Raw genomic sequence first — 57,671 nt, 5'->3', positions numbered from 1 at the left:
TTGCTCGCTGTGCAGAACGGGAAAGCAAAAGAGAAAAAGACTACGCCTAGAAAAAATAAAAACAAACCTTCGTTTTCGCTGGAACCACTGCTGTCTAAGGCGTCAAAGAAGGAACTTGCGGCATTGATTCTGGAGCACACCAAGGAAGATGAGCGTTTTTGCGCCAATGTCCTATTTGCGCTGGGCGCACCTGATGAGCAGGAACTGAGCACCGCAAAAGAGATGATACACGCATCCATCCGGCGCAACACGCACAGAGGCGATATTGACATGCGGGGCTGTGACGCAATCTGCAATGATATGGACGAGGTTCTCGAAACAGCGCGCCGTCACGTGGAGCGCGGGCGGTTTGCCGCGGCCATAGCCCTTGCACTGGAGATGCTGCACATCGGGGCAAAACTGGCCTCTGAGGCGGACAGCAGCTCGGGTTGTCTGTGTGACACGATGGATTACGGATTGGAGCTTTTGGAGAATGCGGCGGCGAGCCTTCAAAGCGGTGAGCCCAAGAAAAAACAGGTTTCCTTTGACAAAATTCTGAAAATCGCGCCTAACAAGACGTTTGACGACTGGGAGGATTTGCGCTACGATCTTTTAAACTGCGCAGCGCTGCTCGCCGATCAGAAAAGTGCGCCCAAGCTGCGCACATTATTGGACGAGCTGCTTGCCGCCGCCGGTAAAATGGAATACGGCAGAGAATATTGCATGGAAGCAAATATGGAAACCCGTTTTCGCCTGATCGAAACCATGGAGGGAGCAAAAGCTGCCAGAGATTTTCTTTCACAGCATCTGGATTTTGATCGGCTTCGGGAGTTGGCGGTTATTATGGATATGGACGCCGGGAACTACAAGCGTGCGGAAAAGCTGTGTCTGGAAAAAGCCGAAACAACATCCCGTAATCCCTATGGCTCTCCAAGCCAGTGGCATGAGCTTCTCTGTAATATTTATCGTACTGCCGGACAGGAGAAGAAGCTGACAGCGCAGTTGCGCACTATGCTCCTGCTGGGTAAGCTGGAGTGCTATGATGAACTGAAAAAGCGTCTGCAGGCAGATGGCTGTTGGGAGCAGGAATATCCGTCGCTTTTGCAGTCGATTGCCGCATCGCGCCCCTGCGATCAATACATGTTGATTTTAGCGAAGGAATCGGAGCTTGCGCTTCTGATAGAGCAAGTAGAAAGAAAACCGGATACGGTATTTATTTACGGAAACCAGTTGGCCAAACAATACCCGCAGCGGGTGTATGCGCTGTGCGCGTCACAGATCCGTTCCGTCGGGGAGCTAGTCCAGAATCGGCGGGACTATCAAAAGCTGTGCTCACTCCTTGAAAAGCTAATCGGTTACGGAGGAACCGCCGAAGCCAGACAGCTGGTCATGGAACTGCGGGAAACATATCCCCGCCGCAGCGCCCTGCAGGAGGAGCTAACGCTTTTGGAGCGAAAGGCGGCCAAACAATTATAAAACAAGCCGCTGTGCGCGAAGTTATGCACAGCGGCTTGCTGTTTGTGCAACCGGCGATGCACGTTTCAAACCGGATAAAGTCCGGAATCCATATGATGGTGTGAGAGAAGGGGAATTGATCACTAGCCTACTCGATTGTGGGTTCAACGATAGTCTATTTATGCTGCAGGAAGCGGTAGCGCTCGGGCCAGAGGCGCGGAGGCGTGAACGCGCGGAACGGATACTGCTCCATGAGCATGGGCAAATACTGAAGCTGGTTGACAGCTTCATAGGCAAGATGCAGGCCCTTTCTGCGGCAGGATTCGGCGGAGATCACTTCGTCCGCAGCCAGTACAACGGCGGATTTGCCGTCTTGAATATGCAAGCCGGAATAGACGAACCACCACTGCTCCATGCCGCCTGCTATCCGCTTGTTGACCAAAATCAGCACGCCCTTGTCGCGGTTCGGGTCGATGGGACCTTCCACCGCCACGATATCCTGATCGTGGGCGGAAATGCTGAGAATATCGGAATTGATTTTCGTGGGATCGCCGGGAAAACCCAATTCGGCAAAGGAATAATTGCGGTCAAGGATCAGCGCTTTGGGTCCCGCGCCGTTGTCCTCTATACACAGACCGTCGTAATGCTCAAAATGGAAGCCGGGATATTCCACAATAAACCCCATATCTTCTGCGAAAACCAAGTTTAGCCGGTAATCATACATTTCTGGAACTGCCCCGGGCAATCGAACCACTGTACAGGAATAGCCGACGCCGTTAGGCATGACGCAATAACCCATTGTGGGGTGGAAATTCGGATCTAAAATTTTGCATAAGTCCTCCGGCATGACCGCCAAACTGGAAGCGATCTCGTGATCGGGCGCAAAGGCAGCGAGGATATCCGCTTCGGGTTCGGCGATATCCCGTTCATATAGCGCTGCATAAGGGCAAGCTTTTTGTTCCTCAGTCAGCGCAGGTAACTTTTGTGGGTCGATTTTAAATTGGTAGTTCATTTTTTACACTCCTTAATGAAAAATTGAATAAAAAAAACGGATGCTTTCGCCTATACAGCGAAAGCATCCGTCACTTTCTTACCACAAAGAAATTGAATCTGCCATAAACTCAATTTCGTTGTACCGATTAAAACATATTACATAGAAGTTGTCAAGCGGTTTGTCAAACGCTTAAGAAAATTAACGATTTGACCAAAAAAGAAGGGCGATTTTTGTGGATATATAAGAATGACAGGACATCTCGAGATTGTAAATTGTGAGAGGAACGATTGGGTGCTATAATTAATATACAAATATATCAGTGATTCTGGATTGAGAAAGGGGATACACATGGGTGATAAAAAATTACGGGTGTTCATTGCAGAGGATGAGCCGATCGTACTCATGGGCTTTGAAGCGCTTGTAAAGATATGCGGCCATGAGGTTGTCGGCACCGCGTTGGACGGACAAGCCGCAATCGACGGAATCCGTAAACAACAGCCGGATATTGTGATCATGGATATCGATATGCCGGTAGTGGATGGGATCACGGCGGCGGATACCGTCAATCAAGAACAAGAGATCCCTACGATCATCGTGACCGGCTACCGGAATGAAAACTATGTGGAGCGCGCTTGCGCGGCCGGTGTTTTCGCTTACCTGCAAAAGCCGATAGATGAATATGAGTTGCGCTCGGCCCTCAAAATCGCGGTAAGCCAATTTCAAAAGCGCAGGAAGGCGGAGCAGGGACAGAAAACAGCGGAATCGAAGTTGAAGGAGCGGATTATCATCGAGCGGGCCAAGGGTGTGATGATGGATCAATTTGGCTTAACCGAGCAGCAAGCAATGAAAGCTCTGCAAAAAAAGAGTGCGGATACCAACACCAAAATGGCCGTGGTGGCGCAAAAGATCGTAGATGTAAGCGAGAAAATCAAATGAATAAAACGGCGGAAACGGTGCTGCAAATGCGGGATATTTCTGTTCGCAGCGACGGAGAGCAGCTATTTTCCAATCTCAGTTTCGCGCTGCAAAAGGGGGAAATCCACGCGGTAGTCGGCATGGCCACGCACGAACTGCGAAAGTTTGTCGATTTATTGAGCGGCGATTTGTCGGACTATTCCGGTCAATGCTTCTTATTGGGCGAGCCGGCGCGGTTTTGCAGGAAGGAGCGCAGGATCGATGTGGTTCGTCAGGGGGCGAACCAATTCCCGTACTTATCGGCTGCGGAAAATATTTTTTTGACGAAGACAGGTGTTTTTCGTTTAAAAAAGAGGCAGGAGCTGCGGCGATGTGAGGAGCTGCTTGAGCAGTTCCAGATCAAGTTGGATTTGCGGAAAAAAGTCCGTGAAATGGCGCGCGAAGATCGGAAAATGCTTGAATTTCTGCGCGCTTATATCAAAAATTGCCCTATCGTGGTGCTTAGCGAGCCTTTTCTGGATATTGATAAGGACAACCGAGGCGGGCTGCTCAATATCTTGCGGGAAATGAAACAACGCGGACAAAGCATCGTGTTTGTGACCTCCCATCTGGACGATGCACTGCATATCTCGGACAGAATATCGGTTTTGGATGACGGGCTGATTAAAATAACCGCCAAGACCGAGGATGTGATCAAAAATCCCAAAGAGATCATGTACATGCTGTCAGGCTGGGCGCCGCTTCAACGAGATTCACGCGACAAGGAATGGAATATTTTGCAAACCATTGTCAATGCGCGCGATATTTTATCTTCGAGTTCGGAGCTGAAAAAAGAACTGCTGTATCTTGCAAAGGATATCACCAAAGTATTGGGTGCGCAAAACAGCGTGATCTACCTGCTCAACGAAGAGGTAAACGGCGTAATAGACACGATACGGGACAACGAGACAAAATTGTCAGTGCCCAGTCTGAAAAGCGACGCGATCTGCCGGCTGGTGTGTGAAGGGAAGCTTGTAATCCTATCCGGACAAAACGCGGGATATGAAGCCCTTTTTCAGGAGAACCGCGAGATACGCACCATTGTTTGTATGCCGGTCAACCGTGATGAACAGATTAGCGGGCTGATTCAAGTATCCTTCCGGGAGAACCGTCTGCTCAGCGAGACCGATGAGCGGTATTTAAAAACTTTTGGCAAAGAGATCGCGATTGCGATTGAAACCTCCAACTTGATCGGCCGTTCGATGCTACTGCAAGAAAGTCACCATAGAATAAAGAATAATTTACAAATGATCACCTCCATGATCTATATGCAGAAGCTGCACTACAAGGAAAAGGGCGGCGACATCGATGAGATTTTTCAATCCATCATATCGCGTATTTCCAGTATAGCGATCGTGCATAACCTGCTGGCCAAAGATAAAAACGAGGGTAGCATTGTAAATCTTTACAATATCGTGAAAGAAGTGATCAAAATATATGAGCGAGACGATGTGCGCATCGATCTGGACGTGGAAAACATCAGTATTCCATACAATAAGGCGACGCAGATATCGCTGGTGGTCAATGAACTGATTTGTAACTGCATGAAGCACGCTTTTCAGGGGCGTAAGGATAATGTGATCCGCGTCTTTTGTCACAACGATGGTAAGAACATACAGTTGATCATCGCAGATAATGGATGCGGATTGAAGAATCGGGAACAAATGGAGCTGTCGGGGAGCATTGGCGTGTCCGTGGTCAAAAGCATTATTGCGGGGCTGCATGGCACGGTGGATTTTGCGAATAACGCGGGAACGACGGTGCGGATCCTGTTTCCGACCTCGCATGTGTATGACGCGCGGAATAGTAAAGATTGAACAAAAATAAGTATCAAAAAATAGCGTAAATTACTGAAAAAATAAAAAAGTGTTGACAAAGGACTTGGGGTGAGGTTATACTTAGCCCATCAAAAGTGAATAGATTTGGCGGGACTCATGAAGGGTTTTTTGCCGAATGTGATGAGAGAAAGTGCAGAATGCTTTCGCTGTAATAAGCGGGGGCATTCTGTTTTTTTATGTTTAAGGAGGTTGTATGACAATGCGTTACAAATCATTTGGCAATTACGGATGGGATATATCCTGTCTGAGTATCGGTTCCTGGACGCTTGGGGGCAAGGAATGGGGAGCGATCGAGAAGAAAGACGCGATCGACACCGTTCACGCGTTGGTGGAGAACGGCGTAAACCATTTGGATACGGCGCTGTCCTATTCAGCAGGAGACTGCGAGCGAATAGTGGGTGAGTGCATCAAGGGGATCCGCGACAAGCTGTATATTACGACAAAATGCGGCACCATGAATATTTACGGCAACATTTTTATTCGCTGCGGCAGCCGGGATTTTATTTTAAAGTGCTGTGAGGAATCGCTTCGCAATCTGGGTATCGACTATATCGATAATTACATGATTCACTGGCCCGATCAAAACACGCCGATCGAGGAAACAATGGACGCGCTGAACGAGCTGAAACAGCAGGGCAAGATCGGCCACATCAGTGTTTCCAACTTTACCAAGGAAGAGATTTTGGAAGCCGAAAAGTATGGGAAGATCGAGGCGGTGCAGATGTGTTACAACATGTGCGACCGCTCGAACGAGGAATTCCTCAAGTGGGCGCACAGACGGGGCATGGGTACGATGACCTATTCGAGCCTTGCCAGCGGTGTGCTGACCGGACAGTACCGGTCCCTTCCGAATTTTGCGCCGGACGACGCGCGCGTCGCCTTTTTCCCGTATTTCCGCGAGCCGATGTTTTCTAAGGTGATGGCACTGCTCAAAGAACTGGATGTGATTGCTGAAAAACGCGGCGCGGCGCTGGCGCAGATCGCGGTGAATTGGAACACACAGCGCGATTTTGTCGATACCTCGCTTTGCGGCTCGCGCAATACCCGAGAAGCGAATGAAAACTGCGGCGGCTTTGACTGGACGCTGACGGATGAAGAAATGAAAACCATCAACAAAGCGATCGAAACGTATCTGGACTGTTAAGGAGACGGCATCATGTTAGTAACGTTAAAAGAGATACTAAGCGAATCTGTTGCGAAAAAATACGCCGTGCCCGCGCTGAACGGACATGACTTTTTCACAGCGCAGGGGTGTCTGCTCGCTTGTGAGCAAATGAACCGCCCGCTGATCCTGATGTTTGCCGGTGATTTTACATTCCCGGCTGATTTCCGGCAAGACGTACATCTGCGGATGCTGCTGGAAATGGCGCGTAGCGCCAAGGTCCCGGTCTGTGTGATGATCGACCACGCCGGCAGTTATGAGCTTTGCATGCGGGCGATCCATTACGGCTGCGGCGGCGTGATGATCGACGGCTCCACCTTGCCGTTTGAAGAAAATGTGGCGCTGGTCGGCAAGGTTGTGGAAGCCGCGCATGCCTGCGGCGTGAGCGTGGAAGCCGAGATCGGCCATGTGGGCGGTTACGAGGGCACACCCGACGAGGGGATCGCAAAGCCCCAGTTCTATACGAAGCCCGAGGAAGCGGAGCGGTTCGCAAACCTTACCGGCGTTGACGCGCTGGCCGTCGCCTTTGGCTCTAACCATGGCCCCTATCAGGGTACGCCGCATCTGGATATTCCACGCCTGACGGAGATCCGCGACCGCGTCGGCGATCTGCCTTTGGTCCTGCACGGGGGCTCCGGCCTGCCGGATGAGGAATTTTCAAAGGCTGTCGCAGGCGGGATCAATAAGGTCAACTATATCTCCGGTATGATGATCAACTGTGCGGACGCTATGCGGGAATTCTCGAATGCACAGGCGGGCAAGCGGCTGACCTCCCGTCAGATGCTCGAAGTGGGCATGGAATCCGTTGTTTCGGAAACACGGCATATTTTGGAGGTATTCAACACGCAGACCCTTACCATTCCGGTCTCTGAAACGGAAACAGTGACGGCGAGGAGGTTTCAGTAATGGGTGAGACCATGACCGCGCTGCGGTATCTGGAACGCGGCAAGCTGGCGCTTCAGGAAATACCGGTTCCAGTTTGCGGCGAAGACGACATTTTGGTTGAAGTGAGGGCCGCCGGCATCTGCGGCGCCGACCTGCACTGGGAAAACGGTGCGTTTAACGCGGATCATCCGTTCGTACTGGGGCACGAATTTTGCGGCGTTATTTGCCAACTGGGCAGCCGTGTGAGCGGCCGCTGGAAAATCGGCGACCGTGTCGTTTCCGATAACACCGGTTATGCGTGCGGCCAATGCTCGGCTTGCCTGCGCGGCGATTTTGTGCATTGTCTGCACCGCAAAACGCTTGGTTCCGGCATGGACGGCGGCTTTACAAAATATTGCAGAATCCCCGGCGATATTTTAAAGCTTTACCCAAGCTGCCTCATGAAGCTTCCGGACTGTGTTTCCTTTGAGCAAGGCGCGATTATGGAGCCCGCCGCCAATGCGTACCGTGCCATGATACAGGAAGCACAAGTCCGGCCGGGGGACACGGTCGTGATCGTCGGGCTTGGCCCGCTCGGCTTATACAGCTTGCAAATGGCAAAGCTTGCGGGTGCGAGCAGCATCATTTGCATCGGCATGAAAAGCGATGTGGAAAAGCGCTTCCCCTTGGCTCACCAATTTGGCGCGACACATCTGCTGGTTGCGGATGAGGAGGACATCCCCGCCCGCGTGCGGCAGCTCGCGGGAGAGGACGGCGTTGGCATCGTGGTGGACGCGGCGGGTGCGCCCGCTGTCATGCATCAGGCCATGGAGTATTTGCAGCACGATGGAAAATTCGTCCGTATCGGCAATCCGCCCGGAGCGTATGGATATTCGCTGCTGCCGCTGATTGATAAACAGATCACGGTGATCGGCCACATGGGTTATAACGGCACCTCGTGGGCCAAGGTGATGCGGCTGCTCGAAACCAAACAGCTTGATCTGCAAAGCCTGATCGGCGCGGTTTTACCGCTTAGTGAATATAAAACTGGGTATCAAATGATGCGATCCCAGCAGGTCGCCAAAGCAGTGCTGCTGCCGGAATAGGAGGGGAACAGATGAAAAACGAGGCGTTTTATCAGGTAGGCGTAGGAAAAATGGAAAAGCGGGAAATTCCAATGCCGGATTGCGGCGACGATCAGGTGATCGTACGTACGGAATACATGGGCATTTGCGGTTCCGACCTATTCTTTTTCGGCGACCACAACCATGAGGTTGCAAACGGCGCACATAAGCTCCCCTTTATCATTGGCCACGAATGCGCGGGCGAGGTGGTGCGGGCCGGCAAAAACGTCACGCACTTAACGGTGGGGAATAAGGTTGCGCTGGAACCGGGCGTTCCTTGCGGTAGGTGCGCGTTCTGCAAAAGCGGCCGGTACAACCTGTGCCCGGAGGTAAAATTTATGGCGTGTCCGCCGTATTTCAACGGGGCCCTGCGCCGCTATATCGACTATCCGGCGCATATGGCGTTCAAACTCCCCGCAAATGTCGATACCAAAGCGGGCGCGCTGATCGAGCCGCTTTCCATCGGCCTGCACGCGACGAAGCGCGCCGGTATCGGTCTGGGCGATGTAGCCGTTATTTTGGGTTCGGGCTGTATCGGTCTGACGCTGCTGCTGGCGGCACGAGCCCGCGGCGTTTCCAAGATCATCATGGTTGATGTATTCGATAACCGTTTGCAAAAAGCATTGGAATTGGGCGCGGACGCGGTGATCAACTCGGCGCGTGAAGATCCGCTCACAAAGGTTCGGACGCTGCTGGGCGGCGGCCTGCCGAACTTTGTATTGGAAGCAGCCGGGCGGCCGGAAACCGTGCAGCTTGCTGCAAAGCTCATTGGACGCGGCGGTACGATCCTACAGGTCGGCAGCGTCAATGCGCCGACGACGCTTACGCTTTACGAATTGACGGAAAAAGAGGTCAAGCTGATTTTTACATTCCGCTACGCCAACATTTATCCCACGGCGATCGAGGCGATCGCGAGCGGGCGAATCGATATCAACCAGCTCGCGACCGATGAATTTGCCTTTGAGGATACACAGCTTGCGTTTGAACAGGCGGAGCACAACAAGCAGAGCGTGGTCAAAGCCGTTATCAAATTCTGAAACGGAGGGATACCATGGATAAAAAATTTGACGCCATCTGTCTGGGCACCTGTCTGCTGGATATTTCAACAAGCGGCTTGGATTTCAATACGTTTTTGGAAACCGAGCCAAATCTTGCGGAATCGATCACCTACAGCGCGGGCGGCGACGCGGTAAACGAAGCGATGGCCATGAGCAAGCTGGGAAACCGCGTGGGTTTGATCAGTCGAGTAGGCGACGATTTTATCGGCCGTTTTTTGCTGGAGCAAGCCGAAGCGGCGGGGGTGGACGTTGCATCGGTCTACCGCGATCCGGATGCGCCGACGGCGGCCAATAATATTTTGATTGGCGCGAAGGACAAACGGATCTATACGATCAGCAAAAACAAAACATCACGCACCGAGTTCTGCGAGGACGATGTGGATTACGAGGTGATACGGAGGGCGCGGCTCATCGCGTTCGGCAGCATTTTTGTGCATGAAAAGTTTGACGATCGGGCGCTCACACATCTATTCCAAACGGCGAAGCAAAACGGCGCGATCACCTGCGCCGATGTTGGCCCGACTGCGGCGCACTGCTCTTTAGACGGCTTGCGGCACGCGTTGCCCTATCTGGATTACTTGTTTCCCAACGAACGGGAAGCAGCCATGCTGTCCGGCAAGCGTGATCCCGATGAAATGGCGGATTACTTTTTGAATTTAGGCATCGGCACGGTGGCGATCAAGTTCGGTGCAAAAGGAAGCCTGATCAAAAATAAGAAAACGCGTTTTTTTCAGCAGCCCTTCTATGTTGATCCGATCGATACGACCGGCGCGGGCGATTGCTATGCGGCCGGATTCATGTCGGGGCTGATCCACGGACTGCCGCTGGAGGCTTGTGCGGCATACGCTTCGGCCACGGGCGCACTGGCTGTGGGGAGGGTCGGCGCAACCGCCGGGATTGAAAGCGCGAAACAGGTGGAGGCTTTTCTGGAAAGCCGGAACAAACGCATGCAAATCACGCCGTGCATATGAGGAAAGGCGGGAGCTATGGAAAACAACGTGATCGTTGAAATGAAGGACATTACAAAAAGCTTTCCCGGCGTTAAAGCGCTGGATTCCGTAAGCTTAACGCTGCGGCGAGGCAGTATTCACGCACTGGTCGGTGAAAACGGCGCGGGCAAATCTACCTTAATGAAAATACTATCCGGCACCTATAAAAAGGATGCGGGCGAGGTCCGCTATAAGGGGCGAGTTGTTGACTTTCGTAGCGAGCGGGAAGCGCTGGACGCGGGAATATCGATCGTCCCGCAGGAGCTGGCCTATGTGCCCGGACTGACCATTGAGGAAAATATATTTCTGGGGCGGGAGCCCGCCACAGGCGGTGTGATCAGCAAGAAAACGCGCTGTCAAAAGACAAAAGAACTGATCAGCGAGCTCAAGTTACAAATGGAACCGACAACCAAAATGAGCGATATCAGTATCGCTCAGTGTCAAATGGTAGAGATCATCAAAGCGATCTCACGCGGCGCGGAGGTTGTGATCATGGACGAACCCACCTCGTCGCTTACCACGGTGGAAACTCAGAAAATGTTTGAGCAGGTCAGGGCGCTCAAGGCTAAAGGGATAGCGGTCGTTTACATCAGTCATAAGCTAGATGAGATTATGGAGCTGTGCGACGCGATTACCGTTCTGCGCGATGCAAAGCTGATCGGCTCCATTCCAAGAAAAGAAGCTTCGGAGGCTAAGATCATACAAATGATGGTCGGCCGCGATATGGGTAAGGTGTATCCGCCCGTGGGAACATGCGGCACGGAAGAGGTGCTCCGCGTGGAGGGCCTGACCAGACAGGGCGTATTCGAAAATATCTCTTTTACACTGCATCGGGGCGAGGTGCTGGGTTTTTCGGGCATGGTCGGAGCGGGACGCAGCGAAGTGATGCGCGCGCTTTTTGGCATGGATTCATACCAAAGCGGCAGTATTTTTATCAACAAAGAAAAAGTCAAGATACGCTCAACCCAAGACGCAATTCGGGCCGGAATCTGTCTGGTGTTTGAGGACCGCGCCATCCATGGGTTTGTGGGCGATCTTACGGTGAGTGAAAATGTGATGCTCCCCAGCGCAAAGGAATACTCAAAATACGGCGGTTTGGATTTCAAACGCATTGCGCGGGAGGTGAGCGGGCAAACAGAGCTTTTACGGATCAAAACGCCGTCTATTCACCAAAAGACCGCGTTTCTTTCCGGCGGTAATCAGCAAAAGGTTGTGCTGGCCAAGTGGCTGATCCGAAAGGATGTCAAGGTTCTGATTATGGATGAGCCGACGCGAGGCATCGACATCGGTGCGAAACAGGAGATCTATCAGATTATTAAAGATCTTGCGGCGCAGGGCATGGCGATCATCATCGTCAGCTCGGAAATGCCGGAGGTCATCAATGTCAGCCAGCGCATCATCGTGATGGACAGCGGCCGTATTCTGGACGAATTTCCGCACGAAAACGCGACGCAGGACGGTATCATGAAAACCATCATCGATGGGGGGAGAAAACTATGAAGAATGGCGTAGGTTCCAAGCTCAACAAAAGCAGCGTAGGCGAAATTTATCAGAAATACGGCATTTTCTTGATCATGATCATCGTGTTTCTCGGGGCTTGTATCGCAAACCCCAATTTTTTGAAAGCTTCCAACCTAACGAACGTCATGAAGCAGATCACGGCGGTCGCGGTCATTGCGGCGGGCGAAACGATATTGCTCGTCAGCGGATGTATCGATCTGTCCGCCTCGGCTGTCGCGGCTGTCTCCTCTTGCTTTGCAGCCAATGCGCTGTTGCAAACCAATTCCGTGATCGTATGCTTTGCCGTCGCCATGCTGATCGGCATCGTGCTCAATTACATCAGCGGTAGCATGATTACTTGGTTCAAGCTGCCGCCGTTTATCGCAACGCTTGCCATTATGAGCCTTGCCGAAGGCATGAGCTATCTTTACAGCGGCGGCAAAACGATAAAAGGGTTGGATAAGCTGAAATGGTTAAGTCAGGGTAAGTTGTTTGATTTCATACCCAATATGCTGGTTTTGCTCGCGCTTGTACTAATTCTTATGCAGTTTATGCTCAAACGAACCAGACTTGGCCTATACATGTACGCCATTGGCGGCAACCTGAAGGCTAGTATCGCGGCGGGTATCAATGTGAACCGAATCCTTCGACTGACCTATGTGATCAACGGCGCGCTGGTCGGTATCGCGGGGCTGATCCTTACGTCGCGCATGATGGCGGCAACGCCCAACATCACGACCGGCGGGTATGAATTCGACGCGATCACGGCGACTGTGGTCGGCGGTACCAGCTTCAGCGGCGGCCACGGCTCGATGTTCAACGTCATCGTCGGCGCCATCATCGTCGGTATCATCAATAACGTCATGATTTTGATGGGGCTTGACAGTAACTGGCAGACGATCGCAAAGGGTTTGCTGATCGCTGTGGCGGTCATTATTGATATCAATACGAAAAAAAGCAACAAATGAGTATGCAAGCTAAATTTCATTCACATTAAACCAATATCTAAGGAGGAAAAATCATGAAAAGAGCAATCAGCATTTTGGTGGCGGCACTGATGCTTGTGGGCGGACTGTCGGCATGCTGCGAACCGGCGGCGCCAAGCGCAGAGGAGAGCGGCGCGGACAGCGTCTCCGCGGGAAGCGCAAAGGAGTTTATCATTGGCTGCGAATATTCCACAAGCTCCTGCGTCTATTGCATGAATTTTGCCAACGCGATCAAGGAGTACGGGGAGGCCGAGGGCATGACCGTGCTGCTGACACAGGCAAACCGTGATGTTTATACCGAGATCAGCAACGCGGAATCCATGCTGGCGCAAGGGGCGCAGGTCGTCGGCGGCATTTGGGATGACTCCGATGCTTGCATGCCGGTCGCAACCGCCTGTGCAGAAGCGGACGCATGGTGCGTGGGTCTGCTGAACGGTTTGACCGACCGGGCGGACGGCTATGAGAAGTATGCCTATGTCGGATCGGAGAATTATGACGGCGGCTATTTGCAGGGGCAGTGGCTGGCAGAGCATCTCCCGCAAAACGCAGAGATTTTTTATATGGCCAGCCATGACGGCGATCAACAATCGCTGGCCCGCGAGGAAGGCATGCTAACGGCGCTAAAGGACGCCGGACGTGACGACGTTACCGTCGCCGCCCGCGAGGATGCGCATAACAACCGCGACGAAGGCCTGAAGATCATGGAAAACTGGCTGCAGGCATACGACAACATCAAGTGTGTTGTGACAACCGCTGATGAGACCGCGCTGCCGGCCATCGAAGCGATGAAAGCGGCCGACCGTTTCGACGGCGATGTGATCGTGGCCGGATTCGACGCTTCCGCCGAAGCGCAGGATTCCATCGCGGCGGGTGAAATGTCCATGAGTGTCTTACAGGACTACAAGGCGCAGGCGAAAGCGTTTATTGAACTTTGCATAGAGATTCGCGATGGCAAGGAGCCAACGGATAAAATCGTTCCGTTCAGCGCGGTCGACGCATCGAATGTAGCGGATTATAAGGATTATTAAAAGCTTGGGAAAGGGAAATCGGCCATGAAAGAAAATTTAGGCAAGGTTATGACCGTGCAGGGGCCTGTCGAGCCAAAGATGCTGGGACATACGCTTCCACACGAGCACACGCTGAACTGGCTCAATCACTATGAAATGCCCGACTCGGACCCTGAAAAACGGCAGTATTTCGAGCAGCCGGTCACACTGGACAATCTGCACTACATCCTGAATGAAAACTTCTATGGTGTACGCGATAATTTGCTCAATTATGACGATGCGCTCTTTGTTGAGGAGCTCAGGCGCTTTCAGAAGGCCGGCGGCGGCACGGTCGTCGACCTGACCTGTGACGACAACACCAAGTTTTATGCGGAGGGCAAGCCCACCGACGAGCACTGGGAACGCATCAAGGCTTTGGCCGAACAGTCCGGCATTTATATCGTCGGCGCTGTCGGGCACTTCCCACCAAACGGAAAGACCGATTTTAGCAAGCAGACTGTGGACGATCTAGCGCGGCAGTATATTGATATCATTCGTAACGGTTATGGCAAAACCGGTATTAAGCCTGGGATCATCGGCGAGATCGGTACAAGCGACGTCATTACCGACGACGAATGGAAGTGCCTGCGCGCCGCCGCGATCGCGGCAAAGGAAACAGGTCTGCCGGTCAACGTGCATGTCAACGTATACCAGTGGCGGCATGATTTTAAAATCCTGAAAGTGTTTGAGGAAGAAGGTATGGACCTTAACAAGTTTGCCTTCAGTCACAGAGAAGCCTGCTTAATTCAGGATAATTGGAGCGAAAGCGACGCTTTCGGACATTTGCAGGCGCTGATGGACAAGGGGGCGTATATCTCCTTTGACGGCGTCGGCAACATGAGCTACGAGAAAATGACTTATGGCGCATGGTGCAACGCCTCCGATAAGCAGCGCGCGCAGGCGGTATATAAGCTGATCGTGCGTGGCTATCAGGATAGGATTTTGCTATCGCACGATTCCGCTGAGAGACACCGATTTTCCACCTGCGGGGGATATTGCTACAATCACATCATCGGCAGGTTCCGTGAGATATGCAATCTGGTAGGCGTTGAAAACGATGAGTTCGACGCGATCATCAAGGATAATCCGCAGAGACTATTGACCATTGAGTAAGCTGAACGTGAGGAGCCGCCGTACCGGCGGCTCCTTGTTTTTTGAAAAAGGGCGCGGTATACTGAGAATAACCCGCAACTATATCGACATGCAATGGGAGAAATGCTATGAAAATTGTCATTTTGGATGGTTACACCGAAAACCCGGGAGATCTAAGTTGGAGCGGTCTGGAAACGTTCGGAGAATTGACCGTTTACGATCGGACGCCGCTTTCGGATGAAACGGAAATCATTCGCCGCATTGGCGATGCAGAAATCGTCTACACCAATAAAACGCCTGTTACGCGTAACGTGCTTGACCGCTGTCCCTCGATCCGGTTTATCGGCCTATTGGCAACGGGCTACAACGTAGTCGACTACCGCTACGCGCGAGAGAAGGGCATACCGGTGACGAACGTGCCGTCGTATGGCGTAGCTTCAGTCAGTCAGTTCGCCATTGCGCTGCTGCTGGAGATTTGCCATCACATCGGCCACCATGATCAAGCGGTACATGATGGCAAGTGGGAACAGTGCAGCGACTGGTGCTTTTGGGACTATCCGCTGATTGAGCTGTTTGACAAAACGATCGGGATTATCGGCTTTGGCCGAATCGGACAAGCGACCGGACGCATCGCAAAGGCGCTTGGCATGCATGTGCTTGCGTTTGACGCGGTACAGACCGACACGGGAAAACAGATCGCACAGTACACCAATCTGGATGGTCTGTTGGCGCTTTCCGACGTGGTCACCCTTCATTGCCCTCTGTTCCCCGAGACCGAGGGGATGATTAACCGGGAAACCATCGCCAAGATGAAGGACGGCGTTATTCTGATTAACAACAGCCGCGGCCCGCTGATCGTGGAGCAGGATTTGGCGGATGCGCTGCATGCGGGAAAAGTAGCGGCGGCGGCAGTCGATGTAGTATCCAGCGAACCGATCAGCGGAGATAATCCGCTGCTTTCCGCACCGCGCTGTATCATCACACCGCATATTTCTTGGGCCCCAAAAGAGAGCCGCGCGCGCATCCTGACATGCGCGATGGAAAACCTGAAAGCCTTTTTAGCGGGCGCGCCTATAAACGTCGTCAATTCGTAATCGCGTATGCGCGGCAAAGGAGAAGCATATGAAAATTGTGATCGCGATCGATTCCTTTAAGGAGAGCCTGACATCGTTGCAAGCAGGGAGAAACGTGGCGGCGGCAGCGCGACAGGTGTTTCCAAACGCAAAAATCACGGTTTTACCATTGGCGGACGGCGGGGAGGGAACGGTGGATGCGGTCGTGGATAGTCTGCACGGGGAAAAACGGCGGGTGCGCGTCATAGGACCGTTGGGGAAACCGGTTAACGCGCTGTACGGTATCCTTGAAAACGGACGAACAGCGGTTGTGGAAATGGCGTCGGCGGCCGGGTTGGCGCTGGTGCCGGAGGAGCAAAGAAATCCACTTTATACCACAACCTATGGCGTGGGCGAGTTGATACGCGACGCGTTGGACACGGGCTGCCGCCATTTTATGATCGGTATCGGCGGCAGCGCGACGAATGACGGCGGTATGGGCATGCTGCAAGCGCTCGGCTGCAAGTTTCTGGACGAAAATGGCGATCCGGTCGGCATGCTTGGAGCGGATTTGATGAGGGTGTCGGATATCGATAGTACCGGGCTCGACCCGCGACTTGCGGTATCCACCCTGCAAGTGGCATGCGACGTCTCGAACCCGCTATGCGGTCCCAACGGCGCTTCCGCCGTATTTGGGCCGCAAAAGGGAGCGGATGCCGGTACGGTGCAGCTGCTGGATGAGGCGCTGTCGCGACTTGCCGGCATCGTTCGTGAAAAATATGGAATTGCCACAGAAAATATGCCGGGCAGCGGCGCGGCTGGCGGTCTAGGCTATGCGCTCGTATCCTTTTGCGGCGCAAAGTTACAGTCTGGAGCCGAGGTGATTCTCAACAACGTAGGCTTCACAACACATGCGCAGGATGCCGATCTGGTAATCACAGGCGAAGGCCGACTGGACGCGCAGACCGCGATGGGAAAGGCTCCGGCCACGGTCGCCCGCATGGCAAAACGCTTCGGTGCACTGGTAGTCGCCTTTTGCGGCAGTGCTGCGCCCGATGCGGAGGCGCTGAATGCGGAGGGGATCGACGCATACTTTCCAATCCTGCAAGCGCCTTGCACGCTGGAGCACGCGCTGCATCCTGAAAATGCAGCCCACAACCTGTTTCTAACCGCGCTACAGGTGTTCAGTCTATTACGTGCGGCTAAATAACAAAACGCAGAGATCATGCTGCTCTGAATGAGCGCATTGTCTCTGCGTCTTATTGTGTCGGCGTATGTTATATCAAAAGCAAACATTTTAGCACATACAAAGTGGGTATGCAAGTATCACACCGCATTCACACCGAAATATCGAAGGAAAATAATCTATAAGCAACTGCGAAAAGATATACAGCAAATTATAAAGGATTTGTGCAAGTGGAAGGGCGTGGAAATTGTCGAAGGACATATGATGCCTGACCATATTCATTTACTCGTAAGTGTGCCGCCGAAATACAGTATCTCGCAGTTTATGGGATATTTAAAAGGGAAAAGCGCGATGATGATATTTGATCGGCATGGGAATTTCATTAAAATTCGGCAGTCGTAATTTCAGGGTGACTGGATATTATATGAGCACGGTAGGAATCAATACTGCCACGATTCAATAATATATCAGGGAGCAAGATAAGCAGGATCAAATCGAAGATAGCTTAAGTCAGAAAGAATATGTTGACCCTTTTAAGGGTAGTAAGTAGTCTTACCATCAAGGTTTGAACGAAGTGAAAGCCAGCGTCTTTTAGGTGCCAGCTTTTTTATGCCCTTATAGGGCTTGTTCATGCCACCCTGCTTTGGGGTGGTCGTGACTTCAATTTTACCTCTAGAAAAGGGGGAAGGAACTAGCGAACAAGAAATGAACATACGGACTCTAGGTTCAAAAAAGTAAAACTGAACGCCACAGCTTTTTAATATGACCTAATGAGTGTTGTGTAATATATATAAAAAACATCCCTGAAAAATTTATATATCTACAAAAATAAATAAATATATTGACATTAAAAATCTGGTGTGGTATATTCACATCATAATTAAATAGCCCCTATGGCAGGGGTAACGTTAAGGCTATGAGAGCTTCTGTATTTAATACAGGGGCTCTTTTTGCGTTTTTCTATCTGTTTTATGTAGTTAGCCAACAATGAAAATAGGAGGACGAGAAACATGAGGTACAAAAAGTTTGGTAATTACGGATGGGACATTTCATGTCTCAGCATCGGGTCATGGACACTTGGAGGTGGTTGGGGCAATGTGGGATTAAAAGACAGCATTGATGTTGTTCATGCAATGGTGGACGGAGGCGTTAATCATCTGGATACTGCATTAGCGTATGATTCAGGAAACTGTGAGAAGGTGGTGGCTCAGTGCATCAAAGGAATTCGCGATAAACTGTATATCACGACCAAGGGCGGTACGATGAATCTATTCGGAAATATTTTTGTAAAATGCAGTAGTCGCGATTTTCTTAATGAATGTGTTAACCAATCTCTAAAAAATTTGGAGATTGATTATATCGATAATTATATGCTTCACTGGCCGGATGCCAATACGCCGTTGCAGGAAACTATGGAAGCATTAAAAGACCTAAAAAGGGAAGGGAAAATCAGGCATATTAGTGTCTCCAATTTCAGCAAGGAGCAGATTATAGAAGCTGAAAAGTATTGCCCTGTTGAGTCAGTTCAGCTGAGCTATAATATGGCCGACCGAAGCAATGAGGAGCTCTTAAGATGGGCTCATGACAGAGGGATGGGAACCATGAGTTACAGCAGTCTTGGAAGCGGCGTGCTCACAGGACAGTATAGAACACTGCCGAATTTTCCCAAAGGTGATGCTCGTAACTTCTTTCCGTATTTTTCAGAACCGCTATTTTCAAAGATCATGAAGCTACTAGAAACATTAGACGTGGTTGCTGAAAAACGAACGGCGGCTCTGGCTCAGATTGTTGTAAACTGGAGCACGCAAACAAGCTTTATTGATACTGCGTTATGTGGGGCAAGAAGTGTGCAGGAGGCCAAGGAGAATTGCGGAGGGTTTGAATGGGCGCTCAGTGATGAAGAGATGAAACAAATTAATGATGCAATTGCAACATATCTGGATTAATACACTCAATCAATGAAAACAGTGAGGTAAAATATGCTTGTAACGTTAAAGGAAATTTTAAGCGAGACGATCGAGAAAAAATATGCTGTGCCGGCTTTGAATGGTCATGATTTCTTTACTGCTCAGGGATGTCTGCTTGCTTGCGAACAAATGAACAAACCTTTGATTCTCATGTATTCCGGGGATTTTACCTTCCCATATGCTTTTAGGCAGGACGTACATATGCGGATGCTATTGGAAATGGGACGCTGCTCAAAGGTTCCGGTTTGCATAATGATTGACCATGCAGGCAGCTATGAATTATGTCTTCAGGCAATTCATTATGGCTGCGGTGGCGTTATGATTGATGCTTCCACACAGCCGTTTGATAAAAATGTAGAAATTGTAAGCGAGGTGGTGAAAGCGGCTCATGCATGTGGTGTTAGTGTGGAAGCTGAAATTGGTCATGTAGGAGGTTATGAGGGGACTCCGGATGAGGGGGTTGCTAAACCGGAGTTTTATACAAAGCCGGATGAGGCAGAGCGATTTGCATCACTTACCAAGGTTGATGCTTTAGCGGTTGCATTTGGATCTAACCATGGTCCATATCAGGGAACGCCACATCTGGATATTCCTAGGCTTCAGGAGATACGCAAACGGGTAGGCGGGCTGCCGCTTGTGCTGCATGGCGGTTCAGGCTTGCCGGATGAAGAGTTTTCCAAAGCCGTAGAAAATGGCATTAATAAAGTCAATTACATTTCGGGAATGCAAATTAATTGCGCCAATGCGATGCGAAAGCTTTCCGAGGAAAATGCAGGAAAACGACTGACATCTCGTCAGTTGATGGAAGTTGGGGTTGACGCCGTTGTAGCAGAAACCAAACATATTTTGGAGGTATTCAATACGCAAGCCCTTGACATGCAGGCGTCAGCGAGCGAAGCTGTCACAGCAAACAATTACAGATAATGCTATTCAATGATTGGAGGGGTTCATATGAAAAAGTTGAATGCGAAGAAATTAGTATCACTATTGGCAATCCTGTCTTTGATGTTAGCTACTTTTGCAGGATGCGGTAATCCTGCTTCATCAACTACAGCCCCGGATAATACACCCACACAGCAAGAAGATTCGACTTCAACTCCGGACGACAAAGAGACGAAACCGTCAGCCGATACAACAGCCGGAAGCTTTGATAACTTTGCTCGACCGGTGGTTGTTAAGGACCGGGCGCTGAAGGTGGGTTATCTTGTAAGAAGCCTTTCAGGCGAAATTCATCAGCGATTCCTTCGTCAAGTTGAGATCGATGCTGACCACTATGGCTGGGATTTGATTACAGTTGTATATGAACAGGACAACGCACTTCGGGAGAATTGGCTGAATCTTATTAATCAGGGCGTTGACGCGATTATTGTTGGTAATGCGAATACATTTGAACAATATGAGGATCTGGCTACGCAGACTAGAAATGCAGGAATCGGTTTGTATTGTATCGATAATCAGGTAATCCCCGGCGTTATTGTCAATACAACCGTACAGAACGGAACCGCTATGCTTGAGTTGATGTATAAGATTGGCGCCGATTATGACTGGAATTTCAACTATACGGTAATGGTTGAGGAAGGTATTCTGGTTACGCGTGAAAGAAGCCGTGCACTGGTTGGATTTGATAGGGCCTATCCCAATGAAATCCTTCTCGCAACACAGGATATTGCGGCAGCACCTACAAGTGTAGCGCAGGCTGGATATGATTTTGCATCTACATGGATTCAGCAGTACGGTGAGGAGTTGGATATCTTATTTACCACTTCCGATTATCACGCAACTACCGCAGCGGAGGGTATCATTGCAAGTGGTGACCCGAAGGGAGAAAAGTGGATCACGACAGGTATCGATGGTGGGTCCCAAGCATGGGCATATATCCGTAACGATACTCCGCTTAAATATACTTACTCACAGCCGGCTGAGGCATATGCCCATAATACCTGTGAGTGCGTACAGCAAATTCAGGTTGAGGGGCTAAATCCCGGCGATGCTGATTGCATCATTGAGAAATCAGGACAGGTGGTATATTCTGACGGCGTAGTAACTACCATTGATAACTGCCCGGAAGTTGGTGCAACAGTTCACAAATATTTTGACTATTATGATCCTGAAGACACGGACGCATGGTATACCTGGGATGACGGCAAGGGTCAGTATGTTGTGGAAGAATATCAGATTGGTGCGGAAAATACATAAAAATCTATTGCAATAGCATTTGTTCAGGCAGTTGTAAAGATGCATTTTACAACTGCCTGAATAAAATACTTGCTTCAGTTTGGGAGAGGAAAAGCGATGGACGATAGAACTGCAAAAATGCCGATTATGAGTACGCAAGATTTGACTAAAAAGTTTGGGAAGTTTGTGGCAAACAAAGAGATTTCGCTGGACGTTTATAAGGGTGAAATTTTAGCGATCATTGGAGAAAATGGCGCTGGCAAGTCCACATTCTGCAAAATGATAACTGGGAATTATGCGCCAAGTAGTGGAAAAATCATACTTAATGGAAAAGAAGTGCATTTGAAATCTGTCGCGCAATCCTTAAAGGCTGGAATTGCTATGGTTTATCAAGAAAGAAACCTCATTGGAGGATTGACAGGCGCTCAAAATATCTGTTTTGGTCAGGAACCCCAGACGAGAGCTCTTATGAATGAAAAAAAGATGTTAAAATGCGCGGAAGAAATCAGGAATAAACTTGGTATTCATATCGAACTGAATACGCCGGTGGAATCCATGAGCGCGGGCGATAAACAGCAAATTGAAATTTTAAGGGCGCTGAAATACAACCCAAAGATTCTTATTCTGGACGAACCGACGGCATCACTTGGAAAAAGTGAAGTGGATCCTTTTTTTAAGTTCATTAAGAGACTCTGTAAAGCGGAAGACATCGCAATAATTTTCATTTCACATAAACTAGATGAAGTGTTTTCGCTTTCCGACCGGATTGCCGTGTTTACAGACGGAAAATTGGTTAAGGTGTCTATGACAGCTGAAACAACACAAGAAGAATGTATTTCAGCAATGCTAAGAGATTCCAAAATCAAACCGGTTGTGGTGAAGGAGAAAGATATATCAAAAGAAGAAAATGTTCTGGAAATTACAGAGGATATTTTCTACGATGACCGCGCCCATCATATACCGATCCGCGTGAAACGCGGGGAGGTGGTAGGCATGTATGGTTTGGTAGGATCGGGAAGAACAGAGAGCTTGGAGGCTATCTATGGGCTAAGACATACGGATTTCATGAAGTATAAGTTCAATGGTGAGGAGATAAGAAAAACAACATCGAAAGAAATGATTGAAAGAGGAATGGTTCTTACTCCAGAGTTGCGGGCTAACGCGATATTCGCCGACTTTGATTTGATAGAAAACATATCTTATCTGTTTTATTCGCACAGACTGTCAAAACCACCGTTTGGTGCAATTGAAAACAGGAAAAAGGTGGAGTTAGTTGATCGGGTTCTTCAAAAAAACAATGTTAAGTTTTCGGCTAAAGGTCAGAAAATCGTGGAATTGTCAGGCGGCAATATGCAAAAAATCATCATTGGACGGTCTACGGAGGTAAGTAATATTTGTCTTCTGGCACTGGATGAACCTACAAATGGCATGGATATAGGTGCTAAGTACGAAGTTTATCATGAGATAAGAAGATTGGCCGATGAGGACAATGTGGCAGTTATTTTCATTTCTTCGGAGCTGGATGAATTGTTATCTGTAACTGATCGACTATATGTGTATTATAACGGAGACATCATTCAGGAAGTCGAAAGAAAAGCATTTGATAAAGCTGCTATTTTGAATGCAGCGGTGAGGGGGTAAGCAACATGTCTCATGATTGGACAAAAAGCGTAGAAAATAGAAATAGGCGTCAGCTGGTACTCCAGAAAACATCCAAATGGCTTTTGCTCGGCGCACTTGGGTTGATCGTTCTTGCCTTCCAAATTCTTGCGTCGGAATTCTTTACCATGTTTAATATGATGGCTGTAATGCGTTCTGCATGTATTATCGGATTCATGGCGATTTCCAATGTTTTTATACTCAATACAGGAGGTTTGAATTTTGCGCAAGGCGCACAGGTGACGCTTACTGGCGCCATCATCGGCAAATTGATGATGCTATGGCCCGACAATATGTATTGGGCTGCAGCCCTGATTTCAATCATAGTCGGAGTTGCTATCAGCGGTATTGTTAGTATCTTCGTGGTCGGGCTGGGTGTTCCCCCTTTTATTGCTACGTTGGCGCTTCAAACCATTCTTATGGGGGTATGCCGTTACCTGACAGATAATACCGTTATGTTTTCTAATAAGTGGGGACCTAATTTTATTGTACTTGGACAAGGAATGCTGTTTGGCGTCATCCCATATCCGGTTATTATATTTGCGGTGTTTGCAATATTTGCACATCTGTTCTTAGAACGCATGCGTATTGGCAGATATATATACGCGGTAGGTCTAAGCGCAACGACCTGCAAGCAGGTTGGCATTAATGTAAAGAAAACAAAATACATTGCGTATTTAATGAGCGGCTTCTTTATTTCTCTTGCTGGCGTGGTGTATGTTTCCTACGTGAATTCTGTGAATCTTACAGCGGGGACTACTCTTTTTTCATTGGCCACATGCACGGTCATGCTCAGCGCGACCTTCTATAAACCCGGCAAGTATAATATTCCGGGAGTAACGGTAGCTGCATTTATGATGTATCTGATTCAGAACGGTGTTATCACGGCAGGCGGTTCTTTCTTTGTCAGAGACTTCATTCAGGGAGTACTTCTCGTTATTTCCATTTTGATTATTGCGTTGGTGAGAAAAGAAGGGTTGCCATCTGTTAATTTCGGAAGTTAAGGGTGAGGTGCTGGTATGAATAACGAGTCTTCTGATAAAAAGAAAGCGATAGGAAAGTTTGCGACCAATTACATGATGCTGTTGGTCACATTTGTGGTCATGCTGGTATTCGGAGGGGTAAATCAAACCTTCTGGAACATGGGCAATATTCTAAATATAGTAAGCAATGCCTGCCTTTTTGGCATTGTCGGCATTGGCCTGACACTAATTACCGCAGCAGGCGAAACTGATTTTTGCGCTGCAGCAGAGTTTACCTTGGCCGCTACTCTTGCCTGCACTCTAATATCACAGTTAGGGATGAAAAATTATTTTCTAGTCATGTTGATTGTTATGATCACAATGGTACTCGTAGGTTTGCTGAATGCGGTGCTTCATGTTTACTGTAGGATACCCTCCTTTATTGCAACGTTGGGGACATCTTATATGGTGAATGGTATTGCAAAATGGATGACCAATGGACTGAATTTTATGGGGATCAGCAGAGGAATAGGACCCATTTACACATACATTGGACAGGGATACTTTCTGGGAGTGATCCCGATGCCGGCAGTAGTACTGGTGGTCATGGCTGCCATCATGCTTTATTACACGGAACATACAAGAGGCGGGAAATATATATATGCTGGCGGTTCCAACCCCACTGCATGTAAGTTCCTAGGTATTGACGCCAATCGGCAAAAGATTAAAGCATTTATTCTATGTTCTGTGTGCTGCGGTATTGCAGGACTCATCCAATCAAGCATGCTAAATGGCTCTGCTCAAGAAATGGGAGCTAATATGCTTAACTATGGCATGACAGTGCTTATGATTGGTGCTTGCTTTCTCAGACTTGGTGTGTTTAATGTTCCGGGAACTATTGTTGGCTCGCTGTTCATTGCAATTATAGCCAACGGAATGACAATTATGGGAACCTCCGTTGCTTCTAAGGAAATTGTATTGGGCTCGGTCATGCTTTTGGCAACGACCGCAGTCACTGTTTTCAAACTGAAAAATGCAAGAGGAAACTAGCGTTATAAAGGAGGTATAAATCATGCGGATGGAAAAAATGAAAGCGATTCGTTGGATCAAAACGAAACATCTGGAATTAAAAGAGATTCCGATTCCGGAATGCGGCGATGACGATATCTTAATCGAGGTAAAGGCTGCGGGGATATGCGGGGCAGATCTGCATTGGCTGAGCGGTTCCTTTAACGCGGACCATGAAGTGACTCTGGGGCATGAATTCGCAGGAGAGATTGTGGAGATGGGGAAAAACGTAGAGCCCTTATGGCAGATTGGGGACAGGGTTGTATCAGACAATACCGCATATGCCTGCGGCACCTGTTCTGCGTGCAAAAGGGGGCAGTTTCTTCAGTGTGCGCATCGGATTGGCCTAGGAGGCGGAACCGATGGAGGGTTTGCAAAATATTGTTTAATTCCGGGAGGGGCTATCAGGCATTATCCCAGCGCACTCATGAAAATCCCGGACTCGATGCCTTTTGAAGAAGCTGCATGCATGGAACCTGTCGCAAATATGTATAAAGCTGTGGTTCAGGATTCACATATCATGCCGGGGCAAACGGTTGTTGTCTTCGGTCTAGGCCCAATCGGATTATTTGCAATCCAAATGTGTCATTTGGCCGGAGCGGCTAAAATAATCGCAGTGGGAATGTCCAGCGATATGACAGTCAGAGCGCCCATAGCAAAAAAAATGGGGGCAAATATAGTGCTTGCATCGGATCGTGAAGAGGATATAGCATTGAAAATTGTGGAGATTACCGGAGAAGATTCGGTTGCGGTTGTCTATGATGCAGTTGGCATTCCAAGCATTATGGCAGGAGTAGATAAATATATTCGGCATGGCGGTGAATTCATTCGTATTGGTAATGTTGCTGCAATTTACAATCACACTCTGATACCGCTGATCGATAAGCAGATTACCGTAGTCGGTCATATGGGATACGATGCAGTATCATGGGACAACAGCATGGAGTTATATAAAGCAGGCATGCTGAATATTAAAGATGCAATAACACATGTCTTGCCCATAGATGAGTACCTTACTGGATATGAAATGATGAAAACACAACAATCCGGTAAGGTGGTATTAATACCTTGAGTGGATTCTTAGTCAGCGGCAAGGAGTGATATATAACATGAAAAACACAGGATATGTTCTGACCGGTGTGGCAAATTTTGAAAAACGAGAACTTCCCATTCCAGAAGTATTAGAAGACGATGTGTTAATTCAAATAGAATATATGGGTATCTGTGGTTCGGATATTCATGCGTTCAATGGCGATTTTGGAGATGTTACTGCGGCGGCAGAAGAACAGGGGATCATGATTGGGCATGAGTGTGCGGGCACAGTCGTTAAGACAGGGAAAAATGTTACAAAGATAAAAGAAGGCGACAGGGTTGCTGTTGAGGCAGGTATCGGATGCGGTAAATGTGATATGTGTAAGCAAGGCTTATATAACCTTTGCCGCGATATGAGATTTCTAGGATGCCCGCCGGACTATAAGGGTGCAATGCAGCGGTATATGTCGTATCCGAGCGCATGGGTATTTAAACTTCCGGATGATGTAAGTTCTCTGGAAGGCGCTTTAATTGAGCCGCTTTCAGTCGGGCTGCATGCCACAAATATTTCAGGCATCGGTTTAGGGGATTCGGCGGTTATCTTTGGGGCGGGGTGCATTGGGTTGACCGTGCTGTTATCCTGTCTCGCAAAAGGCGTGAGTGATGTCGTTGTTGTCGATGTATTTGAAAGCCGTTTACAGACCGCTAAAAAGCTCGGCGCGTCTGCCGTCCTTAATTCCAGTGAATGCGATGTGATAAAAAAAGTAATTCATATTTTGGGAGAAGAACCGAAATATATTTTTGAAGCTGCAGGCAATCCTGTGGCGGCGGAAATGTGTATGAAACTCATCGGTCGCGCGGGAGTTATCACACTGGTAGGAGCGCTGCTCAAACCCTCATCTATTATATTTGAAGATATCAGTGAAAAAGAAGTTACGATTAAGACCGTGTTTCGTTATCGCAATATTTATCCTACGGCAATTAATGCGATAGCCGAAGGTATTATTGATTTAAAGACCATGGTAAATAAGGTGTTCGACTTTGAAGAAGCGCAGCATGCCTTTGAAGAGGCAGCTGCCCAGAAGCAGGAGATCGTCAAGGCGGTCCTTAAGTTTTAATATGTGACAGCATCAACTTTATTTCCAAGTAAGGAGGTAATTATGAAGACTGTAGATGTTGTATGTATAGGAGCATCGCTTCTTGATATATCCACATTTGAAATTGATAAAGATGGTTTTTTTGAACGTGAGCCCAATATTGTCGGCTCCATATCTTTTAGTGCAGGCGGTGACGCGACCAATCAGTCGATTGTGCTTTCCCATCTGGGGCATAAGGTGAAATTTATTACGAAGCTGGGATCAGATGATGCCGGAAATGTTCTTTACGATAAGCTAGAGAAATCGGGTGTTGACATGAGCCTGATTGCTAGAGGAGACCAAGACATAGCTTCCGTATGCAATATTATTCTGATAGGAAAGGATGATACAAGAGTTTATATCACAAACGCCACGGATTGCAAATCCAGTATTGCGAGTTTCTGTGAAAAAGATATTGATTATTCCGTATTGACACAGGCAAAGGTAGTGTCTATCGGCAGCCTTTTTGTACATCCGCTGTTAGGAAACGAGGCTATGACAAAAATTTTTAAAACGGTAAAGGAGGCAGGCGGTATCACCTGCGCAGATGTGAAAGCGGATGATCTGGACTGCTCCATGAATAGATATAGTCAGGCGCTGCCGTATCTGGATTTTTTGTTCGCCAATGAAAAAGAGGCGAAAAACCTAACCGGCTTGATGGAAACAGAACAAATGGCGGATTACTTTCTCAGCCTTGGAATTGGAACCATCATCATAAAGCTAGGCGGAAAAGGATGCTTCGTTAAAACATCGAATGGAGATGAATTTTTTGATACTCCATTTTTCGTGGATCCGGTGGACACCACTGGCGCCGGCGATAATTTTATGGCGGGCTTTATATCTGGGCTGATTAGGGGATGTTCCATTCACGAGTGTGTCCAGTATGCAAAAGCAACAAGCGCAATTTGTGTCGGATCCATCGGAGCATCTACCGGCGTCAAGAGTATGGAACAGGTTTTCACATTTATGAAAAAAAGACTGGGCCAAAACGCCTAGCTTTATAATAACAACTTATTTACTTAAAGGAGGAAATTAAAATGCATGAAAACGCTGGAAAAGTAATGACCGTACTGGGGTTAATCGATCCGAAGGATTTGGGAAAAACTCTGCCTCATGAGCACACGACCTGCAACCTGCAGTACTATGCGGAACCCTCAAAGGATCCGGAAGGCGCAAAGTATTTCAAGGATCATATCACGCTTGAAAATCTGCATTTCCTGCATGGAAACCCATATGCGATTTATGAAAACTGTATTTGTCAGGATTGTGACCTGATCGTGCGCGAGCTGCAAAAATATAAAAACAACGGCGGCGGCTCTATCTGTGAACTTGGGCCGCTGATGAAGCAGGAAGGCGCAGACTTTGTAAAGGACGAGAAAGGCAATTACAAAGTGGTGTCCGATCTCAAGCATTGGCATGATGTGGTCGATATCTCAAAGAGATCCGGCGTTCATATCATTTCTTCGATCGGTTTGTATCTGGAGATGGCGCATCCCGACGCAGTGAAGGAAATGACTGCCGAGCAACTGGCGGATAGCTTTATCGATGTGATCAGAAATGGTTATGGCGATACCGGCATCAAGCCCGGCATTATCGGCGAGACAGGCGTAGGTCCGGTATGTACTAATGAAGAAATCAAAGCCTTGAGAGCAATGGGCATTGCGCAGCGCGAAACAGGTCTGGGCGTCAACATTCACGTAGAGCCGTATACATACGAGTATGATTTCAGAATTCTTGATACGCTGGAAGAGGTAGGGTGTGATCTTACAAGAGTGGTGCTGAGCCACAGAGAAGCTTGTTTAACAAATCGCAATCTAACTTTCGACAAAGCGGTTGATCACTATGTGGGAATCTGCGATAGAGGCGCGTCGGTCGAGTTCGATACCTGCGGTGATAACGACGAGTTCTATACAGATTATGCTACTTGGGATAATCCGTCCGATTACGATCGCGCAAAGGCGGTCCATGATTTGTGCATGAGAGGTCATGCAAAACGCGTATTCCTTTCCCACGATTTGGCCCACCGTTATCTGATGACTGAGTTTGGCGGAAACGGTTATTCCCATGTGATTACCACTTTCCGCAAGCTGTGCATGAAGTATGGCGTAACCGATTACGATCTCGACACTATCATGATTGAAAATCCAAAAAGATTGCTAACCATTAAATAAACTCATTTTGAGAGTCAACAGCCACACAAAAGCATGAAAGGCATAGCTGATTAATTGCCAGAGCAATAAAGAAATACGTAGTGAAATCAATATAGCGTATGCTATAAGAAGACCGACCTACGAATACAATAGAACGGTCAAGAAGAATTGTTTGGCTAGACAAATATACTCTCTCCGAGGAAGACATGCTAACTGGATGAGCTTGTCACCAAGGAGAGAGCATATTTGCTTGTAAAAGAAAAAATGAGGATCATGAAATGAAAATAGTTGTAGCGATTGATTCCTTAAAAGGAAGTCTATCCTCTTTGGAAGCAGGTGAAGCGATTCGGAACGGTATACAACGTGCAATTCCAGAGGCAATAGTTGCAGTGCATCCGGTGGCGGATGGAGGTGAGGGAACGGTCGAGGCGCTTGTTTCCGGTTTTGGCGGAGAATTAATCCGTACACGTGTGTCCGGTCCTCTGGGCGATCCGATCAACAGCACCTATGGAATTCTGCCACAGACGAAAACGGCTGTGATCGAGATGGCGTGTACTGCGGGGCTGACGCTGCTGTGTGAGAGGAAAAAAAACCCCTTGCACACGACAACGCGCGGCGTTGGCGAATTGATTTGCGATGCGATCAAACGTGGATGCAGGCGCTTTATTGTTGGACTCGGTGGAAGCGCAACAAATGACGGCGGCATTGGCATGCTGCAAGCGCTCGGCTATGGTCTGCTGGACTCATCAGGAAAGAAGGTACGGGGTGGAGGCTTAGGCCTTTCCACGCTGGCGGAGATTCGCACGGAGCAAGTGCTCCCCGAATTAAACGACTGTACCTTTCGCATCGCCTGCGATGTGAGGAATCCATTGTGCGGGGAATCCGGGTGCAGCGTAGTATTTGCGCCGCAAAAAGGTGCGTCGCGGGAAATGATTCAGGACATGGATCGCTGGATGGCTCAATACGCCGATTTGGTAAGGCAGTGGAGCCCAAACGCGGAGCGATCCGATCCGGACTATCCGGGCACAGGGGCGGCAGGCGGACTTGGATATGCATTTCGTGCATTTATGAAAGCAGATTTGGAACCGGGTATTGAAATTGTTCTCGACGAGGCGCATCTGGATGACGCGTTGATCGGTGCGGATATCGTCGTGACCGGCGAAGGGCGGTTGGACGGACAAACTGTGATGGGCAAAGCACCGATCGGCGTAGCGCGGCGGGCAAAGCGCTATGGCGCGAAAGTGATCGCATTCGCCGGCAGCGTCGGATCGGGAGCCGAGGACTGTAACCGAGAAGGAATAGACGCCTTTTTCCCTATCTTGCAGGAAATCGTTACGCTGCAAACGGCAATGGAGTCAAAACAGGCGCGCTGTAATATGGAGCGATCGGCGGAACAGGTGTTTCGCCTCATCCGAACATTAGGGCTATAGGTGAAATGGTTACGAAAAAATGTGTCGATGGGATCGATGATGAGTTATAGAAAGGATAAACTATGAAGATCGTTGTGTTAGATGGCTACACAGAGAATCCGGGGGATCTGAGTTGGGAACCTATCGCCGCTCAAGGGGACTTGGTTGTTTATAACCGCACTAAGATCGACGATCCGGAGGAGATCGCTAAGCGGATCGGATCGGCCGAGATCGTTTATACGAACAAGACGCCGATCAGCGCCGAAACCATGGCCGCATGCCCCAATATTAAACTGATCAGCCTTCTTGCGACTGGATACAACGTTGTGGATGTTTCAGAGGCGCGCGCACGCGGAATCGTCGTATCCAATGTGCCGACCTACGGTACGGCTGCGGTCGCTCAGTTTTCCATAGCGCTACTGCTAGAGATTTGTCATCATATTGGACACCACAGTGACACCGTTAAAAACGGCAAATGGCAGAACTGTGCAGATTTTTGCTATTGGGACTATCCGCTGATCGAGCTGGTGGATAAGACCATCGGCATAATCGGGTTCGGACGTATCGGCCAAATGGAGGGACGAATTGCTAAGGCGCTTGGAATGAAGGTGCTCACATATGATCTGTTCCAAACGGAAAGCGGCAAGGAAATTGCGACATACGTCGATCTGGACACGCTCTATGCAAATTCAGATGTGATCACGCTGCACTGCAACCTAACGCCGGAGAATGCAGGCATGATTAACCGAAAAAGCATTGCCAAAATGCGTGATGGTGTGATTTTAATCAATAATTCGCGCGGTCAGCTGATTCATGAACAGGACGTCGCCGATGCGCTGAACGCTGGTAAGATTATGGCTGCGGGACTGGATGTTGTCTATACGGAGCCAATTCGCGCGGACAATCCGCTGTTGCAAGCGAAAAACTGCATCATCACACCGCATATTTCATGGGCGCCTAAGGAAAGCAGACAGCGCATCATGGATACTAGCGCAGAGAACCTCCGCGCTTTTTTGGCGGGCAGTCCGATGAATGTTGTCTCGTAATATTTTTAATTAAATAATTACCCCCAACAGCAGATGAACTGGATTTTATTGTGGTTTTGTGGTATCATATATAATACTAAGTTATAAGGTTAAATCCGGAGCTCTGCATGTTTTTTGTTCGACCCAAAAGCAGAACCGCGTGCTTGCTTGAAACATTGTTTTCCTGTCAGCAGCAGATAATCGTATTGGGTATAGCTGTGCTGCTCCATTTTAAAATATTCCTTTTTCAAAGGGATTTGATGTAGGTATTATTTGTAAACAGTTAGTGACTACGCCTGATATTATCATATCTTGATGAAGCGATATTAAGGTTATATAAGCTAAAGGATACAAATGAAATGGAGATTAGTTATGAACAAATTGAATGTATTTATTGTTGAAGATGACCCTATGGTCTTATTCGGTTTTAAAACGATGGTTACTTCTGGTGGTCATATCGTCGCTGGGACTGCTACCGACGGAGTAACTGCCCTTGAAAAAATAGTAAAACTCCGTCCTGACATTCTTCTTGTTGATATCAATTTACCGGAAATGGATGGAATAACGCTCTTGAGAAAGGTCAAAGAACATTTTGACATTCCGTCCATCATCATTACAGGATACAAAAGTGAGTCTTTGTTGGAATACGCTCTGGAATTAGGAGTATTCAGTTATTTACAAAAACCTGTTGACGATATAGAAGTAAGAATGGTACTGTCTCTGGCAATGACTAGATATAATGAACTTCAAGCCGCCCAGAATGAACGAGACAAGGCAATTACTGCGCTTGAGGAGCGAAAGATTATAGAACGCGCAAAGTCTTCTTTGATGTTACAATTTAATATGAGTGATGAAGAAGCCATGAGATTCATGCAGAAGAAAGCAAGTTCACAAAGCCGTAAAATGGTATTATTGGCACAGGATATTTTGAAAATATGAAAAAAGAAAATGATAACTCGCAAAGCGATTCACCCTTAATTCATATGGATTTTTATACTGCTACGACAAACGGCAATATAGATCTTAGGGATATATGTTTTACGTTAATGCCAGGAGAATGTCACGGTATAATTGGAATACAATCATTCGGACTACAAAATTTCGTTAATAGCCTGTGTGATCCTCCCAAAAAGTATATGGGGCAATTCGACTTTTTGGGGAAAACTGTATCCAAAAGAAAGCCGAACTGGAGCGAAATTATGGTGATTAGCAACAGCGAGGATTCAATATCCTTTTTTTCGGCTGAAGAAAATATCTTTATTCATAAAAAGTCCATATTTGGACTAAAAAGGGAAAACATCATATCCTGTCAGAAAATTTTGAAAGAGTTGGGACTCCAACTCAACCTCGAAAAGCCAGTATCCGATATGAGCTTTTCTGAAAAAAAGCTGTTAGATATTCTGCGCGTATGTGTTTGCCTACCGCGTATTGCGGTTTTTTGTGATACATATAACTGGCTCGAGCATAGCTCGGCGATTCAACTTCCTGTAATTATAAGGTGGTTGAAGGAAAAAGGCGTTTCTATCATTTATGTGTGCCAAAACATAGAGATGGGCATGGTTTTTTCTGACCGGATTTCTGTTTTTGATCAAGACAGCATTCAGCAAACATTTGACATCAATGAGGTGAAAGAAGATCCGGGCAAGATTATTCAACAATTTTCAGATTTAAGAACACTGTATGAGACGCCTGATGATGTTTCAAAAATTCCGCATGTTTTGAAGCATATCCTAAAAGCACGTGATATATCAATTTCTGAACTGACGCTTAACAGACGTCTGAATTTTCTGGCGGAAGATATGGCCAAAGCATTTGATTCGAATGGTGCGATCATTTATTTTGTTGACATTGCAAATAATGAGATGTTGGAGAAGATTTGTAGTTCAGAGAACGTACAGTCCTGCTCCTTTATTCGACAGGAGCAGGTTTTTTCATTATGCGCAGATACCCAATTTCAGATATACGATTTTTCCAAATCGGCCAAATCTTTGTTTTTCGAACAAAGAAATCAGCTAAAACATATGCTGGTATACTCTTTTTCGGTTGACTCTAATACGGTGGGGCTTATCCAAATCCTATATGCCAAACGGCATTATCCTAATTATAGATTCGAGGAATACCTGAAACTTTTTGCAAAAGAAATCTGCATTGCAATGGATAATTCGCGGCTTCTTGGCCGTTCCGTGTTACTTCAGGAGAGCCATCACCGTATAAAAAACAACCTTCAAATAGTATCCAATCTTCTCTTCCTTCAAAAAAATGCTAACCCTGCGATAGAAGATGTCTTTACAGCAGCTATAAAGCGTATCAACACCATTGCAAGTATTCATGATCTTTTGTGTCATGATGGTTCTGGAAAGAATATTATTAATTTGCGCACTGTTTTTCAGGAAATCTGCAAATTATACAGGGCAACCCAACTAAATATTGATATCCAAATGGATAATATCAGCATTCCGTATGATAAAGCAACCTCAATTGCTCTTTTGGTAAATGAATTAATCAGTAACACGTTAAAGCATGCATTTGTTAATTGCAAAAGGGAAGATTATAGAGCTTTTGTTCAATGCTTTAATGATGGAAACAAAATCACATTCCAATATTCGGATAATGGATCGGGTATTGATTCAAAAAACTTTTCAAAATCTAAAGGAATTGGGGTTTCTATCATCGAAAACATGTCGCTGGAAATGGGCGCCAGTATTTATTCCTATTCTGACAATGGTTATCATTTTAAAATGGAAATTCCGCGCAACCGAATTATGGCTGTAAATGCCGTAGAGCAGCGATTTTGACCAGTGATAAGTGGTAAAGAGCGAAGTAATGTTCTCTTATAAAGCAAACCTGATAGTATATGTGAAGTCCACAAATGAAAAAGAGGTTGTTCTAAGTTCGCGGCGCTGCAAACCTTAGAGGAGGTAGAGTGGCGTATTTGAATGGCGTGATGTCTGGAAAATGATCCCATAAATGCGCTGCCGAATAAATGCTTTGCCGAGAGTTAATCGAAGCGAATAGTCTGGAAAGGGTTGGGCTACGGTATTTATATGATTATTTTGCGGACGTACACCACTGTCTGTCGACGCTTGAACTGATAGACGAGGCACTTGAATGATTCACGAACTCCGTCTTACGACAATCTCTTTAAAATCAGAAAAGCATCCCGATTACTGGCCGATTTGGGATGCTTTTCTGGTTTTTTAGCAAGAGTCAGGTACCCTGCGTATACACCAAAGGATAAGGATTTGCATAAACGGCGGGGGGACGTAGAGGGTCATACGAATCGATGCACTGATTGTGACTTGGCGGGCAAATTTGTTGCAAAAATTAGACTTTTGTAAACACCTACAAACTTTTGCGCGCCGTAAGAAATGATGGAATTACTACTTGCATTTTTAAACGAAAGACCGTATAATAAACCTTGATTTGAAAGTCGGTTGTCCAAAACCGAAATTAGGAGGAGTTTAACGAATGAAGAAATTAGTGTGCGCGCTGCTCGCAGGCGCGATGAGCATGAGCCTGCTGGCGGGCTGCGGCAGTAAGCCGGCGGAACCGGAGAACACAACCCCGGAGAACAACGGTGGAGATACCAATGCAGTCAGCGATACGTTGCGTATGGGTACAAACGCGGCATTCCCGCCGTATGAGTTCGTAGATGAGAATAATGAAGTTGCCGGTATTGATGCGGAAATTGCCGGTGCGATTGCTGAAAAGCTGGGGATGAAGCTGGAGATTACCGATATGGCGTTTGACTCGCTGATCCCTGCGGTACAGGCTGGCACGATTGATATCGTTCTGGCTGGTATGACTGTTGATCCGGAGCGTGCTGAAGCGGTGACCTTTACCGATTCTTATGCGACCGGTGTACAGGTAATCATTGTTCCTGAAGATTCTGAAATAGCTAAGGTCGATGATTTGGATGGTAAGACGATTGGTGTACAGTCCGGTACGACCGGTGATTTGTACTGCACCGATGCTTACGGTCAGGAACAGGTCAAGCAGTTTGATAATGGCGCTCTGGCGGTTGCCGCATTAACAAATGGTCAGGTGGATTGCGTTGTCATTGATAACGAGCCGGCTAAGAATTATGTGGAAGCCAATCAGGGGCTGAAGATTCTGGATACCGAGTATGCAATAGAAGATTACGCTGCAGCAATCGCAAAGGATAATACGGAATTGCTGGATAAGGTTAATGCCGCGATGAAGGAACTTAAGGATGACGGTACAATCTCCGGTATTATTGAAAAGTATATTCCTGCAAAGTAATTTTACGAAATGTTCAGTAGAAAGGGACGGCGGATGCCGCCCCTTTTCTGCAAATACCAATGAAAAGGGGAAAAGCTGTGAGCCAACTGACATTTGCGAACTGGATACAGACGGCGCCCGACTGGCTACAGGGATTGCCTGATGGGATGAAAACATTCTTTTTTCAACTTTATCAAACCTTTGTCTATCAAGATCGATGGACATGGTTTGTAGATGGCCTTAAAATTACATTTATGGTCACGTTGGGAGCGCTGGCGCTGGGTATCATTATCGGTCTGATCGTAGCTGTAATTCGTTCAGCGCACGATTCCCGCCGTATAGGCCGACCTAATCCAATTTTGAGCTTGATTAACGCAATCTGTAAGGTATATCTAACCGTAATCCGTGGCACGCCGATGATGGTGCAACTGCTCATCATGGGTTTCGTTGTTTTTGTGCCAAAAGAACAAAGCCAAATGGTAGTATGCGGCATTGTAACATTGGGCATTAATTCAGGTGCATACGTGGCAGAAATCGCGCGTTCAGGTCTTATGTCGATCGGCGGAGGACAGATGGAAGCGGGCCGTTCGTTAGGGTTGACGTACGGAAAAACCATGTGGTACATTATTATTCCGCAAGCCATTAAAAATATTTTGCCCGCGCTTGGAAATGAAATGATCACCCTGCTAAAGGATACTTCGCTTGTGTCTGTTATTATGCTGCGAGATGTAACGAAACAAGCACAGAATATTGTTGCCAATACGTACAACCCATTCGTACCATACATCAGCTTAGCGATTATATATCTGGTAATTGTCATGATTTTGACTAAACTGCTCGGATTGCTCGAAAGGAGGTTGCGCGCAAGTGATCGTCGTTAAAGACTTATATAAGTCCTTTGGAGACCACGAGGTGCTCAAGGGTGTAGACGAACATATTGAGAAAGGTGAAAAGGTTGTTATCATCGGGCCGTCTGGCTCGGGTAAGTCTACCTTTTTGCGTTGTCTGAATCTACTTGAGGAACCGACCAGCGGAGCTATCATTTTTGAAGGGCAAAACATTACCTCTAAAGAAACTGATATTAATATCGTCCGCCGTAAGATGGGCATGGTATTTCAACAGTTTAATCTGTTTCCGCATCTCTCCGTTAAGGAGAATATCAAGCTTGCGCCGGTAAAGCTCAAGGTCATGAGCGATGAGGAAGCGGAAAATCGCGCCTTGCAGCTGCTGGCCCGCGTCGGTCTGCCGGATAAGGCGGATAGCTATCCAATTCAGCTTTCCGGCGGACAGCAGCAGCGCATCGCGATCGCCCGCGCGCTCGCCATGAATCCGGACGTCATGCTTTTTGACGAGCCGACCTCCGCGCTCGACCCGGAAATGGTCGGTGAAGTGCTGGAGATCATGAAGGAGCTGGCCGAGGACGGTATGACCATGGTGGTCGTCACGCACGAAATGGGCTTTGCCCGCGAGGTCGGCACCCGCGTGCTGTTCATGGATGAGGGGCGCATCATGGAGCAAAACGAACCGGGGGCGTTTTTCGCCAATCCGCAGAATCCCCGTTTAAAGGACTTTTTGTCCAAGGTGTTGTAAAAACAGGGGTTTGCTGACGCTCACAATTAGAAATGCGGCGGGGTGAGTCACCCCGCCCTACGCTTAACGGTTTTCTCGTTACTGAAAATGGGAGATAAACCAAGAAGTAGGGCGGGGTGACCTCACCCCGCCGCTGCGGCTACTGCAGCGTATACTATTGCGAGCGTAGCGAGCTACCGAAAGAAACGCGGAAAATCTTTGTAGTTGCAAGATTTTCCGCGTTTCTAAATCGCTATATCGAGAAAATGGAATCGATAACAGCTATGGCCTGTTAACAGTTTAAAGCTGTACTTCCGTTTGGATAAATCATGTGCTATGATGATCGAGGAGCATGTGAAAGGAGTGTACTTTGATGAGCATTTTGCAAGACATTTATGAGGAAGGAATGGCATGCCTCGATGTGCCAACGGAGCAGAGGGTGCTTTCCGAAGAATTGCGCCGCCAATTAAATGTTGAACAGCGGCGCTTGCTTCGCCGTGTGCAAGATATCGGTCTGGCGGAAGGCGATAAGCTGACGCGGGAAAACTATTTCCGCGGTTTTTGCGCGGGCGTACACTTTGCCGAATGCTTTCTGCGGCGCGCGGGCCGGTTCTGAATAATATATGTCGTTATTATCGCGCTTTTGTGACAAAAAAACAAGCGGACAGAGTGTTCTGTCCGCTTTTCTGTGCAATAAAATGCTTGACATTGGCAAAATTTCTATGGTATAATAAAACGCTCGACAAATTAGATACGATTCTGCCAATAGCTAAATACATGTTATCACGGTGAATCTGTAATTGCAAGAGCAATTTTAAAGATTTTGCCACGCCGCCGGGCGTATCAAAATAATGCCGAAAGAAACGGAGTGATTGAAGCACATGATGGTGAAAGACGTACAGCACGGCAAAACCACACGAAAGAGCTTTGCGCGCATCGATGAGATTCTGGAGATGCCCAATCTGATCGAGGTGCAGAAGAAATCCTACCGGTGGTTCTTGGACGAGGGCCTGCGAGAGGTGTTCTCGGACACTGCCAGCATCACGGACTACACCGGTAATTTGGAGCTTTCCTTCCTCGATTATTCGATGGACGACGAGCCCAAGTATTCGGTGGAGGAGTGCAAGGCGCGCGACGCCACATATGCCTCGCCGCTCAAGGTGCGCATGCGCCTTCGCAATAAGGAGACCGGCGAGATCAAGGAGCAGGAGATCTTCATGGGCGATTTCCCGCGCATGACCGATTCCGCCACCTTCATCATCAACGGCGCGGAACGCGCCATTGTTTCGCAGATCGTCCGTTCGCCCGGCGTCTATTACGGTAAGGAATTCGATAAGACGGATAAGGCGATCCTTTCCGCCACCGTTATTCCGTACCGCGGCGCGTGGCTCGAATACGAGACCGACTCGAACGACGTTTTCTACGTCCGTATCGATAAAAACCGCAAAATCCCGATCACCTCGTTCATTCGCGCAATCGGCGTAAAGACCGACGCGGAGATCAAGGAAGTGTTCGGCGAGGATGAGCGCATCATCGCGACCCTTGAAAAGGACCCGGCCACCACGGCGGACGAGGCGCTGATCGAGATCTACAAGAAGATGCGTCCGGGCGAGCCGCCCTCTGTCGAGTCCGCCACCAACCTGATGGATTCGATGTTCTTCGACATGCGCCGTTACGACATTTCCGCCGTCGGCCGCTACAAGTATAACAAGAAGCTTGCCATCGCGCGGCGCATCTCGGGCCACAAGCTGCTCGTGCCCGTTGCCGACCCGATGACGGGCGAAATCTTGGCGGAGGAAGGCGAGATCCTTTCCCGCGAGAAGGCGCGCCTGCTCGAGCGCCGCGGTGTGCACGGCGTTACCATTGAATCCGGCGAAGGCCGCCCGGTGCGCGTGTTTGGCAACGGCATGGTCGACGCGGATGATTTCAAGGACTACACCGGCTTTACCGCCGCCGAGCTGGGCCTGAAGGAAAAGGTCCGCTTTGTGGTCCTTAAGGAGATCATGGAGAACAATCAGGGCGAAGCGCTGAAGGCGCAGGTCACCGCCCGCATGACCGAGCTTGTACCCAAGACCATCATCGTGGACGACATGCTCGCTTCGATCTGCTACCTGCTGAACCTCGGCTGCGGCGTCGGTACGACGGACGATATCGACCACCTCGGTAACCGCCGCCTCCGTTCGGTCGGCGAGCTGCTGCAGAACCAGTTCCGCATCGGCTTCTCCCGTATGGAGCGCGTGATCCGCGAGCGCATGACGATTCAGGATTTGGATATCGTCACGCCGCAGAGCCTGATTAATATCCGTCCGGTCACCGCCGCGATCAAGGAGTTCTTCGGCTCCTCGCCGCTCTCTCAGTTCATGGACCAGAACAACCCGCTGGCGGAGCTGACGCACAAGCGCCGTATGTCCGCGCTCGGCCCCGGCGGTCTGAGCCGCGACCGCGCATCGTTCGAGGTGCGCGACGTGCACTACTCGCACTATGGCCGCCTGTGCCCGATCGAGACCCCTGAAGGCCCGAACATCGGTTTGATCTCCTATCTGGCGACTTATGCGCGCATCAACGATTTCGGCTTTATTGAAGCGCCCTACCGCGTGATCGATAAGGAGACCGGTAAGGTCACCGGCGATGTGCAGTATATGACCGCCGACGTGGAGGACGAATTTATCGTCTGTCAGGCGAACGAGCCGCTCGACGAAAACGGCTGTCTGGAACGCGACCGTATCACCTGCCGTATGCGCGATGAGATCATCGAGGTCGACCGCAAGGAAGTCGATCTGATGGACGTTTCGCCCCGCATGATGGTTTCCGTCGCGACCGCTTTCATTCCCTTCCTTGAGCACGACGACGCGAACCGCGCGTTGATGGGCGCGAACATGCAGCGTCAGGCCGTGCCGCTCTTAAAGTGCGAAGCGCCTGTCGTCGCGACCGGCATGGAATACAAGGCCGCGGTCGATTCCGGCACCATCCCGCTGGCGGAAAGCGACGGCGTGGTCACCCGCGTGACCGCGCGAGAGGTCGTTGTCAAGTACGACAAGGGCGATGAAAAAACCTATCACCTGACCAAGTTCCTGCGTTCCAACCAGTCTACCTGTATCAATATGCGACCGATCGTTTCGCTGGGCGAGCGCGTCAAGGCGGGCGACGTTCTGGCCGACGGCCCCTCGACCGATCAGGGCGAGATCGCGCTTGGCAAGAACGCGCTGATCGGCTTTATGACCTGGGAAGGCTATAACTACGAGGACGCCGTTCTGCTGAACGAGCGCCTTGTGCGCGACGACGTTTACACGTCCATCCACATTGAAGAATACGAATCCGAATCCCGCGATACCAAGCTTGGGCCGGAAGAGATCACCCGCGATATCCCGAACGTGGGCGAGGACGCGCTGCGCAACCTCGACGAGCGCGGCATCATCCGCGTCGGCGCCGAAGTGCAGGCGGGCGACATTCTGGTCGGTAAGGTGACGCCCAAGGGCGAGACCGAGCTGACCGCCGAGGAGCGCCTGCTGCGCGCCATCTTCGGTGAAAAGGCGCGCGAGGTGCGCGATACCTCGCTGCGCGCGCCGCACGGCGAAAGCGGCATCGTGGTGGACGTCAAGGTGTTCACTCGCGAAAACGGCGACGAGTTGTCGCCCGGCGTCAACATGGTCGTGCGCTGCTATATCGCGCAGAAGCGCAAGATCTCGGTCGGCGATAAGATGGCGGGCCGTCACGGTAACAAGGGTGTTGTATCCCGCATTTTGCCGCAGGAGGATATGCCGTTCCTGTCGGACGGCACCCCGCTCGACATCGTGCTCAACCCGCTGGGCGTGCCTTCCCGTATGAACATCGGTCAGGTACTGGAGGTGCATCTGGGCTTTGCCGCCCGTAAGCTCGGCTGGAAGGTCGAGACCCCGGTATTCGACGGCGCGAACGAGAAGGACATCGAGGAAGCGCTGATTAAGGCCGGTTACAACGGCGACGGCAAGAGCGTGCTGTACGACGGCCGCACCGGCGATAAGTTTGATAACCCGGTAACCGTTGGTTATATGTACTACCTCAAGCTGCACCATCTGGTCGACGATAAGATCCACGCGCGTTCGACCGGCCCGTACTCGCTCGTTACGCAGCAGCCGCTCGGCGGCAAGGCCCAGTTCGGCGGCCAGCGCTTCGGCGAGATGGAAGTTTGGGCGCTCGAGGCGTACGGCGCGGCCTACACGCTGCAGGAGATCCTGACCGTCAAGTCGGATGATATCACCGGCCGTGTCAAGACCTACGAGGCGATCGTTAAGGGCCACAACGTACCGCAGCCGGGCGTTCCGGAATCGTTCAAGGTATTGGTTAAGGAATTGCAGAGCCTGTGCCTTGATATTCAGGTGCTGGATGAAAATATGGATGTCATCGAGCTGGCGGACGATGAAGAGGATGAATCCGATTATATCCGTCCGATGGAGCACGCGGTGTCCGGTCAGGATGATGAGTTCGTGGCGGCCGGTTTCGGCATCAACAACGCCGAGGACGGCGACAGCGATCTGTTCGCCGACGCCGCGGTGGATGACGATGACGCCGACGACGATACCGAGGATGACCTTGACGCCGCCGGGGACGATTTTGACGACGGCCTCGACGAATGACCGAAGGAGCAAAGTCCGTTCAAAATCGTCCGTAAACAGGGAAGGAGCTCATAAAACTTTATGGGATATCATACATTCAACGCCATAAAAATCGGCCTTGCCTCGCCCGACCTGATCCGTGAATGGTCGTACGGTGAGGTGAAAAAGCCCGAAACCATCAACTACCGCACGCTCAAGCCTGAAAAGGACGGCCTTTTCTGCGAGCGTATCTTTGGCCCAACCAAGGACTGGGAGTGCCACTGCGGCAAATATAAGAAGGTTCGCTTTAAGGGCAAGGTCTGCGATAAGTGCGGCGTAGAGGTCACCCGCGCCAAGGTCCGCCGCGAGCGCATGGGCCACATCGAGCTGGCCGCGCCCGTATCGCACATCTGGTATTTCAAGGGCATTCCGTCCCGCATGGGCCTGATTCTCGACATCAGCCCGCGCGTACTGGAAAAGGTGCTCTACTTTGCCTCTTATATCGTCATTGATCCCGGCGACACGCCGCTGATGAAGAAGCAAATCCTGACCGAAGCCGAGTACCGCGACATGCGCGAAAAGTACGAGGATGACTTCAAGGCCGGCATGGGCGCCGAATCGATCAAGGCTCTGCTGGCCGAGCTCGATCTGGATAAGCTTTCGGCGGAACTGACCGCCGAGCTGCACGAGGCTTCCGGCCAGAAGCGCCTGCGGCTTATCAAGCGCCTTGAGGTTGCGGAATCGTTCCGCCTTTCGGGCAACCGCCCGGAGTGGATGATCATGGACGTCGTACCGGTCATCCCGCCCGAGATCCGTCCGATGGTACAGCTCGACGGCGGCCGCTTCGCAACGAGCGACCTTAACGACCTGTACCGCCGCGTGATCAACCGCAACAACCGCTTAAAGCGCCTGCTTGAGCTGGGCGCGCCCGATATCATCGTGCGCAACGAAAAGCGCATGCTGCAAGAGGCTGTGGACGCGCTGATCGATAACGGCCGCCGCGGCCGCCCGGTCACCGGTCCGAACAACCGCGCCCTCAAGAGCCTGTCCGACATGCTCAAGGGCAAGCAGGGCCGCTTCCGCCAGAACCTGCTGGGCAAGCGCGTCGACTACTCCGGCCGTTCGGTTATCGTCGTTGGTCCGGACCTGAAGATTTATCAGTGCGGCCTGCCCAAGGAGATGGCGCTCGAACTGTTCAAGCCCTTCGTCATGAAGAAGCTGGTCGAGGACGGCACCGCCTCCAACATCAAGTCCGCCAAGAAGATGGTGGAGCGCGCTAAGACCGAGGTCTGGGACGTGCTGGAAGGCATCATCAAGGGCCACCCAGTCATGCTGAACCGCGCGCCCACGCTGCACCGTCTGGGCATTCAGGCGTTCGAGCCCGTCCTCGTCGAGGGCCGCGCCATCCGCCTGCACCCGCTGGTATGTACCGCGTTCAACGCCGACTTTGACGGCGACCAGATGGCGGTTCACGTGCCGCTTTCCGCCGAGGCGCAGGCCGAGGCCCGCTTGCTCATGCTGTCCGCGAACAACCTGTTGAAGCCGCAGGACGGCAAGCCCGTCACCATCCCCTCGCAGGACATGGTGCTTGGCGCTTACTACCTGACCATTGACCGCGAAACCGAGCCGGGCACCGGCAAGATATTCCGCAACGCGGACGAGGCGCTGATGGCCTACGATCAGGGCGTTGTCGGCATCCACGCGCCGATCAAGGTGCGCATGGAGCGCGATCTGGGCGACCGTAAAATCTCCAAGCTGGTCGACGCAACCCCGGGCCGTTTGATCTTCAACGAGCGCATTCCGCAGGATTTGGGCTTTGTCGACCGTTCCGATCCCGACAAGCTGCTGGACCTTGAAATTATGTTCACCGCGGGCAAGAAGGAGCTTGGCAAGATCATCGACCGCTGCATTCACGTGCACGGCTTCAACGTCACGGCCGAGGTGCTGGACTCGATCAAGGCCATGGGCTATAAGTATTCCACCAAGGGCGCGCTGACCGTTGCGGTTGCCGATATGTCGGTTCCGGATGAAAAACCGGTGCTGATCGGCGAGACTGAAAAGAAGGTCGCCCTGATCGATAAGAAATACAAGCGCGGCTTTATCACGGACGACGAACGCTACCGCCTGACCGTTGCCGAGTGGGAAAAGACCACGGGCGAAGTCACCAAGGCGCTGCAAGGCAACATGGAGAAGTTCAACCCGATCCAGATGATGGCTACCTCGGGCGCTCGTGGTTCGATCAACCAGATCCGTCAGCTGGCCGGTATGCGCGGCCTGATGGCATCCACCTCTGGTAAGACGATCGAAATCCCGATCAAGTCCAACTTCCGTGAAGGCCTGTCGGTACTCGAGTACTTCATCTCCGCGCGTGGCGCCCGTAAGGGTCTGGCCGATACCGCGCTTCGTACCGCCGACTCGGGTTACCTGACCCGCCGTCTGGTCGACGTTTCGCAGGATGTCATCATCCGCGAGGACGACTGCGGCGCTGTCAAGGGCATCTGGGTAGAAGACATCAAGGAAGGCAACCAGATCATCGAGCCGCTGCGCGAGCGCTTGCTCGGCCGCTACCCGGTGAACGATATCATGGACGACGCGGGCAATCTGATCGTGTCCAGCAGCAAAATGCTGGATGAGGCGGACGCAGACCGCATCATCGCCGCCGGCATCAAGCGCGTGCAGCTGCGCAGCGTTCTGGAATGCCGCGCGCGCAAGGGCGTGTGCACCCATTGTTACGGCATGAACCTTGCCACTGGCAATCCGTGCGGCAAGGGCGAAGCGGTAGGCATTATCGCGGCCCAGTCGATTGGCGAGCCCGGCACCCAGCTGACCATGCGTACCTTCCACACCGGCGGCGTCGCCGGTTCGGATATCACGCAAGGTCTGCCCCGTGTAGAAGAACTGTTCGAGGCGCGCAAGCCCAAGAAGGCCGCGACCCTCGCGGAGATCGGCGGCGTGGTTTCGATCGAGGAATCCAAGCGCACCACGGTCAAAACCGTCAACATCACCAACCGCGACTCCGGCGAAATGGTTTCGTACCAGCTGGCTTCTTCCTCCGGTATCCGCGTGGAGGACGGCCAGACTGTCGCCGTGGGCGAGCAGCTCAACGACGGCGCGCTGAACCCGCACGATATTCTGCGCATCCTCGATCCGCGCGCCGTGCACGATTATGAGATCAAGGAAGTACAGAAGGTTTACCGCCAGCAGGGCGTTGATATCAATGATAAGCATATCGAAGTTATCGTCCGCCAGATGATGCGCAAGGTGCGCGTTGAGGACGCGGGCGACGCGACCGTGTTGCCCGGCTCGGTCATGGACCTGCTTGAGTTTGAGGACTGCAACAAGCAGGTGCAGAGCCGTATCGAAGCGGGCGAGGAAGGCCTGCAGCCTGCGGTCTCCGAGCCGACGCTGATGGGTATCACCAAGGCTTCTCTGGCTACGGATTCGTGGATGAGCGCCGCGTCCTTCCAGGAGACCACGCGCGTGCTGACCGACGCCGCCATCAAGGGCAAGGTCGACCCGCTGCTGGGCCTGAAGGAAAACGTTATTATCGGCAAGCTGATCCCCGCCGGTTCGGGCATGACCGAGTACTGCGACGGTCATTACGAAAAAACGGTGGATCTCGATTCCAACAGTTCCTTATAAGGTATAAAACAGGGAAAACAGGGGAATGCTTTGTGGCGTTCCTCTGTTTTTATTCGATTGCAAGCGGCGCTCGCAATCGATCCCCGCGCCCAAAGCACACCGGAATTTTGATTCCGGCGCGCTTTGGCCATTGCCTTTGGAATGCGTGCTGCGGCGCGCGGCGTGGGGGAGAGAATACTGTGAATTTCTACGATAAATCTGGAAAAGTGCTTGACTTCGCTGCTGCAAACCGCTATACTAATGTAGTATGCCGTATAGGAGGGTTACTATGCTTTCAGAACTTCGCACGGCGCACAAGGTCATTGGTGTGAAGCAGTCGAAAAAAGCCATTCGGGACGGCGCGGCCGCCGAGGTCTTCGTCGCGCTGGACGCGGAAAAGCGCGTCACAGCACCCATCTATGAGCTTTGCGGCGAAACGAATACCAAGGTGAGCGAGATCACCACTATGGCGGAACTGGGCGACGCGGCCGGTATTGATGTCGGCGCCGCGGTGGTCACGGTTCTGCGCCAAACCAGCTGAAACTGCGCAAAACGCGCTTTTTCATAAACACTTTTGAAAGAAGGAGGAAATAAAATGCCAACTTTTAACCAACTCGTCCGTAAGGGTCGCGAGGCAGTCACCGCCAAGTCCACGGCGCCGGCTCTGCAGGTAGGCTACAACTCTCAGAAGAAGAAGGCCACCGACCAGTCCGCTCCGCAGAAACGCGGTGTTTGCACGACGGTTAAAACCATGACGCCGAAGAAGCCGAACTCCGCGCTTCGTAAGGTCGCTCGTGTCAAGCTGACCAACCAGATGGAAGTATCCGCTTACATCCCGGGTATCGGTCACAACCTGCAGGAGCACTCTGTCGTTATGGTTCGCGGCGGCCGTGTCAAGGATCTTCCTGGCGTGCGCTACCACATCATCCGCGGCACACTGGATACGCAGGGCGTAGCGGATCGCCGTCAGGCGCGCTCCAAGTACGGCGCGAAAAGACCTAAGGCAGGCAAGTAAGCTTACCTGCTGACGTTTTGCGAGAAAAGTTAAAATTTTCAGAGCAAAGCACAAGCATGCTTTGTCTGGGCGTTTTATATCCGAAACCGATATATCACCTCGGACAGGCATTACAACGGTTTTTCTTAATTGATAAGAAGGCCGGAGTACCTATGAAATCAAATATTTTTGAAGGAGGGAAGTAAAGTGCCAAGAAGAGGTAATGTCCCCAAGAGAGACGTTCTGCCCGATCCGCTTTATAATTCCAAGCTCGTCACGAAGCTGGTCAATTCGATCATGCTGGACGGCAAGAAGGGCGTTTCGCAGAAAGTCGTTTATGGTGCTTTTGATATCATCCGTGAAAAGACCGGACGGGAGCCGCTGGAGGTTTTCACCGAAGCGATGGAGAACATCATGCCGTCGCTCGAAGTTAAGGCCCGCCGTGTAGGCGGCGCCACCTATCAGGTTCCGATGGAAGTCCGTCCCGAGCGCCGTCAGACGCTGGGCCTTCGCTGGATGACCAAGTATTCGCGCGCGCGCAGCGAAAAGACCATGCGCGAGCGTTTGGCCGGCGAGATCATGGACGCCTGCAACAGCCTGGGCGGTGCTGTCAAGAAGCGTGAGGATACGCACAAGATGGCGGAAGCGAACAAGGCGTTCGCGCACTACCGTTATTAATAGAGGCGTTTCCCGCTACGCTTTGAAAGGAGAGCAATATGCCTAGAGAATATTCCCTAGAAAGAACCAGAAACATCGGCATCATGGCCCACATCGATGCCGGTAAAACCACCACCACCGAGCGTATCTTGTTTTACACCGGTGTAAACCACAAGATCGGCGAGACGCACGACGGCGGCGCGACGATGGACTGGATGGAGCAGGAACAGGAGCGCGGCATCACGATCACGTCCGCCGCGACCACCTGCCACTGGGACGGTTCCCAGCACCAGTTCCCGGAGCACCGCATCAACATCATCGACACCCCGGGCCACGTTGACTTCACCGTTGAGGTAGAGCGCTCGCTGCGCGTACTGGACGGCTCCGTCACCGTATTCTGCGCCAAGGGCGGCGTTGAGCCGCAGTCTGAAACGGTTTGGCATCAGGCGGACAAGTATCAAGTCCCGCGTATGGCGTTCGTCAACAAGATGGACATCATGGGCGCCGATTTCTACAATGTCGTCGGCATGATGAAGGACCGCCTCAAGTGCAACGCCGTGCCGATCCAGCTGCCGATCGGTGTTGAGGATACCTTTAAGGGCATCGTCGACCTGATCAACATGCGCGCTGAAGTCTACTATGACGACCTCGGCAAGGACGTCCGCGACGAGGACATCCCGGAGGAGCTGCAGGAAAAGGCGCAGGAGTATCACGACGCGCTGATCGAAGCGGTCGCCGAGCTTGACGAGGATCTGATGATGAAGTACCTCGAGGGCGAGGAGATCACCGTTCCGGAGATCAAGGCCGCGCTGCGCAAGGGCGTGTGCAATGTTGAGATCATTCCGGTGCTGTGCGGCACCTCATACCGCAACAAGGGCGTTCAGCCCCTGCTTGACGCGGTAATCGAGTATATGCCCGCGCCGACCGATATCCCGGATATCAAGGGTATCAACCCCAAGACCGATGAAGAGGACTCCCGCCCGTCTTCCGACGAAGCGCCGTTCTCCGCACTCGCGTTCAAGATCGCGACCGACCCGTACGTTGGCCGCCTGACCTTCTTCCGCGTTTACTCCGGCACGATCACGGCCGGCTCCTCGGTGCTCAACGCCACCAAGGACAACCGTGAGCGTCTGGGCCGTATTCTGCAGATGCACGCCAACCACCGTCAGGATATCGACGTTGTTTACTCCGGTGATATCGCGGCGGCCGTAGGCTTTAAGAACACCACCACGGGCGACACGCTCTGCGATGAAAAGCATCCGATCATCCTCGAGTCCATGGAGTTCCCGGAACCGGTTATCCGCGTTGCGATCGAACCCAAGACCAAGGCCGGTCAGGAAAAGATGGGCATCGCGCTTTCCAAGCTGGCAGAAGAAGATCCGACCTTCCGCACCTACACGGATGAGGAAACCGGTCAGACCATCATCGCCGGCATGGGCGAATTGCACCTTGAGATCATCGTCGACCGTCTGCTCCGCGAGTTTAAGGTGGAAGCAAACGTAGGCTCTCCCCAAGTTGCGTACAAGGAAACCATCCGCCGTTCGGCTGATGTGGATCAGAAGTACGCCCGCCAGTCCGGCGGTAAGGGCCAGTACGGCCACTGTAAGATCATTGTTGAGCCGAACGAGTCCGGCAAGGGCTACGAGTTCATCAACAAGATCGTCGGCGGCGCGATTCCGAAGGAATATATCGAGCCTGTCAATCAGGGTATTCAGGGCGCAATGCAGGCCGGTATCCTTGCGGGCTACCCGGTCGTTGACGTGAAGGTAACGCTGTACGACGGCTCTTACCACGAAGTCGACTCTTCCGAAATGGCGTTTAAGATCGCCGGTTCCATGGCGTTCAAGGAAGCGATGCGGAAGGCCGACCCGGTGCTGATGGAGCCCATCATGCAGGTTGACGTTATGGTTCCGGAGGAGTATATGGGCGACGTAATCGGCGACCTGAACTCCCGCCGCGGCCAGATTCAGGGCATGGAAGCGCGCGGCGGCGTACAGGCCATCGCGGCGGCCGTCCCGCTTTCCGAAATGTTCGGCTATGCCACGACGCTTCGTTCGCGCAGTCAGGGCCGCGGCCAGTACACCATGCAGCCCAGCCACTACACCGAGGTGCCGAAGAACATTCAGGAGAAGATCATCGACCAGCGCAACAAAAACGATAACTAAAACCTATTGCATTTTTCTGCAATTTGCGGTAGAATAAATCTACCAATGACTTAGAATTCAAATTACGAGGAGGATATCCACCATGGCTAAGGAAAAGTTTGAAAGAAATAAGCCGCATATTAACATCGGCACCATCGGCCACGTTGACCACGGCAAGACCACGCTGACCGCGGCTATCACCAAGGTTCTGGCTCTCGCGGGCGACGCGGAGTATCAGGCCTATGACGCGATCGATAAGGCGCCGGAAGAGAAAGAGCGCGGCATCACGATCAATACCGCTCACGTTGAGTACCAGACCGACAAGCGCCACTACGCGCACGTCGACTGCCCGGGCCACGCTGACTACGTTAAGAACATGATCACCGGCGCTGCTCAGATGGACGGTGCTATTCTGGTTGTTTCTTCTGCTGACGGCCCGATGCCCCAGACCCGCGAGCACATCCTGCTTGCCCGTCAGGTTGGCGTTCCCTATATCGTTGTATTCATGAACAAGGTCGATCAGGTCGACGACGAGGAGCTGCTCGATCTCGTAGAGATGGAGATTCGCGAACTGCTGTCCTCCTACGACTTCCCGGGCGACGACGTGCCGGTTATCCGCGGCACCGCGCTGGGCGTGCTGGAGTCCGACTCCAAGGATCCGAACGCTCCGGAGTACAAGTGCATCCGCGAGCTGATGGACGCTGTTGACGAGTATATCCCGACCCCCGAGCGCAAGGCGGACCTGCCGTTCATCATGCCTGTCGAGGACGTATTCTCCATCACCGGCCGCGGCACCGTTGCTACCGGCCGTGTTGAGCGCGGTCAGCTGAAGCTGAGCGAAGAAGTTGAGATCGTTGGTCTCATGGAAGCGCCCCGCAAGACCGTTGTTACCGGTATCGAAATGTTCCGCAAGCTGCTTGACTACGCTGAGGCTGGCGACAACATCGGCGCTCTGCTTCGCGGCATCCAGAAGACCGACATCGAGCGCGGTCAGGTTCTGGCTAAGCCCGGCTCCATCCACCCGCACACCAAGTTCCGCGGTCAGGTTTACGTTCTGAAGAAGGAAGAGGGCGGCCGTCACACCCCGTTCTTCAATAACTACCGCCCGCAGTTCTACTTCCGCACCACCGACGTTACCGGCGTTATCGCTCTGCCGGAAGGCGTTGAGATGTGCATGCCCGGCGACAACGTTGAAATGGATGTTGAGCTGATCACCCCCATCGCTATCGAGGAAGGCCTCCGCTTCGCTATCCGCGAAGGCGGCCGTACCGTTGGCTCCGGCGTTGTTATCAAGATCAACGAGTAATTTTAAGCTGCTTTGCAGTTTGAAAAACCGTTATTTATAACGCTTTTCAAGAGTGCCCGAACATTTTGTTCGGGCACTCTTTTGCTTGTCAAAGAACTCCCTCGCGCCGCAGCGCGCATAAAATAGGATTTTGCCGCTTGCGGCAAAATTCATAAAAACCGGGAGCATGTATCTCGGTTTTTATACAAACCGACTTCAAGTGTGCCTGTAAGGCGCGCGCAGAAGCCGGAATTTTCGATCGAAATGGGGCTTTGTTTCGATCGACAGACTGTCAAAAAACTATTTTTGACAGTCTGAAGAGTGCCCGAACATTTTGTTCGGGCACTCTTTTGCCTGTTTTTGAAGTTTTTGCATGTGTGAAAACCTGTTTTGCGCGGGAGAATAAGTGCAAAAGGAGGTTTTGCACATGGAAAAGAAAGAGGTTTCTCAAAAACAACTGGATTCGGCCAAGAAAAATATAGAGTGGATGGAGCTTTCCAAGCCGAGCGTGGCCGCGCGCGACACACAGGGCGGCGCGCCGACGGCGGATGAAGCGTTCCCGACCGGCAAGGCGCTCAGCCCGCATGACCGCGATTGCGGACACGCGCATCCGATCAGCGGGACCAACAGCGACGACCTGCGCGATTGGTGCGGCGAGCACGAGCTTTAAGCAGCGCCGACTTGTAGGGGCTGCGACGAAACGCCAAACGTCGCGGCCCCTGTTTTTGCTTTCCCTTGGCGGCAAGCAAAAGCCTGCTTGCGCGGCGCTGTGATTTACTTTTTCCCCATGCTGTGATAAAATAAAATAAGTATCGGAACCCGTGGCGACGGGCGCGCATAGCCTGAATGCAGGAGGGGAACACCATGTCTGTTTTCTGGCAAACCGTGCTCGCCGTTTTTGCCGCTGTCGGGTTTTATACGGTGCTGCATACCGTGTATGAGCTTGTGTTCATGCGCGTGCTGCGTCAACGCGGCAGCGCGGAGCTGACGCTCTATGGCGATGGCTGCGACGCCTCGTCCGAGCAGCTCATTCGCGTTGCGCTGCATATGCGCAGGCAGTACCTGCCCGGTCTGTCCATCACCTTTGTCGAGATCGGCAACGGGCAAGGGCAGAATATCGCCAAGCATATGGCGGTGCGGCAGGACATCATGTATCTGGACTAATAAAGCCAAGGATTGGGGAAAGCGCAAGTGGACGAGAGAGAGTACGTAATGATACGCGGCACGGTGCAGCAGATCGTTTTCTACAATGCGGAAAACGGCTATGCCGTGCTGCGTCTCCTGTCCGAGGATGGGGGCGAGGTTACCGCGACCGGCACCTTTCCCAATATCGGACTGGGGGAACAGGTGATTCTGACCGGCTTTTGGGTCACGCATCCGTCCTATGGGGAACAGTTTTCCACCGAGGCGTTTGAACGCCGCCTGCCTTCGTCGGTGCGCGGTATCGCGGAGTATCTCGGCTCCGGCCTGATACGCGGCGTGGGTCAACGGCTCGCCGCGCGCATTGCCGAAAAGTTTGGAGAGGATACCTTTGATATCCTGATGGCCGAACCCGAGCGGTTGACCGAGCTGCGCGGCATCACCGAACGCAAGGCGAAAGAGATTGGCCGCCAGTTCACGGAACAGAGCGAAATGCGGCTGCTGATGGATTTTCTAAACGAGCATGCGCTGCCGCTCTCGCTGACCGCGCTGCTTTATAAGCGCCTCGGCGCAAGCGCGATCGACGCGCTGTGTGAAAACCCCTATCTGCTGTGCGACGCTTATTACGAGATTGATTTTAAACTGGCCGATGCGCTGGCGTTTAATCTGGGTCTGTCCATGCTATCCGAGGAACGGGCGGACGCGGGCGTGATTTATACGCTTTCTTTTAATTTGGATAACGGCCATACGTTTATTCCCGTGGAAAAGCTGGTGGGCGCGGTGTGCGCCCTGCTTAGCGAGGACGATGTGGTATTCGACGAAAACCGCGCGCTGGAAAGCATCGACCGGCTGGCCGACGGAGGCAAGCTTGTGCGGGAGTTCATCGCCGGGCGGGACGCGGTTTACCTGCGTACCATGCATGAAGCCGAGGCCTATTTGGCCGAAGCGCTGTGCCATATGGCGGAACGCAACTTTGAATATGATTTTGATGTGGACGAGCTGCTAACCGCATTGGAGCTGGACAGCGCGTTTCCGTTTTCGGAAAACCAAAAACAGGCGATCGCGAAAGCGGCAAAAAACGGCCTTGTCATTCTGACCGGCGGCCCCGGCACCGGTAAAACGACCACGGTGCGCGGCATTCTGGAGGTTTTTGAGGCGCTCGGTCTTAATACGCTGCTGGCCGCGCCTACCGGGCGCGCCGCCAAGCGCTTATCCGAATTGACCGGGATGGAGGCCAAGACCATACACCGCTTGCTGGAAGCGGGTTACGCCGCGGGCGGGCGGCTGGCCTTTCAGCGCAGTATGACCAATCCGCTCGAATGCGACGCGGTCATTTTGGACGAGGTATCCATGGTCGATATCTCGCTGATGCAGGCGCTGATCGAAGCGCTGCCCTATGGCGCGCGATTAATCCTCGTAGGCGACGCGGACCAGCTGCCGCCCGTTGGGCCGGGCAACTTTCTGCGGGACCTGATCGGCTCGCACTGCGTGCCGACGATCGAGCTGACCGAGATATTTCGACAGGCGCAAAAGTCCGATATTGTAATGAACGCGCATGCGGTCAATGCGGGGCGGATGCCGAGGGCGTCTGCGGCCGATGGAGACTTTTTTATCATGAAGCGCTCGGACCCGGCGGCCGTCATCGAAACGATCGCGCAGCTCTGCGTCAAGCGATTACCCGAGCACTACGGATTTGCCCCTTCGCAGATTCAGGTATTGTCGCCCGCCAGACGGCAAGGGAGCGGCACGGCGCCGCTCAACGCCCGCTTGCAGGAGGCGCTCAACCCGCCAAGCGCGGACAAGGCGGAAAAGCGCTTTGGCGAAACCGTGTTCCGCGAAGGCGACCGCGTGATGCAGGTGCGCAACAATTATGATATCGTATGGGAAAAAAGCGGCGAGGAAGAAGCGGGCACCGGTATCTTTAACGGGGATGTGGGCGAGCTCGTCAGGATCTATCCGCAGCAGGAATGCCTGATCGTCCGCTTTGACGATAAGCTGGCTACATATACGTTTGACATGCTGAACGAATTGGAACTGGCCTATGCCGTAACGGTGCACAAGGCGCAGGGCAGCGAATTTGACGCGGTGGTGCTGGCGCTGTCCAGCGGCATTCCGCGCCGTTTGCTCACGCGCAATATTTTGTATACCGCGATCACGCGCGCCAAGCGGCTGCTGGTCATTGTCGGCAGCGGCGAGACCATTACCTACATGGTGGATAATAACCAGAAGGGCAGGCGTTACAGCGCGCTCAAGGTGCGGCTGCGCGACAAGTGGCGGCCGGGGACGGAAAAAACGGAAAATTCGGGGTAAATGGGTGCAAATTGATAATAAATTTGCAAATAGCCTTGAAAAGCATGACCTGCTTGGGTTATAATGTAATGAATGAAAATTTGGCTTAAAGGTAAGGATGAATAGATATGGGCTCTTTTTTAGAAACGCTGGCTAAAAAATTCTCGCTGTTTTCAAGCGATATCGGGATTGACCTCGGCACCGCAACCGTGCTGGTCTATGTCAAGGGCAAGGGCGTTGTGCTGAACGAGCCCTCTGTTGTGGCGGTGGACAAGGCTTCGGGTAAAATACTGTCCGTCGGCGCGGACGCGCAGAAGATGCTGGGCCGTACGCCGGGCAATATCGTCGCGATCCGTCCGCTGCGCGAAGGCGTCATTTCAGACTATGAGATGACCGAGCGCATGATCAAGGAATTTATCCGCAAGGTACAGGGCTTCCGTCTGTTCAAGCCCAATCTGGTGATCTGCGTGCCTTCGGTCATTACCGAAGTGGAAGAGCGCGCCGTGATCGACGCGGGCACGCAGGCGGGCGCTAAGCGCGTGTTTTTGGTGGAAGAACCGGTGGCCGCCGCGATTGGCGCGGGCATCGATATCGCCAAGCCCAACGGCAACATGGTCGTCGATATCGGCGGCGGCACGACCGATGTGGCGGTCATTTCCCTTGGCGGCATCGTGGAATCGACCTCGATCAAAATCGCGGGCGATAAGTTTGATGAAGCCATCGTCAAGTACGTGCGCCGCAAGCACAACGCGCTGATCGGCGACCGCACGGCGGAAGCGATCAAGAAGGGCATCGGCTGTGTCTATCCCCGCACCGAGGAAGTCACGATGGAGGTCAAGGGCCGCTGCCTGATGACCGGTCTGCCGCGCACCTTTTCGGTCAACTCGACCGAAATCCTCGACGCGTTGGAAGAGGTCAGCGCCGCCATTATCGAAGCGATCCACTGGGTTATCGAGCGCACGCCGCCCGAACTGACCGGCGATATCTCCACCAACGGCATCGTGATGACGGGCGGCGGCTCGCTGATTTGGGGCTTTGACAAGCTGGTCGCCTCCAAGACCGGCATCCCGACCCATATCGCGGACGAAGCGATCTCCTGTGTCGCGTACGGCACGGGCAACTGTCTGGAAAACCTGCAAGCCATGCAGGATGGCACCATGAATCTTTCCCGCCGGCGGCAGATGATGCAGTGACCGAGCAGGAAAAATACATGAAGGCCGCGCTGCGTCTGGCGCAGAAGGCGGCGGAGGAAGGCGAGGTGCCGGTCGGCGCCGTCGTGGTGCGCGATGGCAAGATCGTCGGCCGCGGGCGCAACCGGCGCGAGACCAAAAAAAACGCCCTGCACCATGCAGAGATCGAGGCGATCGGCAAGGCATGCAAAAAGCTTGGCGGCTGGCGGCTGCATCAATGCGATCTGTACGTAACGCTGGAACCCTGCCCGATGTGCGCGGGGGCCATAATCAACGCCCGCATCCGCACCGTTATTTACGGGGCAAGCGATCCAAAGGCCGGCTCCTGCGGCACGCTGGTCGATCTGTTTGCGCTGCCCTATAACCATAAGCCCGCCGTGGTCGGCGGCGTCATGGAGGAGGCCTGCGCGGGTCTCCTCACGGCATTTTTTAAAAAGCTTCGCGAAAAGAGGGGAAGGGGCGCGAAAAACGCCTCAAAAACAAACTAAGGGGTATTGTATGCAAAGAGAAAGACTGGGCTCGCGGCTGGGATTCATCCTGCTGTCGGCGGGCTGCGCGATCGGTATCGGCAACGTGTGGAAATTTCCATATATGGCGGGACAGTACGGCGGGGGCGCATTCGTACTGTTTTACATCTTCTTTTTGATTATTCTCGGACTGCCCATCATGACGATGGAGTTCGCCGTTGGCCGCGCGAGCCAGAAAAGTCCGGTAGCGGCGTATCAGGCGCTGGAAAAGCCGGGGCAGAAATGGCATATCCACGGCTATCTCGCGATGATCGGCAACTATTTGCTGATGATGTTTTACACCACCGTCGCGGGCTGGATGCTGCATTATTTTTATTTGACCGCGTCGGGACGTTTTGTCGGCGCGTCGCCCGATCAGGTGGCGGGCACCTTTACCGAAATGCTCTCGCAGCCGCTCGTCATGGGCGGCTGGATGGTGCTGGTCGTGCTCATCGGCTTTGGCATTTGCTCGTTCGGCCTGCAAAACGGTCTGGAGCGCGTGACCAAGGTGATGATGATCGCGCTGCTCGCGATCATGGTTGTGCTCGCGGTCAACAGCATCATGATGGATGGCGCGTCCGAGGGCCTTTCCTTCTACCTAAAGCCTGATTTTGCCCGCATGGCGGAGGTCGGTGTTGGCGCGACCATCGTCGGTGCGATGAACCAGTCGTTCTTCACGCTTTCGCTCGGCATCGGCGCGATGGCGATCTTCGGCAGCTATATCGGCAAGGGCCGCGCCTTGATGGGCGAGGCGGTCAGCGTCGGTATTTTGGATACCTTTGTGGCCATCACGGCGGGCCTGATCATTTTCCCGGCCTGCTTTTCCTTTGGCGTGCCGTCGGACAGCGGACCGAGCCTGATTTTCATCACCCTGCCCAATATCTTCAATAATATTCCGCTTGGCCGCCTGTGGGGCAGCCTGTTCTTCGTCTTTATGGCGTTCGCGGCGTTTTCCACTGTGCTCGCCGTGTTTGAGAACATTCTCTCCTGCGGTATGGACCTGACCGGCGCGAGCCGAAAAAAGGTTGCGGCGGTAAACATCGTGCTGATGATCCTGCTGTCGCTGCCGTGCGTGCTGGGCTACAACCTGTGGAGCGGCTTCCAGCCGTTCGGCGCGGGGTCCGCCGTGCTCGATTTAGAGGATTTTCTCGTATCCAACCTGTGGCTGCCCATCGGCTCGCTCGTTTACCTTCTGTTCTGTACCAGCCGCTACGGCTGGGGCTGGAAGAAGTTTAAAGAGGAAGCCAACGAAGGCGGCGGCATCAAGGTGCAGGACTGGATGCGCATCTATGTCAGCTATATTCTTCCGGTCATTGTGTTGATCATCTTTGCGCTTGGGATAAAAGATAAGTTCTTTGCTTAAAACACTTGAAAAATGCGGTGCAATAGGATATAATAATTTCTGTTGCACCCCATCTTTGCCGGTGTGATGGAATTGGTAGACGTAGTGGACTCAAAATCCACCGCTGGCGACAGCGTACCGGTTCGAGTCCGGTCACCGGCACCACTCAGAAACACCCCTTATGGCACGAAGCCCCGCCGCAATACGGCGAGACTTCTAAGCCGGACGGGGTGTTTCTTCGTTATCGGAGCAGACCCGC

General features: G+C 51.4%; 46 protein-coding genes, 1 tRNA gene and 1 pseudogene (1 of these 48 running past the window's edge). 47 read left to right on the top strand and 1 reads right to left on the bottom strand.

The window, feature by feature from the left end; genetic code table 11:
• A protein-coding gene (locus NE562_RS10780; protein WP_280962425.1) for an SWIM zinc finger family protein crosses the window boundary here: on the top strand, positions 1 to 1,455 show its 3' portion. It extends 249 nt beyond the left edge of the window; the window shows 1,455 of its 1,704 coding nt (coding positions 250–1,704); its start codon lies off the left edge, out of view; its stop codon occupies positions 1,453 to 1,455.
• A gap of 154 nt (positions 1,456 to 1,609) precedes the next feature.
• Here NE562_RS10780 and NE562_RS10775 read toward each other — a convergent pair whose 3' ends face one another.
• A complete protein-coding gene (locus tag NE562_RS10775; protein ID WP_280962424.1) occupies positions 1,610 to 2,446 on the bottom strand; it encodes a hypothetical protein in 837 nt (278 codons plus the stop codon).
• Positions 2,447 to 2,776: 330 nt separating this feature from the next.
• Here NE562_RS10775 and NE562_RS10770 point away from each other — a divergent pair, with 330 nt between their 5' ends.
• The 46 genes and pseudogenes from NE562_RS10770 (at position 2,777) to NE562_RS10545 (ending at position 57,577) form a co-directional block, all read left to right on the top strand.
• The gene (locus NE562_RS10770) at positions 2,777 to 3,364 is read left to right on the top strand and encodes an ANTAR domain-containing response regulator (protein WP_280962423.1); all 588 of its coding nucleotides are present in this window, start codon (positions 2,777 to 2,779) and stop codon (positions 3,362 to 3,364) included.
• A complete protein-coding gene (locus tag NE562_RS10765; RefSeq protein WP_280962422.1) occupies positions 3,361 to 5,199 on the top strand; it encodes a histidine kinase dimerization/phosphoacceptor domain -containing protein in 1,839 nt (612 codons plus the stop codon). The genes NE562_RS10770 and NE562_RS10765 overlap by 4 nt, the downstream gene beginning before the upstream one ends.
• Before the next feature lie 220 nt (positions 5,200 to 5,419).
• Positions 5,420 to 6,364, top strand: coding sequence for an aldo/keto reductase (locus tag NE562_RS10760; protein ID WP_280962421.1), 945 nt, complete (start codon positions 5,420 to 5,422; stop codon positions 6,362 to 6,364).
• A 12-nt stretch (positions 6,365 to 6,376) separates the two neighbouring features.
• A complete protein-coding gene (locus tag NE562_RS10755; RefSeq protein ID WP_280962420.1) occupies positions 6,377 to 7,288 on the top strand; it encodes a class II fructose-bisphosphate aldolase in 912 nt (303 codons plus the stop codon).
• The gene (locus NE562_RS10750) at positions 7,288 to 8,352 is read left to right on the top strand and encodes a zinc-dependent alcohol dehydrogenase (RefSeq protein ID WP_280962419.1); all 1,065 of its coding nucleotides are present in this window, start codon (positions 7,288 to 7,290) and stop codon (positions 8,350 to 8,352) included. The genes NE562_RS10755 and NE562_RS10750 overlap by 1 nt, the downstream gene beginning before the upstream one ends.
• An 11-nt stretch (positions 8,353 to 8,363) precedes the next feature.
• A complete protein-coding gene (locus NE562_RS10745) occupies positions 8,364 to 9,407 on the top strand; it encodes an NAD(P)-dependent alcohol dehydrogenase (RefSeq protein WP_280962418.1) in 1,044 nt (347 codons plus the stop codon).
• A gap of 14 nt (positions 9,408 to 9,421) precedes the next feature.
• Positions 9,422 to 10,399 (top strand): carbohydrate kinase family protein, encoded by a 978-nt coding sequence (locus NE562_RS10740; protein ID WP_280962417.1) that lies wholly within the window; start codon positions 9,422 to 9,424, stop codon positions 10,397 to 10,399.
• Positions 10,400 to 10,414: 15 nt separating this feature from the next.
• Positions 10,415 to 11,917 carry a sugar ABC transporter ATP-binding protein gene (locus NE562_RS10735; RefSeq protein ID WP_280962416.1) on the top strand — a complete coding sequence of 501 codons (1,503 nt, stop codon included), beginning with the start codon at positions 10,415 to 10,417 and terminating at the stop codon, positions 11,915 to 11,917.
• Positions 11,914 to 12,885 (top strand): ABC transporter permease, encoded by a 972-nt coding sequence (locus NE562_RS10730; RefSeq protein WP_280962415.1) that lies wholly within the window; start codon positions 11,914 to 11,916, stop codon positions 12,883 to 12,885. Before NE562_RS10735 ends, NE562_RS10730 begins: the two co-directional genes overlap by 4 nt.
• 53 nt (positions 12,886 to 12,938) lie before the next feature.
• Entirely contained in the window at positions 12,939 to 13,931 is a 993-nt protein-coding gene (locus NE562_RS10725; RefSeq protein WP_280962414.1) for a sugar ABC transporter substrate-binding protein, read from the top strand.
• A gap of 24 nt (positions 13,932 to 13,955) precedes the next feature.
• Positions 13,956 to 15,062, top strand: a complete 1,107-nt coding sequence (locus tag NE562_RS10720; RefSeq protein WP_280962413.1) for a phosphotriesterase family protein — start codon at positions 13,956 to 13,958, stop codon at positions 15,060 to 15,062.
• A 107-nt stretch (positions 15,063 to 15,169) separates the two neighbouring features.
• Positions 15,170 to 16,135, top strand: coding sequence for a D-2-hydroxyacid dehydrogenase (locus NE562_RS10715; RefSeq protein ID WP_280962412.1), 966 nt, complete (start codon positions 15,170 to 15,172; stop codon positions 16,133 to 16,135).
• A 28-nt stretch (positions 16,136 to 16,163) separates the two neighbouring features.
• Positions 16,164 to 17,303: a glycerate kinase gene (locus NE562_RS10710; RefSeq protein ID WP_280962411.1), complete on the top strand. Its 1,140-nt coding sequence runs from the start codon at positions 16,164 to 16,166 to the stop codon at positions 17,301 to 17,303.
• Positions 17,304 to 17,330: 27 nt separating this feature from the next.
• Positions 17,331 to 17,829, top strand: a pseudogene (gene tnpA, locus NE562_RS10705) (IS200/IS605 family transposase).
• A 460-nt stretch (positions 17,830 to 18,289) separates the two neighbouring features.
• Complete coding sequence (locus NE562_RS10700; RefSeq protein ID WP_280962410.1) at positions 18,290 to 19,225, top strand: aldo/keto reductase; 936 nt, start codon at positions 18,290 to 18,292, stop codon at positions 19,223 to 19,225.
• Positions 19,226 to 19,258: 33 nt separating this feature from the next.
• Complete coding sequence (locus NE562_RS10695) at positions 19,259 to 20,170, top strand: class II fructose-bisphosphate aldolase (RefSeq protein ID WP_280962409.1); 912 nt, start codon at positions 19,259 to 19,261, stop codon at positions 20,168 to 20,170.
• Between the two features lie 27 nt (positions 20,171 to 20,197).
• The gene (locus tag NE562_RS10690) at positions 20,198 to 21,442 is read left to right on the top strand and encodes a sugar ABC transporter substrate-binding protein (protein WP_280962408.1); all 1,245 of its coding nucleotides are present in this window, start codon (positions 20,198 to 20,200) and stop codon (positions 21,440 to 21,442) included.
• A gap of 96 nt (positions 21,443 to 21,538) precedes the next feature.
• Positions 21,539 to 23,062, top strand: a complete 1,524-nt coding sequence (locus NE562_RS10685) for a sugar ABC transporter ATP-binding protein (protein ID WP_280962407.1) — start codon at positions 21,539 to 21,541, stop codon at positions 23,060 to 23,062.
• A 5-nt stretch (positions 23,063 to 23,067) separates the two neighbouring features.
• Entirely contained in the window at positions 23,068 to 24,084 is a 1,017-nt protein-coding gene (locus NE562_RS10680) for an ABC transporter permease (RefSeq protein ID WP_280962406.1), read from the top strand.
• A 15-nt stretch (positions 24,085 to 24,099) separates the two neighbouring features.
• Entirely contained in the window at positions 24,100 to 25,092 is a 993-nt protein-coding gene (locus NE562_RS10675) for an ABC transporter permease (RefSeq protein WP_280962405.1), read from the top strand.
• A 22-nt stretch (positions 25,093 to 25,114) separates the two neighbouring features.
• A complete protein-coding gene (locus NE562_RS10670; RefSeq protein WP_280962404.1) occupies positions 25,115 to 26,182 on the top strand; it encodes a zinc-dependent alcohol dehydrogenase in 1,068 nt (355 codons plus the stop codon).
• A 37-nt stretch (positions 26,183 to 26,219) separates the two neighbouring features.
• Positions 26,220 to 27,260, top strand: coding sequence for an alcohol dehydrogenase catalytic domain-containing protein (locus NE562_RS10665; protein WP_280962403.1), 1,041 nt, complete (start codon positions 26,220 to 26,222; stop codon positions 27,258 to 27,260).
• 42 nt (positions 27,261 to 27,302) lie between these two features.
• The gene (locus tag NE562_RS10660) at positions 27,303 to 28,274 is read left to right on the top strand and encodes a carbohydrate kinase family protein (RefSeq protein WP_280962402.1); all 972 of its coding nucleotides are present in this window, start codon (positions 27,303 to 27,305) and stop codon (positions 28,272 to 28,274) included.
• Between the two features lie 41 nt (positions 28,275 to 28,315).
• Entirely contained in the window at positions 28,316 to 29,449 is a 1,134-nt protein-coding gene (locus tag NE562_RS10655) for a hypothetical protein (protein ID WP_280962401.1), read from the top strand.
• A 257-nt stretch (positions 29,450 to 29,706) separates the two neighbouring features.
• Entirely contained in the window at positions 29,707 to 30,858 is a 1,152-nt protein-coding gene (locus NE562_RS10650) for a glycerate kinase (protein WP_280962400.1), read from the top strand.
• A gap of 62 nt (positions 30,859 to 30,920) precedes the next feature.
• On the top strand, positions 30,921 to 31,883 hold the full coding sequence (locus tag NE562_RS10645) for a D-2-hydroxyacid dehydrogenase (RefSeq protein WP_280962399.1): 963 nt from the start codon (positions 30,921 to 30,923) through the stop codon (positions 31,881 to 31,883).
• A gap of 351 nt (positions 31,884 to 32,234) precedes the next feature.
• On the top strand, positions 32,235 to 32,801 hold the full coding sequence (locus tag NE562_RS10640; RefSeq protein ID WP_280962398.1) for an ANTAR domain-containing response regulator: 567 nt from the start codon (positions 32,235 to 32,237) through the stop codon (positions 32,799 to 32,801).
• Positions 32,798 to 34,657 (top strand): histidine kinase dimerization/phosphoacceptor domain -containing protein, encoded by a 1,860-nt coding sequence (locus NE562_RS10635; RefSeq protein ID WP_280962397.1) that lies wholly within the window; start codon positions 32,798 to 32,800, stop codon positions 34,655 to 34,657. Before NE562_RS10640 ends, NE562_RS10635 begins: the two co-directional genes overlap by 4 nt.
• A 673-nt stretch (positions 34,658 to 35,330) precedes the next feature.
• A complete protein-coding gene (locus tag NE562_RS10630) occupies positions 35,331 to 36,125 on the top strand; it encodes a basic amino acid ABC transporter substrate-binding protein (protein ID WP_280962396.1) in 795 nt (264 codons plus the stop codon).
• Positions 36,126 to 36,202: 77 nt separating this feature from the next.
• A complete protein-coding gene (locus NE562_RS10625) occupies positions 36,203 to 36,985 on the top strand; it encodes an amino acid ABC transporter permease (protein WP_419196005.1) in 783 nt (260 codons plus the stop codon).
• A complete protein-coding gene (locus tag NE562_RS10620; RefSeq protein WP_280962395.1) occupies positions 36,972 to 37,694 on the top strand; it encodes an amino acid ABC transporter ATP-binding protein in 723 nt (240 codons plus the stop codon). The genes NE562_RS10625 and NE562_RS10620 overlap by 14 nt, the downstream gene beginning before the upstream one ends.
• A gap of 352 nt (positions 37,695 to 38,046) precedes the next feature.
• Positions 38,047 to 38,289 (top strand): hypothetical protein, encoded by a 243-nt coding sequence (locus tag NE562_RS10615; protein ID WP_280962394.1) that lies wholly within the window; start codon positions 38,047 to 38,049, stop codon positions 38,287 to 38,289.
• A 268-nt stretch (positions 38,290 to 38,557) separates the two neighbouring features.
• Positions 38,558 to 42,286 carry a DNA-directed RNA polymerase subunit beta gene (gene rpoB, locus NE562_RS10610; RefSeq protein WP_280962437.1) on the top strand — a complete coding sequence of 1,243 codons (3,729 nt, stop codon included), beginning with the start codon at positions 38,558 to 38,560 and terminating at the stop codon, positions 42,284 to 42,286.
• Between the two features lie 60 nt (positions 42,287 to 42,346).
• Positions 42,347 to 45,886, top strand: coding sequence for a DNA-directed RNA polymerase subunit beta' (gene rpoC / locus NE562_RS10605; protein ID WP_280962393.1), 3,540 nt, complete (start codon positions 42,347 to 42,349; stop codon positions 45,884 to 45,886).
• A 268-nt stretch (positions 45,887 to 46,154) separates the two neighbouring features.
• Positions 46,155 to 46,406: a ribosomal L7Ae/L30e/S12e/Gadd45 family protein gene (locus NE562_RS10600; protein ID WP_280962392.1), complete on the top strand. Its 252-nt coding sequence runs from the start codon at positions 46,155 to 46,157 to the stop codon at positions 46,404 to 46,406.
• A 54-nt stretch (positions 46,407 to 46,460) separates the two neighbouring features.
• Complete coding sequence (gene rpsL / locus NE562_RS10595) at positions 46,461 to 46,880, top strand: 30S ribosomal protein S12 (RefSeq protein ID WP_280962391.1); 420 nt, start codon at positions 46,461 to 46,463, stop codon at positions 46,878 to 46,880.
• Positions 46,881 to 47,066: 186 nt separating this feature from the next.
• The gene (rpsG, locus tag NE562_RS10590; RefSeq protein ID WP_280962390.1) at positions 47,067 to 47,537 is read left to right on the top strand and encodes a 30S ribosomal protein S7; all 471 of its coding nucleotides are present in this window, start codon (positions 47,067 to 47,069) and stop codon (positions 47,535 to 47,537) included.
• 38 nt (positions 47,538 to 47,575) lie between these two features.
• On the top strand, positions 47,576 to 49,681 hold the full coding sequence (gene fusA / locus NE562_RS10585; protein WP_280962389.1) for an elongation factor G: 2,106 nt from the start codon (positions 47,576 to 47,578) through the stop codon (positions 49,679 to 49,681).
• An 82-nt stretch (positions 49,682 to 49,763) separates the two neighbouring features.
• Positions 49,764 to 50,966, top strand: a complete 1,203-nt coding sequence (gene tuf / locus NE562_RS10580) for an elongation factor Tu (RefSeq protein ID WP_280962388.1) — start codon at positions 49,764 to 49,766, stop codon at positions 50,964 to 50,966.
• 406 nt (positions 50,967 to 51,372) lie between these two features.
• Positions 51,373 to 51,615 (top strand): hypothetical protein, encoded by a 243-nt coding sequence (locus NE562_RS10575; protein ID WP_280962387.1) that lies wholly within the window; start codon positions 51,373 to 51,375, stop codon positions 51,613 to 51,615.
• Between the two features lie 194 nt (positions 51,616 to 51,809).
• On the top strand, positions 51,810 to 52,109 hold the full coding sequence (locus NE562_RS10570) for a hypothetical protein (protein WP_280962386.1): 300 nt from the start codon (positions 51,810 to 51,812) through the stop codon (positions 52,107 to 52,109).
• A gap of 27 nt (positions 52,110 to 52,136) precedes the next feature.
• Positions 52,137 to 54,395 carry an ATP-dependent RecD-like DNA helicase gene (locus NE562_RS10565; RefSeq protein WP_280962385.1) on the top strand — a complete coding sequence of 753 codons (2,259 nt, stop codon included), beginning with the start codon at positions 52,137 to 52,139 and terminating at the stop codon, positions 54,393 to 54,395.
• Between the two features lie 107 nt (positions 54,396 to 54,502).
• On the top strand, positions 54,503 to 55,567 hold the full coding sequence (locus tag NE562_RS10560) for a rod shape-determining protein (RefSeq protein WP_305147452.1): 1,065 nt from the start codon (positions 54,503 to 54,505) through the stop codon (positions 55,565 to 55,567).
• Positions 55,564 to 56,052, top strand: a complete 489-nt coding sequence (tadA, locus tag NE562_RS10555; RefSeq protein WP_280962384.1) for a tRNA adenosine(34) deaminase TadA — start codon at positions 55,564 to 55,566, stop codon at positions 56,050 to 56,052. Before NE562_RS10560 ends, tadA begins: the two co-directional genes overlap by 4 nt.
• Positions 56,053 to 56,062: 10 nt before the next feature.
• Positions 56,063 to 57,433 (top strand): sodium-dependent transporter, encoded by a 1,371-nt coding sequence (locus NE562_RS10550; RefSeq protein WP_280962383.1) that lies wholly within the window; start codon positions 56,063 to 56,065, stop codon positions 57,431 to 57,433.
• 57 nt (positions 57,434 to 57,490) lie between these two features.
• Positions 57,491 to 57,577: transfer RNA gene (locus tag NE562_RS10545), tRNA-Leu, on the top strand.
• Positions 57,578 to 57,671 lie beyond the last annotated feature (94 nt).

The organism is Butyricicoccus faecihominis (genome assembly GCF_024462775.1).
Taxonomy (GTDB): domain Bacteria; phylum Bacillota; class Clostridia; order Oscillospirales; family Butyricicoccaceae; genus Agathobaculum; species Agathobaculum faecihominis_A.
The sequence above is the reverse complement of the archived record's forward strand: the minus strand, read 5'-3'. Positions and strand labels throughout refer to the sequence as shown.

Coding starts and splice junctions, on each gene's coding strand:
- NE562_RS10735 (WP_280962416.1), top strand. CDS start 10,415: ATGGAAAACAACGTGATCGTTGAAATGAAGGACATTACAAAAAGCTTT.
- tuf (WP_280962388.1), top strand. CDS start 49,764: ATGGCTAAGGAAAAGTTTGAAAGAAATAAGCCGCATATTAACATCGGC.
- NE562_RS10560 (WP_305147452.1), top strand. CDS start 54,503: ATGGGCTCTTTTTTAGAAACGCTGGCTAAAAAATTCTCGCTGTTTTCA.
- NE562_RS10760 (WP_280962421.1), top strand. CDS start 5,420: ATGCGTTACAAATCATTTGGCAATTACGGATGGGATATATCCTGTCTG.
- NE562_RS10770 (WP_280962423.1), top strand. CDS start 2,777: ATGGGTGATAAAAAATTACGGGTGTTCATTGCAGAGGATGAGCCGATC.
- NE562_RS10710 (WP_280962411.1), top strand. CDS start 16,164: ATGAAAATTGTGATCGCGATCGATTCCTTTAAGGAGAGCCTGACATCG.
- NE562_RS10570 (WP_280962386.1), top strand. CDS start 51,810: ATGTCTGTTTTCTGGCAAACCGTGCTCGCCGTTTTTGCCGCTGTCGGG.
- NE562_RS10730 (WP_280962415.1), top strand. CDS start 11,914: ATGAAGAATGGCGTAGGTTCCAAGCTCAACAAAAGCAGCGTAGGCGAA.
- NE562_RS10775 (WP_280962424.1), bottom strand. CDS start 2,446: ATGAACTACCAATTTAAAATCGACCCACAAAAGTTACCTGCGCTGACT.
- NE562_RS10650 (WP_280962400.1), top strand. CDS start 29,707: ATGAAAATAGTTGTAGCGATTGATTCCTTAAAAGGAAGTCTATCCTCT.
- NE562_RS10695 (WP_280962409.1), top strand. CDS start 19,259: ATGCTTGTAACGTTAAAGGAAATTTTAAGCGAGACGATCGAGAAAAAA.
- NE562_RS10550 (WP_280962383.1), top strand. CDS start 56,063: ATGCAAAGAGAAAGACTGGGCTCGCGGCTGGGATTCATCCTGCTGTCG.
- NE562_RS10715 (WP_280962412.1), top strand. CDS start 15,170: ATGAAAATTGTCATTTTGGATGGTTACACCGAAAACCCGGGAGATCTA.
- NE562_RS10745 (WP_280962418.1), top strand. CDS start 8,364: ATGAAAAACGAGGCGTTTTATCAGGTAGGCGTAGGAAAAATGGAAAAG.
- rpoC (WP_280962393.1), top strand. CDS start 42,347: ATGGGATATCATACATTCAACGCCATAAAAATCGGCCTTGCCTCGCCC.
- NE562_RS10700 (WP_280962410.1), top strand. CDS start 18,290: ATGAGGTACAAAAAGTTTGGTAATTACGGATGGGACATTTCATGTCTC.
- NE562_RS10615 (WP_280962394.1), top strand. CDS start 38,047: ATGAGCATTTTGCAAGACATTTATGAGGAAGGAATGGCATGCCTCGAT.
- rpsL (WP_280962391.1), top strand. CDS start 46,461: ATGCCAACTTTTAACCAACTCGTCCGTAAGGGTCGCGAGGCAGTCACC.
- NE562_RS10690 (WP_280962408.1), top strand. CDS start 20,198: ATGAAAAAGTTGAATGCGAAGAAATTAGTATCACTATTGGCAATCCTG.
- NE562_RS10575 (WP_280962387.1), top strand. CDS start 51,373: ATGGAAAAGAAAGAGGTTTCTCAAAAACAACTGGATTCGGCCAAGAAA.
- rpoB (WP_280962437.1), top strand. CDS start 38,558: ATGGTGAAAGACGTACAGCACGGCAAAACCACACGAAAGAGCTTTGCG.
- NE562_RS10765 (WP_280962422.1), top strand. CDS start 3,361: ATGAATAAAACGGCGGAAACGGTGCTGCAAATGCGGGATATTTCTGTT.
- NE562_RS10740 (WP_280962417.1), top strand. CDS start 9,422: ATGGATAAAAAATTTGACGCCATCTGTCTGGGCACCTGTCTGCTGGAT.
- fusA (WP_280962389.1), top strand. CDS start 47,576: ATGCCTAGAGAATATTCCCTAGAAAGAACCAGAAACATCGGCATCATG.
- NE562_RS10680 (WP_280962406.1), top strand. CDS start 23,068: ATGTCTCATGATTGGACAAAAAGCGTAGAAAATAGAAATAGGCGTCAG.
- NE562_RS10660 (WP_280962402.1), top strand. CDS start 27,303: ATGAAGACTGTAGATGTTGTATGTATAGGAGCATCGCTTCTTGATATA.
- NE562_RS10670 (WP_280962404.1), top strand. CDS start 25,115: ATGCGGATGGAAAAAATGAAAGCGATTCGTTGGATCAAAACGAAACAT.
- NE562_RS10685 (WP_280962407.1), top strand. CDS start 21,539: ATGGACGATAGAACTGCAAAAATGCCGATTATGAGTACGCAAGATTTG.
- NE562_RS10755 (WP_280962420.1), top strand. CDS start 6,377: ATGTTAGTAACGTTAAAAGAGATACTAAGCGAATCTGTTGCGAAAAAA.
- NE562_RS10725 (WP_280962414.1), top strand. CDS start 12,939: ATGAAAAGAGCAATCAGCATTTTGGTGGCGGCACTGATGCTTGTGGGC.
- NE562_RS10655 (WP_280962401.1), top strand. CDS start 28,316: ATGCATGAAAACGCTGGAAAAGTAATGACCGTACTGGGGTTAATCGAT.
- NE562_RS10645 (WP_280962399.1), top strand. CDS start 30,921: ATGAAGATCGTTGTGTTAGATGGCTACACAGAGAATCCGGGGGATCTG.
- NE562_RS10600 (WP_280962392.1), top strand. CDS start 46,155: ATGCTTTCAGAACTTCGCACGGCGCACAAGGTCATTGGTGTGAAGCAG.
- NE562_RS10675 (WP_280962405.1), top strand. CDS start 24,100: ATGAATAACGAGTCTTCTGATAAAAAGAAAGCGATAGGAAAGTTTGCG.
- NE562_RS10640 (WP_280962398.1), top strand. CDS start 32,235: ATGAACAAATTGAATGTATTTATTGTTGAAGATGACCCTATGGTCTTA.
- NE562_RS10635 (WP_280962397.1), top strand. CDS start 32,798: ATGAAAAAAGAAAATGATAACTCGCAAAGCGATTCACCCTTAATTCAT.
- NE562_RS10665 (WP_280962403.1), top strand. CDS start 26,220: ATGAAAAACACAGGATATGTTCTGACCGGTGTGGCAAATTTTGAAAAA.
- NE562_RS10630 (WP_280962396.1), top strand. CDS start 35,331: ATGAAGAAATTAGTGTGCGCGCTGCTCGCAGGCGCGATGAGCATGAGC.
- NE562_RS10750 (WP_280962419.1), top strand. CDS start 7,288: ATGGGTGAGACCATGACCGCGCTGCGGTATCTGGAACGCGGCAAGCTG.
- NE562_RS10720 (WP_280962413.1), top strand. CDS start 13,956: ATGAAAGAAAATTTAGGCAAGGTTATGACCGTGCAGGGGCCTGTCGAG.